General features: G+C 63.4%; 56 protein-coding genes and 1 pseudogene. 31 read left to right on the plus strand and 26 right to left on the minus strand.

Going from position 1 to position 55600, the window contains the following annotated elements:
- The 12 genes from AB4Z53_RS30100 to AB4Z53_RS30155 all read right to left on the minus strand — a co-directional run.
- Nucleotides 1–524, minus strand: a 524-nt coding sequence (locus tag AB4Z53_RS30100; protein ID WP_441599088.1) for an isocitrate/isopropylmalate family dehydrogenase, incomplete at its 3' end; no start/stop codon positions are given.
- Between the two features lie 64 nt (nucleotides 525–588).
- Nucleotides 589–831 (minus strand): hypothetical protein, encoded by a 243-nt coding sequence (locus AB4Z53_RS30105; RefSeq protein ID WP_441599089.1) that lies wholly within the window; start codon nucleotides 829–831, stop codon nucleotides 589–591.
- Nucleotides 813–2201, minus strand: coding sequence for an amidase (locus tag AB4Z53_RS30110; RefSeq protein WP_441599090.1), 1389 nt, complete (start codon nucleotides 2199–2201; stop codon nucleotides 813–815). Before AB4Z53_RS30110 ends, AB4Z53_RS30105 begins: the two co-directional genes overlap by 19 nt.
- Nucleotides 2202–2211: 10 nt before the next feature.
- Complete coding sequence (locus tag AB4Z53_RS30115; protein WP_441599091.1) at nucleotides 2212–3186, minus strand: ABC transporter ATP-binding protein; 975 nt, start codon at nucleotides 3184–3186, stop codon at nucleotides 2212–2214.
- Nucleotides 3183–4199, minus strand: a complete 1017-nt coding sequence (locus AB4Z53_RS30120) for an ABC transporter ATP-binding protein (RefSeq protein ID WP_113540773.1) — start codon at nucleotides 4197–4199, stop codon at nucleotides 3183–3185. Before AB4Z53_RS30120 ends, AB4Z53_RS30115 begins: the two co-directional genes overlap by 4 nt.
- The gene (locus AB4Z53_RS30125) at nucleotides 4196–5056 is read right to left on the minus strand and encodes an ABC transporter permease (RefSeq protein WP_441599092.1); all 861 of its coding nucleotides are present in this window, start codon (nucleotides 5054–5056) and stop codon (nucleotides 4196–4198) included. Before AB4Z53_RS30125 ends, AB4Z53_RS30120 begins: the two co-directional genes overlap by 4 nt.
- Entirely contained in the window at nucleotides 5056–6006 is a 951-nt protein-coding gene (locus AB4Z53_RS30130; RefSeq protein WP_441599093.1) for an ABC transporter permease, read from the minus strand. The genes AB4Z53_RS30125 and AB4Z53_RS30130 overlap by 1 nt, the downstream gene beginning before the upstream one ends.
- 141 nt (nucleotides 6007–6147) lie before the next feature.
- Complete coding sequence (locus AB4Z53_RS30135; protein WP_441599094.1) at nucleotides 6148–7623, minus strand: ABC transporter substrate-binding protein; 1476 nt, start codon at nucleotides 7621–7623, stop codon at nucleotides 6148–6150.
- A 56-nt stretch (nucleotides 7624–7679) separates the two neighbouring features.
- Nucleotides 7680–8426: a glucose 1-dehydrogenase gene (locus AB4Z53_RS30140; protein ID WP_113540777.1), complete on the minus strand. Its 747-nt coding sequence runs from the start codon at nucleotides 8424–8426 to the stop codon at nucleotides 7680–7682.
- Between the two features lie 84 nt (nucleotides 8427–8510).
- Nucleotides 8511–9956, minus strand: a complete 1446-nt coding sequence (locus tag AB4Z53_RS30145) for an aldehyde dehydrogenase family protein (protein WP_113540778.1) — start codon at nucleotides 9954–9956, stop codon at nucleotides 8511–8513.
- Nucleotides 9953–10636 carry a GntR family transcriptional regulator gene (locus AB4Z53_RS30150; RefSeq protein WP_113540779.1) on the minus strand — a complete coding sequence of 228 codons (684 nt, stop codon included), beginning with the start codon at nucleotides 10634–10636 and terminating at the stop codon, nucleotides 9953–9955. The genes AB4Z53_RS30145 and AB4Z53_RS30150 overlap by 4 nt, the downstream gene beginning before the upstream one ends.
- Nucleotides 10637–10870: 234 nt before the next feature.
- Nucleotides 10871–11596: a glutathione S-transferase gene (locus AB4Z53_RS30155; RefSeq protein WP_113540780.1), complete on the minus strand. Its 726-nt coding sequence runs from the start codon at nucleotides 11594–11596 to the stop codon at nucleotides 10871–10873.
- Nucleotides 11597–11739: 143 nt separating this feature from the next.
- Between AB4Z53_RS30155 and AB4Z53_RS30160 the strand changes: the two genes are divergently transcribed.
- The 6 genes from AB4Z53_RS30160 (at nucleotide 11740) to AB4Z53_RS30185 (ending at nucleotide 17575) form a co-directional block, all read left to right on the plus strand.
- Nucleotides 11740–12741: a LacI family DNA-binding transcriptional regulator gene (locus AB4Z53_RS30160; protein ID WP_441599095.1), complete on the plus strand. Its 1002-nt coding sequence runs from the start codon at nucleotides 11740–11742 to the stop codon at nucleotides 12739–12741.
- Between the two features lie 149 nt (nucleotides 12742–12890).
- Nucleotides 12891–13925, plus strand: a complete 1035-nt coding sequence (locus AB4Z53_RS30165) for a sterol desaturase family protein (protein WP_441599096.1) — start codon at nucleotides 12891–12893, stop codon at nucleotides 13923–13925.
- Nucleotides 13922–14245 carry a MocE family 2Fe-2S type ferredoxin gene (locus AB4Z53_RS30170; RefSeq protein ID WP_113540783.1) on the plus strand — a complete coding sequence of 108 codons (324 nt, stop codon included), beginning with the start codon at nucleotides 13922–13924 and terminating at the stop codon, nucleotides 14243–14245. Before AB4Z53_RS30165 ends, AB4Z53_RS30170 begins: the two co-directional genes overlap by 4 nt.
- A gap of 77 nt (nucleotides 14246–14322) precedes the next feature.
- Nucleotides 14323–15267 carry a substrate-binding domain-containing protein gene (locus tag AB4Z53_RS30175; RefSeq protein ID WP_441599097.1) on the plus strand — a complete coding sequence of 315 codons (945 nt, stop codon included), beginning with the start codon at nucleotides 14323–14325 and terminating at the stop codon, nucleotides 15265–15267.
- A 224-nt stretch (nucleotides 15268–15491) separates the two neighbouring features.
- Nucleotides 15492–16697: an NAD(P)/FAD-dependent oxidoreductase gene (locus AB4Z53_RS30180; protein ID WP_441599098.1), complete on the plus strand. Its 1206-nt coding sequence runs from the start codon at nucleotides 15492–15494 to the stop codon at nucleotides 16695–16697.
- Nucleotides 16697–17575 carry a sugar phosphate isomerase/epimerase family protein gene (locus AB4Z53_RS30185; RefSeq protein WP_441599099.1) on the plus strand — a complete coding sequence of 293 codons (879 nt, stop codon included), beginning with the start codon at nucleotides 16697–16699 and terminating at the stop codon, nucleotides 17573–17575. The genes AB4Z53_RS30180 and AB4Z53_RS30185 overlap by 1 nt, the downstream gene beginning before the upstream one ends.
- Here AB4Z53_RS30185 and AB4Z53_RS30190 read toward each other — a convergent pair.
- A complete protein-coding gene (locus AB4Z53_RS30190) occupies nucleotides 17568–18509 on the minus strand; it encodes a LysR family transcriptional regulator (RefSeq protein ID WP_113540787.1) in 942 nt (313 codons plus the stop codon). The two genes, AB4Z53_RS30185 and AB4Z53_RS30190, sit on opposite strands and share 8 nt — an antisense overlap.
- 150 nt (nucleotides 18510–18659) lie before the next feature.
- On the opposite strand from AB4Z53_RS30190, the gene AB4Z53_RS30195 reads away from it, so the two are divergent.
- The 9 genes from AB4Z53_RS30195 to pcaD all read left to right on the plus strand — a co-directional run bounded on the left by AB4Z53_RS30195 (nucleotide 18660) and on the right by pcaD (nucleotide 27271).
- Nucleotides 18660–19838, plus strand: coding sequence for a muconate/chloromuconate family cycloisomerase (locus AB4Z53_RS30195; protein WP_441599100.1), 1179 nt, complete (start codon nucleotides 18660–18662; stop codon nucleotides 19836–19838).
- Between the two features lie 10 nt (nucleotides 19839–19848).
- Nucleotides 19849–20139 (plus strand): muconolactone Delta-isomerase, encoded by a 291-nt coding sequence (gene catC / locus AB4Z53_RS30200; protein ID WP_113540789.1) that lies wholly within the window; start codon nucleotides 19849–19851, stop codon nucleotides 20137–20139.
- 73 nt (nucleotides 20140–20212) lie between these two features.
- A complete protein-coding gene (gene catA, locus AB4Z53_RS30205; RefSeq protein WP_113540790.1) occupies nucleotides 20213–21151 on the plus strand; it encodes a catechol 1,2-dioxygenase in 939 nt (312 codons plus the stop codon).
- A 100-nt stretch (nucleotides 21152–21251) separates the two neighbouring features.
- Nucleotides 21252–22610, plus strand: a complete 1359-nt coding sequence (locus AB4Z53_RS30210; protein ID WP_441599101.1) for a Rieske 2Fe-2S domain-containing protein — start codon at nucleotides 21252–21254, stop codon at nucleotides 22608–22610.
- Nucleotides 22607–23095 carry a benzoate 1,2-dioxygenase small subunit gene (gene benB / locus AB4Z53_RS30215; protein ID WP_441599102.1) on the plus strand — a complete coding sequence of 163 codons (489 nt, stop codon included), beginning with the start codon at nucleotides 22607–22609 and terminating at the stop codon, nucleotides 23093–23095. The genes AB4Z53_RS30210 and benB overlap by 4 nt, the downstream gene beginning before the upstream one ends.
- 39 nt (nucleotides 23096–23134) lie before the next feature.
- Entirely contained in the window at nucleotides 23135–24163 is a 1029-nt protein-coding gene (benC, locus tag AB4Z53_RS30220) for a benzoate 1,2-dioxygenase electron transfer component BenC (RefSeq protein WP_441599103.1), read from the plus strand.
- A complete protein-coding gene (benD, locus tag AB4Z53_RS30225; protein WP_441599104.1) occupies nucleotides 24160–24948 on the plus strand; it encodes a benzoate diol dehydrogenase BenD in 789 nt (262 codons plus the stop codon). The genes benC and benD overlap by 4 nt, the downstream gene beginning before the upstream one ends.
- Before the next feature lie 41 nt (nucleotides 24949–24989).
- Nucleotides 24990–26321: an MFS transporter gene (locus AB4Z53_RS30230; RefSeq protein WP_441599105.1), complete on the plus strand. Its 1332-nt coding sequence runs from the start codon at nucleotides 24990–24992 to the stop codon at nucleotides 26319–26321.
- Between the two features lie 164 nt (nucleotides 26322–26485).
- On the plus strand, nucleotides 26486–27271 hold the full coding sequence (gene pcaD / locus AB4Z53_RS30235) for a 3-oxoadipate enol-lactonase (protein ID WP_441599106.1): 786 nt from the start codon (nucleotides 26486–26488) through the stop codon (nucleotides 27269–27271).
- A gap of 38 nt (nucleotides 27272–27309) precedes the next feature.
- Here the strand turns inward: pcaD and AB4Z53_RS30240 are convergent, their stop codons facing one another.
- Nucleotides 27310–27714 (minus strand): cupin domain-containing protein, encoded by a 405-nt coding sequence (locus AB4Z53_RS30240; RefSeq protein WP_441599107.1) that lies wholly within the window; start codon nucleotides 27712–27714, stop codon nucleotides 27310–27312.
- A gap of 222 nt (nucleotides 27715–27936) precedes the next feature.
- Nucleotides 27937–28995 carry an alpha/beta hydrolase family protein gene (locus tag AB4Z53_RS30245; protein ID WP_441599108.1) on the minus strand — a complete coding sequence of 353 codons (1059 nt, stop codon included), beginning with the start codon at nucleotides 28993–28995 and terminating at the stop codon, nucleotides 27937–27939.
- Between the two features lie 166 nt (nucleotides 28996–29161).
- On the opposite strand from AB4Z53_RS30245, the gene AB4Z53_RS30250 reads away from it, so the two are divergent.
- Nucleotides 29162–30226: a helix-turn-helix domain-containing protein gene (locus AB4Z53_RS30250; RefSeq protein ID WP_441599109.1), complete on the plus strand. Its 1065-nt coding sequence runs from the start codon at nucleotides 29162–29164 to the stop codon at nucleotides 30224–30226.
- Nucleotides 30227–30309: 83 nt separating this feature from the next.
- Here AB4Z53_RS30250 and AB4Z53_RS30255 read toward each other — a convergent pair.
- The 3 genes and pseudogenes from AB4Z53_RS30255 to AB4Z53_RS30265 form a co-directional block, all read right to left on the minus strand.
- Nucleotides 30310–31491: pseudogene (locus AB4Z53_RS30255) on the minus strand (Do family serine endopeptidase); the annotation flags it as partial.
- Between the two features lie 196 nt (nucleotides 31492–31687).
- Nucleotides 31688–32206 carry a hypothetical protein gene (locus AB4Z53_RS30260; protein ID WP_441599110.1) on the minus strand — a complete coding sequence of 173 codons (519 nt, stop codon included), beginning with the start codon at nucleotides 32204–32206 and terminating at the stop codon, nucleotides 31688–31690.
- A gap of 254 nt (nucleotides 32207–32460) precedes the next feature.
- Nucleotides 32461–33591, minus strand: a complete 1131-nt coding sequence (locus tag AB4Z53_RS30265; RefSeq protein WP_441599111.1) for a citrate synthase — start codon at nucleotides 33589–33591, stop codon at nucleotides 32461–32463.
- A 75-nt stretch (nucleotides 33592–33666) separates the two neighbouring features.
- Between AB4Z53_RS30265 and AB4Z53_RS30270 the strand changes: the two genes are divergently transcribed.
- Nucleotides 33667–34758 (plus strand): citrate synthase/methylcitrate synthase, encoded by a 1092-nt coding sequence (locus tag AB4Z53_RS30270; RefSeq protein WP_441599140.1) that lies wholly within the window; start codon nucleotides 33667–33669, stop codon nucleotides 34756–34758.
- 24 nt (nucleotides 34759–34782) lie between these two features.
- Here the strand turns inward: AB4Z53_RS30270 and AB4Z53_RS30275 are convergent, their stop codons facing one another.
- A complete protein-coding gene (locus AB4Z53_RS30275; RefSeq protein ID WP_441599112.1) occupies nucleotides 34783–35100 on the minus strand; it encodes a MurR/RpiR family transcriptional regulator in 318 nt (105 codons plus the stop codon).
- A gap of 179 nt (nucleotides 35101–35279) precedes the next feature.
- Between AB4Z53_RS30275 and AB4Z53_RS30280 the strand changes: the two genes are divergently transcribed.
- The 10 genes from AB4Z53_RS30280 to AB4Z53_RS30325 all read left to right on the plus strand — a co-directional run bounded on the left by AB4Z53_RS30280 (nucleotide 35280) and on the right by AB4Z53_RS30325 (nucleotide 44675).
- On the plus strand, nucleotides 35280–36548 hold the full coding sequence (locus tag AB4Z53_RS30280; RefSeq protein WP_441599113.1) for an ABC transporter substrate-binding protein: 1269 nt from the start codon (nucleotides 35280–35282) through the stop codon (nucleotides 36546–36548).
- Between the two features lie 66 nt (nucleotides 36549–36614).
- Entirely contained in the window at nucleotides 36615–37490 is an 876-nt protein-coding gene (locus tag AB4Z53_RS30285; protein WP_162768949.1) for a sugar phosphate isomerase/epimerase family protein, read from the plus strand.
- A complete protein-coding gene (locus AB4Z53_RS30290; protein ID WP_441599114.1) occupies nucleotides 37487–38284 on the plus strand; it encodes a 6-phosphogluconolactonase in 798 nt (265 codons plus the stop codon). The genes AB4Z53_RS30285 and AB4Z53_RS30290 overlap by 4 nt, the downstream gene beginning before the upstream one ends.
- Nucleotides 38284–39210 carry an ROK family protein gene (locus AB4Z53_RS30295; protein WP_441599115.1) on the plus strand — a complete coding sequence of 309 codons (927 nt, stop codon included), beginning with the start codon at nucleotides 38284–38286 and terminating at the stop codon, nucleotides 39208–39210. The genes AB4Z53_RS30290 and AB4Z53_RS30295 overlap by 1 nt, the downstream gene beginning before the upstream one ends.
- Nucleotides 39207–40280: an ABC transporter ATP-binding protein gene (locus AB4Z53_RS30300; protein ID WP_441599116.1), complete on the plus strand. Its 1074-nt coding sequence runs from the start codon at nucleotides 39207–39209 to the stop codon at nucleotides 40278–40280. Before AB4Z53_RS30295 ends, AB4Z53_RS30300 begins: the two co-directional genes overlap by 4 nt.
- Before the next feature lie 7 nt (nucleotides 40281–40287).
- Complete coding sequence (locus AB4Z53_RS30305; protein ID WP_441599117.1) at nucleotides 40288–41193, plus strand: carbohydrate ABC transporter permease; 906 nt, start codon at nucleotides 40288–40290, stop codon at nucleotides 41191–41193.
- A gap of 1 nt (nucleotide 41194) precedes the next feature.
- Nucleotides 41195–42034 carry a carbohydrate ABC transporter permease gene (locus AB4Z53_RS30310; protein ID WP_223729811.1) on the plus strand — a complete coding sequence of 280 codons (840 nt, stop codon included), beginning with the start codon at nucleotides 41195–41197 and terminating at the stop codon, nucleotides 42032–42034.
- A gap of 34 nt (nucleotides 42035–42068) precedes the next feature.
- Nucleotides 42069–43154: a Gfo/Idh/MocA family protein gene (locus tag AB4Z53_RS30315; protein ID WP_441599118.1), complete on the plus strand. Its 1086-nt coding sequence runs from the start codon at nucleotides 42069–42071 to the stop codon at nucleotides 43152–43154.
- 34 nt (nucleotides 43155–43188) lie between these two features.
- Nucleotides 43189–43755 carry a TetR/AcrR family transcriptional regulator gene (locus AB4Z53_RS30320; protein ID WP_043618747.1) on the plus strand — a complete coding sequence of 189 codons (567 nt, stop codon included), beginning with the start codon at nucleotides 43189–43191 and terminating at the stop codon, nucleotides 43753–43755.
- A 68-nt stretch (nucleotides 43756–43823) separates the two neighbouring features.
- A complete protein-coding gene (locus AB4Z53_RS30325) occupies nucleotides 43824–44675 on the plus strand; it encodes a cupin domain-containing protein (RefSeq protein WP_441599119.1) in 852 nt (283 codons plus the stop codon).
- 100 nt (nucleotides 44676–44775) lie between these two features.
- On the opposite strand, the gene minE is transcribed toward AB4Z53_RS30325, so the two are convergent.
- The 3 genes from minE to minC all read right to left on the minus strand — a co-directional run bounded on the left by minE (nucleotide 44776) and on the right by minC (nucleotide 46716).
- On the minus strand, nucleotides 44776–45036 hold the full coding sequence (minE, locus tag AB4Z53_RS30330) for a cell division topological specificity factor MinE (protein WP_034798387.1): 261 nt from the start codon (nucleotides 45034–45036) through the stop codon (nucleotides 44776–44778).
- A complete protein-coding gene (gene minD, locus AB4Z53_RS30335; protein WP_291155737.1) occupies nucleotides 45033–45848 on the minus strand; it encodes a septum site-determining protein MinD in 816 nt (271 codons plus the stop codon). Before minD ends, minE begins: the two co-directional genes overlap by 4 nt.
- A 115-nt stretch (nucleotides 45849–45963) precedes the next feature.
- Complete coding sequence (gene minC / locus AB4Z53_RS30340; RefSeq protein WP_441599120.1) at nucleotides 45964–46716, minus strand: septum site-determining protein MinC; 753 nt, start codon at nucleotides 46714–46716, stop codon at nucleotides 45964–45966.
- Nucleotides 46717–47045: 329 nt separating this feature from the next.
- Between minC and AB4Z53_RS30345 the strand changes: the two genes are divergently transcribed.
- From AB4Z53_RS30345 to AB4Z53_RS30355, 3 genes are all read left to right on the plus strand, one after another.
- Nucleotides 47046–47231, plus strand: a complete 186-nt coding sequence (locus AB4Z53_RS30345; RefSeq protein WP_441599121.1) for a hypothetical protein — start codon at nucleotides 47046–47048, stop codon at nucleotides 47229–47231.
- Nucleotides 47232–47931: 700 nt separating this feature from the next.
- Entirely contained in the window at nucleotides 47932–48336 is a 405-nt protein-coding gene (locus tag AB4Z53_RS30350; RefSeq protein ID WP_441599122.1) for a DUF1236 domain-containing protein, read from the plus strand.
- Between the two features lie 296 nt (nucleotides 48337–48632).
- The gene (locus AB4Z53_RS30355) at nucleotides 48633–50687 is read left to right on the plus strand and encodes a calcium-binding protein (protein ID WP_441599123.1); all 2055 of its coding nucleotides are present in this window, start codon (nucleotides 48633–48635) and stop codon (nucleotides 50685–50687) included.
- 18 nt (nucleotides 50688–50705) lie between these two features.
- On the opposite strand, the gene AB4Z53_RS30360 is transcribed toward AB4Z53_RS30355, so the two are convergent.
- The 3 genes from AB4Z53_RS30360 to AB4Z53_RS30370 are packed head-to-tail and all read right to left on the minus strand — an operon-like array spanning nucleotide 50706 to nucleotide 53678.
- Nucleotides 50706–51422: an ABC transporter ATP-binding protein gene (locus AB4Z53_RS30360; protein ID WP_291155722.1), complete on the minus strand. Its 717-nt coding sequence runs from the start codon at nucleotides 51420–51422 to the stop codon at nucleotides 50706–50708.
- Nucleotides 51419–52660, minus strand: a complete 1242-nt coding sequence (locus AB4Z53_RS30365) for an ABC transporter permease (protein ID WP_441599124.1) — start codon at nucleotides 52658–52660, stop codon at nucleotides 51419–51421. The genes AB4Z53_RS30360 and AB4Z53_RS30365 overlap by 4 nt, the downstream gene beginning before the upstream one ends.
- A gap of 7 nt (nucleotides 52661–52667) precedes the next feature.
- Nucleotides 52668–53678 (minus strand): efflux RND transporter periplasmic adaptor subunit, encoded by a 1011-nt coding sequence (locus tag AB4Z53_RS30370; RefSeq protein WP_441599125.1) that lies wholly within the window; start codon nucleotides 53676–53678, stop codon nucleotides 52668–52670.
- A gap of 145 nt (nucleotides 53679–53823) precedes the next feature.
- Between AB4Z53_RS30370 and AB4Z53_RS30375 the strand changes: the two genes are divergently transcribed.
- The gene (locus AB4Z53_RS30375; RefSeq protein WP_441599126.1) at nucleotides 53824–54510 is read left to right on the plus strand and encodes a TetR/AcrR family transcriptional regulator; all 687 of its coding nucleotides are present in this window, start codon (nucleotides 53824–53826) and stop codon (nucleotides 54508–54510) included.
- 16 nt (nucleotides 54511–54526) lie between these two features.
- Here AB4Z53_RS30375 and AB4Z53_RS30380 read toward each other — a convergent pair whose 3' ends face one another.
- Nucleotides 54527–55351 carry an IclR family transcriptional regulator gene (locus AB4Z53_RS30380; protein WP_113540817.1) on the minus strand — a complete coding sequence of 275 codons (825 nt, stop codon included), beginning with the start codon at nucleotides 55349–55351 and terminating at the stop codon, nucleotides 54527–54529.
- Nucleotides 55352–55600: the final 249 nt, after the last annotated feature.

Below are 55600 nucleotides of genomic sequence, written 5' to 3' on the forward strand. Positions count from 1 at the left end.
TGGGTGTCGATGCCGCGCTTCTGGCCGTTGCCGAGATCGTGGGTGTCGATGCCGCGCTTCTGGCCGTTGCCGAGATCGATGATCTCCTTCGGTTCGCCGAAATAGACGCCACCGGTCAGTTCGCGCACGATCAGGATGTCGAGGCCCTCGACCAGTTCCGGTTTCAGCGAGGAAGCGGCGGCCAGCGCCGGATAGCAGATCGCCGGGCGCAGGTTGGCGAAGAGTTCGAGATCCTTGCGCAGACGCAGCAGGCCCGCTTCCGGGCGAACCTCATAAGGCACCGCATCCCACTTCGGACCACCGACAGCGCCGAACAGCACCGCATCGGCGGCCAGCGCCTTCTTCATGTCCTCTTCCGAGATCGCCTGGCCGTTGGCGTCATAGGCCGAACCGCCGACCAGGCCCTCGTCCGTCACGAAGCCGGCTGAAAGCTCGGCATTCATATAGGCGATGATTTTGCGGACTTCCGCCATGGCTTCCGGGCCGATGCCGTCGCCGGGGAGGATGAAAAGTTTGCGGGCCATTGTCGGCACTCCTGTGGTTTTCAGTCTGTGTAAAGCGGCAGGGCCGCGTTGATGTTGATGCGGGCTAGGCTGCCTTCGCGCCTTCGATCTGCCCGATGCGCTCACGCAGCGTATTGGCGACAGCCTGCGAGGCCGCAGTCACGCCGATTTCGAGGCTGGCCTTGCCGCCCTCCACCTCGATCGCGAGTTTCGAGACGCTGACGCCGAGCCGGCGAACAATATCGAGCAGGCGGGAAACGATGTTTTCGAGATCACCGCTCTCGATGGTGTAGCGCATCGTGTCGCTCATCATGCGACCTTCGGCCATGGGCGCTGCTCCGGACGCATGATCTCGAAGGCGCGTGCGAGGCGAAGTACGCCGATATCGTCGAACTGCTGGCCGATGATCTGCACGCCGATTGGCAGGCCGCCTGCGGTATAGCCGCAGTTGAGCGAGATTGCCGGCTGGCCGCCCATGTTGACGGCGACGGTGAAGGCGATGTGCTCGAACGGCTTCTGCGGATCGTTGACCGGTGAGGCCCATTCGGCCGGATAGGATGCCGTCGGGGCCGTCGGCGACAGGATGAAATCATAGCCGGTGAGCGCCGCATGCAGCGCGTTGCGCATCGCTTCGATCTGGGCGAAGCCGGTATAGACCTCGCGGCCGTTGAAGTCCTCGGCGGTTTTGATCCAGTCGAAGATGTAGGGCAAGATCTGCGCCTGCTTTTCCGGCGAAAGGCGCGATACGTCTTCCCAGCCCCGCGCCCGCCAGAAGCGGTCGAGGCCATCGATCATTTCGCGCGTCAGGAACGGGCCGATCGGCTCTATGATCGCGCCGGCGTCGGCAAAGAGCTGTGCCGCCTTCTTGACCGCCTGCTCCGTTTCTTGCGTGACCGACTGGCCGAAGCCGGCGTCGAGCCAGAGGCCGATCTTCAGACCCTTCAGATCGCGATCGAGCTCGAGCCAGGGAATATCGGCATAGGGCAGGGACATCGTGTCCCGGGCATCCGGCTGCGACAGCACCGACATATAGAGCGCCGTGTCGGCGACCGTGCGGGTCATCGGGCCGGCGACGCGGCCGATGAAGGGCGGGTTGATCGGCACGCGGCCGGCCGATGGCTTCAGTCCCACGACGCCGCACCAGCCGGCCGGCAGACGGACGGAACCGCCGATATCTGTGCCGATATGCAGAGGTCCGTAGCCGGCAGCGGCGGCCGCGCCCGCGCCGGCGCTCGATCCGCCCGGATTGGCCGAGAGGTCCCACGGGTTGCGGGCGAGCTTGTGGAAGCTGGAAAGGCCGGAAGAGAGCATGCCGTAGTCCGGCATGGTGGTCTTGGCGAGCAGAATGCCGCCCGCCTCGCGGGTGCGGGCCGCCGGCGGCGCGTCGGCCGTGGCCGGCGTCAATGACACCGCGGCGCAGCCGAGCGGTACGGCCGTGCCCTTGGTTGCGATGTTTTCCTTGATCGTTACCGGCACGCCGTCGATCGCCCCCAGTGGCTCGCCCTTTGCCCAGCGTTCCTCCGATGCCTTGGCGGCCTTGCGGGCTTCAGTCGGATCATAGGCCCAGAGCGCGTTCAGTTTCGGTTCGGAAGCGTCGATGCGGGCAATGACGGCTTCGGTGACCTCGACGGGGGAAAGCTTCTTCGAGCGGTAGGCGTCGACAAGATCGACGGCGGAGAGATCGGCGAGTTCGGACATGGGGCACTTCCTAGGCAAGATGGCAGCGGGCGGACCAGGCCGGCGTCACCGGCTTGGCCTCAGGCGTTCGGGTCAGACAGATCTCCTGCCTCACGGGACAGACGGCGGCATAGGCGCAGCCGGCTGCGGTCGTTGCGGTATGGACGGGCGTTTGCGGTGGCCCATCGGAGCGCACGCGCTTGCGGCGCCCGGAAAACGGCTTGGGCACGGCAGCGACCAGCGCCTGGGTGTAAGGATGGCGCGGGTTGTCGAAAACCTCTGAAGTCGGCCCTTCCTCGACGATGCGGCCGAGATGCATGACCGCCACCCGGTCGGTGATGGCGCGCACGACACCAAGATCGTGGCTGATGAAGAGGTAGGAAAGGCCGAGCTTTTCCTGCAGGTCCATCATCAGGTTCAGCACCTGCGCCTGGATCGAGACGTCGAGTGCCGAAACCGGTTCGTCGGCGACGATCAGCGCCGGCCGGGTGATCAGCGCGCGGGCGATGGCGATGCGCTGGCGCTGGCCGCCGGAGAACTCGTGAGGATATTTCTCGGCCGATGCCAAGGGTAGGCCGACCGCCTCCAGCACCTCGGCGATGCGGCGGTTGCGCTCTGTGGTCCCCGTGCCGCGCTCCAGCGAAACGATCGGCTCAGAGATGATCGTCCTGACCGTATGGCGCGGATCGAGCGAACCGTAGGGATCCTGGAAGATCGCCTGAAAGCCCTTGCGCGCCTCGCGCAGTCCGGCGCGATCGAGCGCATAGATATCCTTGCCGGCAATCGAGACCTGGCCGGACTGCGGTCGTTCCAGCCCCATCACGGCGCGGGCCAGGGTCGATTTGCCGGAGCCGCTTTCGCCGACGATGCCGAGGCTCTGGCCAGCGGCCAGTTCGACGCTGACGCCATGCAGCACGCGCAGGCGGCTCTGCTTCGAGAAGATCGACGGGCGCGGCAGATCATATTCGCGCACCAGCTCGGTGGTCTTGAGGATTACCACGCTCACGATGCCACCATCCTTTCGCGCGGATGAAAGCAGGCGGCGCGATGCTCGACATTTTCATCGGTATTGATCAGGCCCAACGCCGGGATCGCCTGACGACAGTCCGGTTGGGCGTAGGAGCAGCGGTCGGCAAAGGAGCAATGCAGTGGCCGTCCGAACGGGTCAGGCACGATGCCGGGAATGGCGTTCAGCCTTGGCCGCCCTTCGCCTGAATGTCGCGGGGCGAGTGCTGCGCCATGCGGCGACGCGGCGAAAAGGCCGCGTGCATAGGGATGCGCCATGCGGGCAAAGACATCGTCCGTGCGCCCGGTTTCGATGATCCTCCCGGCATACATGACCGCGATCCGGTCGGTCATCTCCGAGACCACGCCGAGATCGTGGGTGATCAGCATCAGCGCCGTGCCGGTGTCTTCGATGAGTTCGTCGAGCAGGTCGAGGATCTGCGCCTGCACGGTCACGTCGAGTGCGGTCGTCGGCTCGTCGGCGATCAGCAGGTCCGGCTCGCAGGCGATCGCCATGGCGATCATCACGCGCTGGCGTTGACCGCCGGAGAGCTGGTGTGGGTAGAGGTCCAGATCGAAGCGCGGCGCCGGTAGGCCGACGCGGTCGAGCAGCGCGCGCGCCTTCTTCTCGGCATCGGCTTTCGTTTCGCCGAGGTGCAGCCGCCGACCCTCGGCGATCTGCGCGCCGATCGACTTGACCGGATTGAGCGCGGTCATCGGTTCCTGGAAGATCATCGCCATGCGCCGGCCGCGATAGCCACAATAGTCGGCTTCGCCCAAGCCCGCGAGATTGCGGCCGTCGAAGGAAAGTTCGCCGCGCACCCGCATGCGCTGCGGCAGCAGCCCCATGACGGCAAGGGCGGTCATCGACTTGCCGCTGCCGGATTCTCCGACGATCCCAAGCCGTTCGCCGCGATTGAGCTCGAGGTCGATGTCGCAGACGATATCAACCGTGTTCTTGCCGGCTGCGAGTTCGACCGACATGCCGGCCATCTGAAGCAAGGGTTTCGTCATCTTTGCCGCCTCACGCGCGGGTCGAGAATGTCGCGCAGGCCGTCGCCGAGCAGGTTGAGGCCGAGCACGGCGAAGGTGATCGCCAGTCCCGGGAAGATCGCGAGCCACGGCGCCTGATAGATGAAGGTCTGGGCGTCATTCAGCATCTTGCCCCAGCTCGGCATCGGCGGCTGCGTGCCGAGGCCGACATAGGAAAGGCCGGCTTCGGCGACGATCGCCAAGGCGAACTGGATCGTCACCTGGACGAGCAGCACGTGGTTGATGTTGGGCAGGATGTGCAGAAACGTGATCGCCACGTCGCCGCGGCCGGCGCAGCGCGCGGCCTGCACATATTCGCGTTTCCACAGACCCATCGAGGCGCCGCGGGTGACGCGGGCAAAGACGGGGATGTTGAAGATGCCGATTGCGATCATCGCATTGGTCGCACCGGGGCCGAAGATCGCGGTGATGATGACGGCAGTCAGAAGCGCCGGAAAGGCGAAGGCAAGGTCGCTCATGCGCATGACGAGACCATCGATCCAGCCACCGCGGGCGGCCGCCCAGGCGCCGAGGGGCACGCCGATACCGGCGCCGACGAGAACCGCCACGATCGAGACGCTGATGGAGTTGCGGGCGCCGACCATGATCATCGACAGGATGTCGCGGCCGAAATTATCGGTGCCGAACCAATGGGCAAGGCTCGGACCCTGCAGCTTGTCGCGGAAGTTCATCGCCGTCGGCGAATAGGGTGTCCAGACATAGGAGACGAGCGCCATCGCCACGAGGATGACGGTAACGGTGGCGCCGATCGTCAGGTTTCGGCTGCCGATGAGCTTGGAGAAGAGGCTGGGTTGCGCGGCGGCTGCTTGAGCGGACATCAGTGGCCTCCCCTCGACAGGCGCGGATCCAGATAGCCGTAGACCAGATCGACGAGGAAATTGATGGTGATGACCGAGGCCGCAAGCAGCGTCACCAGCGTCTGCACCGTCACCAGGTCGCGCTGGGCGATCGCCTGGAAGACGAGGCGGCCGATACCCGGCAGGTTGAAGACGTTTTCGATGATGATCGTGCCGGCAAGCAGGAAGGAAAACTGCAGGCCGATGATGGTGACGACCGGAATGAGGGCATTCGGCACAGCGTGCTTCCAGAGTGCTCCAGAACGGCTGAGCCCCTTGGCGCGGGCGGTGCGGATGAAATCTTCGCCAAGCGTTTCGATGACGGCCGAGCGGGTGACGCGGCCGAGAATGGCGGCAAGCGGCAGGCCAAGCGCGAGCGCCGGCAGGATGAGCGAGTGCAGGCCGTTCCAGATGCCGCCTTCCCAACCGGCAAAGCCGGAAGCCGGGAACCAGGCGAGCTTCAGGGCGAAGAGCAGGATGAAGAGCAGAGCAAGCCAGAAATTCGGGATGGCGACGCCGACCTGGGCGATGCCCATGACGACGGTGTCGCCGGCCTTGCCGCGGTTGGCGGCGGCATAGACGCCGATGGCGATGGCGACCACGACCGAGATCGCCATCGAGAGCAGCGTCAACGGCAGCGTCACGAGGATGCGGGGGCCAAGCAGCTCGCGGATCGGCACGGAATAGGTGAGGCTCATGCCGAAATCACCGACGACGAAGCCGCCGATCCAGTGGAGGTAGCGGATCCAGATCGGTTGATCGAGGCCGAGCTGCCGGTGCAGCGCCGCGATCGCATCTGCGTCGGCATTCATGCCGAGCATCAGCACGGCCGGGTCGCCGGGCAGCACCTGCATCAGCAGAAAGACGATGACTGAGGCGACCAGTGTCGTCAGCAAGAGCGACACGAGGCGACCGCCAATGAAGGAAATCACATCAACCTCCCGGAATGAGCAAGCGTTGATCGGTGCCGGGTGCGGCGATCAACGGCAGATCTGCGTCCACTCCCTCAGCGAAGGAGCGGATGCCAGAGCGGGGTGCGGTTTTCCGGCCGCATCCCGCTCAATGAAAGTCGATCAGTTTTCCCAATAGGTCTGGGTCTGGTCGTCGGCCGGTACCGGCATGTTCTTCCAGAGGCCCTTCACCTTCTTGTTCCAGACGCCGATCTTCGGCAGCGCGTAGAGGAAGACGTTCGGTTCGTCGGCTGCCAGCTTGCGCTGGAGCTGGCCGATCAGGTCCATCTGCTCGGCCTCGGTCGAGGCAAGCGTGTAGGACTTGTAGAGCGCCTTGTATTCCGGGTTCTGGTAGTTGAAGTAATACTTGTCGCGGGCATAGATATCGAGGTCGCGGGCTTCGGCATGGGCGATGATCGTCGCGTCGAAGTTCGAGTTCTTGAACACCTGGTCCAGCCATTGTGCGAACTCGATCGGAACGAGGTTCACCTTGATGCCGACTTCGCTGAGCATGGCCGCGATGATCTCGCCGCCACGGCGGGCATAGGCCGGCGGCGGCAGCATGATGGTGATTTCGAGGTTCTGAACGCCTGCTTCCTGCAGCAGTTGCTGCGCCTTGCCTGGGTCATACGGGTAGGTTTCGTTCAGATCGACATAGCCGGGCTCGACCGGCGAATAATGCGAGCCGATGGTCGTGCCGAAGCCCGAATAGGTGCCTTCGACCAGCGCCTTGCGGTCGATCGCATGGGCGAGCGCTTGGCGGACGCGTACGTCGTCGAAGGGCTTCTTCGCATTGTTGAGCGCAAGCACCACCTTGCCCGAGGTGCTGCCGACCTCGACCTGCAGGTTCGGGTCGCTCTGGAACTGGCTGACCAGTTCTGCGGCCTGGAACATCGGGAATGCGTCGACATTGCCGGCAAGAACGGCGGCGGCGGCAGCCGACGGGTCGCTGATGAACTTGAACGTCACTTCGCTGAGCTTGGCCGGTTCGCCCCAATAGTCGGCGTTCTTTTCAAGAACCACCTTGTCGCCCTTCGCCCACTCCTTGAACTTGAACGGGCCGGTGCCGACGGGCTTGGTCTTGTTGTCTGCGGCCGACGACGGCGCGATCATCACCGCGTCGCCCCAGGCCATGTTGAACAGGAAGTTGGAGGCCGGGCGCTTCAGCGTCACCACCGCGGTCGCCGGATCCGGGCATTCGGTCTTTTCGATCGGCTCGAACAGGCCCTTCTGGGCGTTGGTGGAATCGGCCGAGACGGCGCGCTCATAGGAGAATTTGACCACCGAGCAGTCGAAAGCCGTGCCGTCGTGGAACTTGACGCCCTGGCGAAGCTTGAAGCTGTAGGTCTTCTGGTCGTCGGAGACCGTCCAGCTTTCGGCGAGCAGCGGCTTCACCGTGCCGTCTTCGACCACGCGGACGAGACCTTCGAAGAGGTTGCCGTAGGTGATGTAGCGGATCGGTGCGGCGGCACCCGCGGTCGGGTCGAGGCCCGGCGGTTCGAGCACCTGGCCGACGGTGATCGTATCCTTGGCCATTGCCGGCGTCAGCGACGCGGCGATGAAGCACGAGGCAAGCGCCAGTTTCGTCAAGTTCATCATGGTTCCCCCGCTTTGCGGTTTCGTTGTTTATGGTCCCAGAAATCGGATCGAAGCAATCAGATCGAGCGTCCGCCGTCGACATCGAGCGCCACGCCGGTGATCATCGACGCCTGTGGCGAGGCGACGAAGAAGGCGGCCTCGGCGAGATCTTCCGGCTTCAACAGGCGTCCGAGTGGAATGGAATCGCGGAACTTCTTGCGAATTTCCTCGGTATCCTCGCCCATGAAGGTCGAAAGCAGCGGCGTTTCGCCGGCAACCGGATTGAGCGCGACGACGCGGATGTTGAAGGGCGCGAGTTCGATCGCCAGCGCCTTGGTGGCGGAGACGACCCAGCCCTTGGTCGCGTTGTACCAGGCAAGGTTCGGACGCGGCCGGTTGGCGCCGGTCGAAGCGATGTTGACGATGACGCCGGACTTGTTTTCCTTCATGTGCGGCAGCAGCGCCCGCGTCATCAGATAGACGCCGCGCACATTGACGCCGAGGATGCGGTCGAACTCGTCCGGTTCGACCAGTTCGGCGTTTTGCGGCTTGTGGCCAATGCCGGCATTGTTGATCAGGATATCGACGCGGCCGAACTGTTTGAGGCCTGCGGCAACGGCAGCCGCGACATCCGTCTCCTTGGCGATATCGGCAACCACGGGAAACGCGTTCTTGCCGAGTTCCTTGGCGACGCGCTCGGCGCCTGCTGCATCGCGGTCGACGACGATGACCTTGGCGCCGCCTTCGATGAACCGCTTCGCAATGCCCTCGCCGAAGCCGGAGCCTGCGCCGGTGATGAGAGCGACCTTACCTTCTAGTGACACGTGTAGTTCCTCCCGAGGAGACTTAGATCATGGGTTAGAGCGGGATGCGGGCGGAAAACCGCACACACTTTTCCTCATCCCGCTCTAGCCGTGGTAGACAGAGATGGTTTTCATGCTGGCAAAGCCGTAGAGGGCCTCGAAACCCTTCTCGCGGCCATGGCCGGATTTCTTGACGCCGCCAAAGGGCAGCTCGACGCCGCCGCCGGCGCCGTAATTGTTGATGAAGACCTGGCCGGCATGGACGGCGCGCGCCATGCGCAGCTGTCGGCCGCCGTCATTGGTCCAGACGCCGCAGACGAGGCCATAGTCGGTGCCGTTGGCAAGCCGGATCGCCTCCTCTTCACCGTCGAACGGCATGATCACCTGCACCGGGCCGAAGATCTCTTCCTGCACCGTGCGGTGTTCATGCGGCACGTCGCGCAAAAGGGTGGGGGCGACATAGGCGCCCTCGGTGGGCGCGTCTGCGACGATCTCGCCCTGCGCCGCGACCTTCAGGCCATCCTTGGCCGCGTCTGCGAGGAAGCCCTCGACGATCGCCTTCTGCCGCTGCGAGACGACCGGGCCAACCGAGAGATCGCTACCGGCCGGACCGACCTTCAGCGCGCGGTATCGCTCGCTCATCCGCGCCACCACCTCTTCGTAGACAGCGCGTTCGACCAGGATGCGCGATGAGGCCGAGCAGGTCTGGCCGGCATTCTGGATGCCGGCATTGACGAGGAAGGGGACCGCGCGGTCGAGATCCGCATCGGCAAAGACGATCTGTGCGGACTTGCCGCCGAGTTCCAGCGTCACCGGCACGGCGTTCTTTGCCGCTGCCGCCTGCACCATTTCGCCGGTGCGGACCGAACCGGTGAACGAGATGTGGTTGACGTCGGGATGTTCGGAAAGGGCAGCCCCTGCCTCCGAGCCGAAGCCGGTGACGATGTTGAGGGCACCCGACGGCAGGCCTTCTTCTTCGGCGATGCGGGCGAATTCGAGGATCGTCAGGCAAGCCTCCTCGGCCGGCTTGACCACGGCCGCGTTGCCCATCGCAAGGGCCGCACCGAGGCTGCGGCCGAGGATCTGCATCGGATAGTTCCAGGGGATGATGTGGCCCGTGACGCCATGCGGCTCGTAGACGGTCAGCACGGTGAAGCCGTTCTGATAGGGGATGGTGTCGCCATGCACCTTGTCGGCGGCGCCGCCGTAGAATTCGAGGTAGCGGGCGAGCGCCACGACGTCGGCGCGCGCCTGCGTCAGCGGCTTGCCGACATCGCGCGCCTCGAGCTCCGTCAGAAGGTCGATGTTGCGCAGCACGCCCGCCGAAATCCGGGTCAGCACCCGACCGCGCTCGGTCGGCGTCAAACGCCCCCAGTTACCGGAAAGCGCTGCCCGTGCCGAACGAACGGCGAGATCGATATCGTCCCGATTTCCGCGGGCGATGCGCGCGAATTCCTGGCCGTTGGATGGGTCCCGCACGGCAATGAACTCGCCGTTCGTTGCGTCCTGCCACTTGTTCGCGATGAAATTGCCGTAGCTCTTCACAGTCATGCCTCTTTGTCAGTCCCGCGCTCTTCAAGCAGCGCCTTCAATCTCATGGCCGTCGCGTTGATGTGGGCGCGCGACAGCTTCTCGGCTTCATCAAGGTTCCGTGCGGCGATCGCCTCAACGATCAGCCCGTGTTCGGCGACGGCCGTGCTCGCCCGCTCGCTGGACAGCGAAAAGGCCGGCGCAAACACCTGCGAGGTCATGCGCAGCAGCGGTCCGAGTGGCGCCAGCGACGCATTGCGCGAGGCGGCAACAATCGCCTCGTGAAAGACGACATTGGATTGGGTGTAAGCACCCGGATCCCAGTTTTCGACGATCTTGCGCTGGCGCTCGACCTGTTTCGCCAGGTCCTTGATTTCGGCCGTGGTTGCGCGTTCCGCGGCGTTGCGGGCAGCCACCCCGTCCATCGCCTCACGCACCGCATAGGCGTCCAGCAGTTTCGGCAGGTCAGCGGTTGCGACCCTGACACCGCTGCCCGGCTTGTTGACGACCAGCCCGTCGCGCTCCAGCACGCGCAGGGCCTCGCGCAGCGGCGTGCGGCTGATGCCGAACTCGGCAGCGATCTTCTCCTGGCGGAGCGTCGCGCCGGGCGCATAGACACCAGCATAGATGCGTTCGCGAAGTGCCTGTGCCACTTCGTCGAGAAGGCGCGATTGGCTTCGCCATTCGAAGGATTGGTTCATGGATCCCTCCCAAGATCGACGCAAATTGTATCCAGGATACAGACGGTGTCAATCGGGGAGTGAGCGGCTAGACGCGATAGCGGACCGAAACAGGGATAGTGCTACGTCTCCCGGCCTTCTTGTCCGGGCGACGCGTTTGTGCTGGACCATCTGCCAGGCGATCAACATTCCCTTGGCTGAACGCGAAGCCCCGCCGAACTTGAGACGCTCGCTGATGAACAGTTCGAGCCCGTTTCAGGGCTCGATGTCGAGCTCGGGATAGCGGCGAAAGATACCGTCCTCGTTGAAGGCGAGCCGCCGCGGGGAAGCGAGATAGGCGGCGAGTTTCGGCCTCGCTTTCACCGAGGCATGCAGCTTCTTGAGGTTCGGATACCGAGCCTCATAGTGCCGCATTGCCTTGGCGAAGGCATAGCGCAATCCTTCGATCACCTGGAACAGCGAGAGGTCGACATAGGTCAGGCCATTGCCGACGGCGTGGCCGCTGCCATCAGGGTTTTGCGCGAGAACGCGCTCGAAATAGCCGAGAAACTTGGGGATGCGGTTGGTGACGAATTCGGCCGCGCGGGCCTTGGCCTCTTGCTTCTGGTCTTCGTAATATTTCGAGGTCGCGATCGGGTGGTGGGTATCATGCACTTCGGCGACGAAATCGGTGATGGTGAGCTGCAGGCCGTTGGCGAACCAGCGAAGCGGCTCATCGTCAGGCGCGAGGCGGAGTTTGGGGCCGAGGTAGAAGAGAATGTTCGCCACGTGCGAGACGATCTGGTCGCCATCCCTCAGGAACGGCGGCGCGAAGGGGATGTGCGCTTCGGTGGCGCTCTCCATCAGCCTCATCATCTCACCGGTGCCGCGGCCCGGTTCGCGCGTGACGTCGACATAGTCGGCCCCGGCAGCTTCGAGCGCGAGGCGCACGAACTCTCCGCGGCCCTGAATGCCGTCCCAATAGTACAACTCATAGGTCATGGAAGCCTCGATCCGGTTCGATATCCGATGGATATAGGCTCGCGAAGGCTCACGGCGAGGGCTGGATCGCCGTTGGGCGCCGCACTCTGTCGGGCGGGCCAGGACCCATGCTATGCATCTGGGATCAAGCAGGGGATGCCAGGGTGAGCAAGCCGAACTATCGCGACATCGCCGCGCTCGCCGGTGTGGGAACGGCCACGGTCGAGCGGGTGCTCAACGGGCGCGGCGGCGTTCGTCCGGACCTGGTCGAGAAGGTGGTGGTTGCCGCGCGCACGCTGAATTATCCGCGCACGCTGCCCGATACGCATCGTGGGCTGCTGCGCATCGACGTGCTGATGGTCCGCCCCGAAACGACCTTCTATCGCCGCCTCTCCAAGGCGTTCGAAAGGATCGCCGAGACACTCGATCCGCTTGTCGTCGTGCAGCGCAGCTTCACCGAGGAGATGAAACCGGACGAGATTGCGCGGCGAATCCTTTCGACCGAGGTGCCGCGTGCCGGCCTGATCCTCGCCGTGCCCAACAGCCCACTGATCAGCGCCGCGGTCGAAGCCGTCGTCGCGCGCGGCGTGCCGGTCATCCACGTCGTGACGAGGGCCTCCGAGAAGCAGGGCGAATTCGTCGGCATCGACAACCATGCGGCCGGACGAACGGCAGCCCTCTTCATCGCCCGCATGGCGCAAAGGCCCGGTCCGGTCGTCGCGCTCTGCCATCCGATCTATCAGGTCCACCGCGATCGTCTCAGCGGCTTTTCGGCCTATTTCCATCAACACCCGGGCGAGCGCCGGTTCGAATGGCTGGGCTTCACCCGCGACGAGGAGCACTACAGCGCCGAAGCGTTGCGGTCCGCGCTGGATATGTACCCGGATATGGCCGGGCTCTATAACGCCGGCGGCGCCAACGCCGCCCTGATCGATGTGCTTCGCCGGCATCCGCGCGGAAGTGAGATCTTCTTCGTCGGCCACGAACTGACCGACTATACGCGCAAGGCGCTCGCCGACGGCATCATGGACGTCGTGCTTGACCAGGCACCCGAGGCGCAGGCCCGCCGCTCGCTTGACCTGATGCTGCGCCGGATCGGGCTTTCCGAGATGGAGCCGGACACGGCTCCCATTCGCTTCATCACCATCACGGCCGAGAGCCTTTGATCTGATTTGATCAAACAAGGTTTCGCGGTTCAGATCGCCTCCTGCTAGATTTTTGTCAAGAAGGAGAACGCGGATCCGACGGACCCGAAAAGCAACCTCCTTCAAAGGATTTGGGCGGAACGCACGCGGTCCGCCGGGAGGAGAGCGCCATGGACGACTTAAAATACGGGACGCGCAACAAGCGCGGCGACTGGGCACCGAACCAGCCGATCGAGACGGCACCGCTGTTTGCTTTTCCGCCCAGGCTGCTGGCGCTCGTAAAGTGGCTGCCGCACTATTTCTTTCCGTGGAATGCGATCTTCGCGGCTTCCGCCGTGGCCTATTGGGCCTGGTTGATCCCGCCGGTCGAGACGATGCAGACGCTCGGTATTGGCTGGATCGCCTGGCTTTACGGGGTGAACGCGGTCTGCGTGTTCCTGTTCTACGGTGCTTTCGAGCTGCACCTCTATGTGCTGAAGCGGCAGGAAAACCGCTTCAAGTACAATGGCAAGTTCCCGGCCGAACAGAAGAGCAAGGCCTTCTGGTTCGAAAGCCAGAACCTTGACAATTTCCTGCGCACGTTCCTTTCGGGCGTGACCATCTGGACCGCCGTCGAGGTCGGTATGCTCTTCGCCTATGCCAATGGCTATGCGCCGTGGCTGACTTTCGCGGAAAATCCGTGGACGCTCGCTCTGGTCGCGCTCGTCGTGCCTGTTATCCACGAGTTCCACTTCTTCTGCATCCACCGGCTCATCCACACGCCGCTCCTCTATAAGTGGGTGCACTCGGTCCACCATAATTCGGTGAACCCGTCGCCGTGGTCGTCACTGTCGATGCATCCGGTCGAACACCTGCTCTACTTCGGTACCGCCTTCTATCACCTGATCCTGCCGTCCAACCCGATCCTGATGCTCTACCAGCTTCACTATGCGGGCTTCGGCGCCATTCCAGGTCATGTCGGCTTCGACAAGGTCGAGGTCGGTGAAGAGACCCTGGTCGATAGCCACGCCTATGCGCATTACCTGCACCACAAGTATTTCGAGGTGAATTACGGCGACGCCCTGATCCCGCTCGATCGCTGGTTCGGCACCTGGCACGACGGTTCGGCCGATGGCGAGGCCCGAATGCAGGAACGTTACCGCAAACGCAAAGAGAAACTCGCAGCCCGCAAGGCACGCAACACCATCGGGGAGGCAGCAGAATGAGCGATCTATCGACCTGGGTACCAGCCTGCAAACTGGAGGACATCGAACAGGAAGGCGCGATCCGCTTCGACCATGCCGGTCGCACCTACGCCGTCTACCGCGGCCCGGACGACAGCGTCTATTGCACTGCCGGCCTCTGTACCCATGAGGCGATCCATCTCGCCGATGGCCTCGTCATGGATTACGAGGTGGAATGTCCCAAGCATTCCGGCGCCTTCGACTACCGCACCGGTGAAGCCCTGAGGCTTCCCGCCTGTGAAAACCTCAGGACCTACCCCGCCGAAGTCGTCGACGGAGAGGTCCGCGTGGCCCTCGGCTAGAGTTCCACTCGGCATTGAAGGCCCGTCGGGCCTCCGGAATGCACGCGGGTGGTCCGGCACCCTTTTGGGAGGAAATCATGAAATCCATGTACCTGGCGGCAGCGCTTGCCGCCTTGATGGGAAGTGCTGCCTCTGCGGAGACGATCGGCGTCTCGATGCAGAGCTTCGACAACAACTTCCAGACGCTGCTGCGCGAAGGCATCAACGCGAGGGCATCGGAGACAGGCGGTGTCAGTGTCCAGATCGAGGACGCCCAGACCGACATCTCCAAGCAGCTCAACCAGGTCAACAATTTCATTGCCTCTGGCGTCGACGCGATCATCACGACGCTCGCCGACACCTCGGCGGCTCCGGGCATCAGCGAGGCGGCAGAGAAGGCCGGCATCCCGCTTGTCTATCTCAACCTCCAGCCCGATAATGTCGCCAGCCTGCCGCAAAAGCAGGCCTATGTCGGCAGTCGCGAAACCGACTCCGGCAAGCTGGGTGCGGAAGCTGCCTGTTCGCTGCTGAAGGAAAAGGGCAAGGCCAGTGATGCGCAGGTCTATATCCTGATGGGCGACCTCGCCCACCAGGCCTCGCGTGGCCGGACCACGTCATTCAAGGAGACGCTGGCTGCCGGCGACTGCAAGGGCGCGACCATTGCCGACGAGCAATCGGCCGCCTGGACGCGCACCAACGCGATGGACCTCACCACCAACTGGATCACTGCCGGTCGCCCGATCGATGTGGTCTTCGCCAACAACGACGAAATGGCGATCGGCGCCATCCAGGCGCTGAAAGCCGCAGGTGTTTCGATGGACGACGTGATCGTCGTCGGCATCGACGCGACCCAGGATGGTCTCGCCGCCATGGCGGCCGGCGATCTCGATGCGACGGTGTTCCAGAACGCCAAGGGCCAGTCGGCAAGCGCGCTCGATGCCGCCGTTGCGTTGGCACGCGGCAAGCCGGTCGAACGGGAAGTGATGGTTCCCTTCGAGCTCGTCACGCCCAAGAACATGGCCGACTACACCACCCGCAACTGATCCGCCTGCTGCATGTTTCCTTTAATCGGAGCCGATCAAGGGACAAAAACAAGCAGGAATTCAAAGTTCTACAGCGACCTCTATGCGTCTGATAGGACGCGCGGCGCTGTGGGCCGGCGCATTTCTCCTGCCTGCGCCGGCCACCTTTTTTTCTACGCGGGACGAGGAAAAGTGCGTGCGGTTTCCGCCCGCATCCACTCCAATTTTGATCAATGGAGCACGTCATGGACGGCATGGTCATCATCGGCGCCGGGGAGTCTGGCACGCGCGCGGCCTTTGCGCTCAGGGAATCGGGCTTTGCCGGCAGCGTCACGCTGGTCGGCACCGAACCGCATCTACCCTATGAGCGGCCGCCGCTGTCGAAGCCGCTCAATGGCGCAGTACAGATGAAGCCGATCTGCGGCGCTGAGGCACTGGAGGCCGCCGGCATCGATTACCGCCAGGGTGTTTCTGCCTCTCGACTGGATGCCGATGGCCGCTCCGTTACCTTGAGCAATGGCCGGACACTCGCCTATGACAAGCTGCTGCTCGCCACCGGTGCCCGGCCGAGACGGCTGACGTGCCCTGGGGCCGAGCGCGCGCTCGATTTCCGCACCTACCCGGATGCGGCGGCGATTTTCTCGCGTACTGGGACCTGCAAAAGCGTTGCGATCATTGGCGGCGGTTTGATCGGCATGGAGCTCGCGGCGGTTCTGCGCGGCAAGGGCATCACCGTCAGCGTGATTGAGATGGCGCCCAAGCCGCTCGGCCGCGCCGTGCCGCCGCGCTTTGCAGCAAGGCTTCATGCCCGGCACCAGGACGAAGGCGTCGCCTTTCATCTCGGGCAGGGGATATCAGAAATCACTGGCGATGCGGTTGCTCTTGCCGATGGCGCCGCGGTCCCGGCCGATATCGTCGTCGCCGCCATCGGCGTTCAGCCGGATATCGTGCTCGCCGAGGCGGCAGGGCTTGCCGTTGGCAACGGCATCCTGACGGATGGCTATCTCTCAACCAGCGACCCGAACATCTATGCATCAGGCGATTGCGCCGCCGTGGCCCAGCCTGGCGGTGGGCATATCCGCTTCGAAAGCTGGCGCAACGCGCGCAACCAGGCGGAGGTTGCCGCCCGCAACATGGCCGGCGGCAAGGAGGTTTTTGCTGCGATCCCCTGGTTCTGGACCGATCAATATGACCTCGGCCTGCAGGTGGCAGGCCTGCCACATCCGGACCATCAAAGCGTGACGCGCCAGCTCGACGGCGGCGAGCTCGAATTCTACCTGGATGGCGGGCGTCTCGTCGCGGCTGCAGGCCTTGGTCTCGGCAACGGTCTCGCCAAGGATATCAAGCTCGCGGAAATGCTGATTGCCGCCGGTATCAGCCCGGACCCGGAAGCGCTCGCCGATGCCAGCGTGAACCTCAAGGCGCTGCTGAAAAGCGCGCGGGCGGCCTGATGCAGACACTGCTTGTCTTTCAGTCGCTCTGGGCGATGGAGCGCCGGCATGCCGACGGCATCGAGCGCAGTCTTGAAGAGAACATCGCAATGATCGTCGAGGCCGGGTTCGATGGCATCAGCGCGCACTATACCAATCGGCGCGATGTCGAGCATCTCAATGCCGTGATCCGCGGCACCGGGCTTAAGATCGAGGGCGTCTGTTTTCCTCGGAGCGTCGAGGATCTGCGCCTGACGCTAGACTTGGCCTCGGAGTTCCCGGTAAGCCACATCGACCTGCAGGCCGATATTCGTCCACGCCGGGTCGAGGAATGCCTGCCGCTCGTTGACGGGTGGACGCGGTTTGCCGAGGAGACGGGCGTCCCCGTCTATATCGAAACCCATCGTCACCGCATCACCAGCGATCTCCTTTTCACGCTCGACCTGCTCGACCGGCGGCCCGAGCTGCCGCTCTTGGCCGATCTCTCGCACTATCTCGTCGGCCGGGAGTTCGCTTTCCCGGTCGAAGACGAGAGCCACGCCCAGATCCGGCGCGTTCTTAACAACGCCAAGGCATTCCACGGGCGCATCGGCTCGTGCCAGCAGATTCAGATCAAGCTTTCCTTTCCACACCATCGGCCCTGGGTCGATCTCTTCCGCGAGTGGTGGGGCTACGGCTTCCGGAACTGGCGCTCCCGTGCCGCTGAAGATGCCGAGCTGGTCATGACCTGCGAGCTCGGCCCAAGGCCCTATGCCATCACCGACAGGGACGGCAACGACTCGACCGACCGATGGGCCGAGGCGCTCTTGCTACGCGAGATGGTCCGCGAGATCTGGGCCGAGAGTTCAGTCTCGCCGAGAGAAGCACGAGATTTGAGGACGCCTGAGCCCGTCATTTAACGAAGGACGGCCGGAATGGCAGATTGTGCTCGAGGCCGAGCCACGGCGGGTTTTCCGCATACATCTCCACGATCAGCGCTTTGATCAGCTCGATGTAGCGCGAATTGTCGCCGATCCGGTGGTTGAGGATAACGGGCGAGGTCGCCCGCTCACCCTCGATCATGCGATAGTGCAGGTCGGAGCGGACCTGACGCGCCGAGGAGGGGACAATGCAAAGTCCGGCATCCGAGGCGACGAGGCCAAGCGCACTCTGGATTTCGCGCACCTCATGCACCTCGGCGGGGCGCACGTCCTCAGCGTGAAGCAGGCTCAGCACGTGGTCGGCATAGCTCGGGCGCGGTTCCTTCGGGTAGACGATCAGCTTTTGCCCGGCAATCGCGCTTAACGGCAGGGGAGACGTATCATCGGCAAACGGCGTGCCCTGCGGTATCGCCAAGGCAAGGCGCTCTTCCCGCATGAGGATGCCGGCGACGTTGGGATCGTTGTGATGCAGCCGGCCGAAACCGACATCGATCCGGCCCTCCTTCAGCGCCGCGATCTGCTGCACCGACACCATCTCCAGCAAGCGGATGTCGAGTTCTGGCGCGTTCTGCCTGAGCTTGCGCACCAGCGTCGGCAGCCCGCCATAAAGGGTTGAGGCCACGAAGCCGATCGACAGGACACGGTTCTGGTTGAGGCCGACGCGGCGCGTCGCCTCTACCATCTGCTCCACCCGGCCGAGCACCTGCAGCGACTGTTCGTAGAACAATCGTCCGGCTTCGGTCAGCCGCACCGGGCGGCTCTTGCGGATGATCAGCGGAACGCCCAGTTCTTCTTCCAGTAGCTGGATCTGCCGGCTCAAGGGCGGCTGCGCGATGTGCAGCATCTCGGCGGCGCGGGTGAAATTGCGCTCGCGGGCGACGGCGACGAAATAGCGAAGCTGGCGCAGGTCCAAACTCAAGGTCCAACTCTCCTATAATCTCGGTATGTTGCGCTGCGGCAAGCCCATGAATGCTCGTATCTATTGCGACACTATATCATAAAGGTATCAAGCCGAACCTATTTGGTGTTGGACGCCATCAGGTGCGCGGCGCACAGTCACGCCATGAACAAGACCCTTGCACCCATTGCTCCGACCGCAGCCCTTTCAGTCGTCGAACGGGTCGAAACGATGCTGGTCGATCTGCCGACCATCCGGCCGCACAAGCTCTCGGTCGCGACCATGACCGGCCAGACTCTGATGCTGGTGAAGGTCTATTGCAGCGACGGTACGGTCGGCATTGGCGAAGGTACGACGATCGGTGGTCTCGCCTATGGCGGCGAGAGCCCGGAATCGATGAAGCTTGCCATCGATACCTATTTCGCGCCTCTCCTGATCGGCGAAGACGCGACCCGCGTTCGCGCCCTGATGGCCCGGATCGGCAAGGCGGTGAAGGAAAATCGCTTCGCCAAGAGTGCCGTGGAAACGGCGTTGCTTGACGCCCACGGAAAGCGCCTCGGCCAGCCGATCAGCGAACTCCTGGGCGGGGCACTGCGCAAGCGCCTGCCGGTCGCCTGGACGCTCGCTTCCGGCGACACCGCCAAGGACATCGCCGAAGCCGACAGCATGCTCGACCTTCGCCGCCATCGGATCTTCAAGCTGAAGATCGGCGCGAAGCCGCTGAAGGACGATATCGTCCATGTGGCGGCGATCAAGCGGGCGCTCGGCGACCGTGGCGCGGTGCGCGTCGACGTCAACATGGCCTGGAGCGAATTTGAGGCCGCCTACGGCATGGCGGCGCTCGCCGATGCCGGTTGCGAACTGGTCGAACAGCCGGTCGCATCGACCGCGGCACTCGGTCGCCTGGTTCGTCGCTTCCCCGTGGCGCTGATGGCAGACGAGTCGCTTACGGGACCGGAAAGCGCCTTCGAGATTGCCAGGACCAAGGGCGCTGATGTCTTTGCGGTCAAGATCGAGCAGAGTGGCGGCCTCTTCAATGCGCAGCGCGTTGCGGCCATCGCCGATGCCGCCGGCATCGAACTCTATGGCGGCACGATGCTGGAAGGTGGCGTCGGCACGGTCGCGTCAGCCCATGTGTTTTCCACGTTCGCCAACCTGCAGTGGGGCACGGAACTCTTCGGCCCGCTGCTTCTGACCGAGGAAATCCTGGCGACGCCGCTCGACTACAGCGACTTCGAGCTGACGGTGCCGGACGGGCCGGGCCTTGGCATCGAACTCGACGAAGACCGCCTGAAGTTCTTTGCGCGCGACGGGCTGCGCAAGACGATCACTGTTGCGAAGTGAGGATCAAGCCATGCTGTTTCACGTCAGAATGGATGTTCGCATTCCCCACGATCTGCCGGCTGAGCAGGCGGCGGAGATCATCGCTCGGGAAAAGGCCTATTCGCAACAGCTGCAGCAGAGCGGCAAGTGGCGGCACATCTGGCGGATCGCCGGTCAGTACGCGAACTACAGCGTCTTCGACGTGAAGGACAATGCCGAGCTGCACGAGGTTCTCTCGGGCCTGCCGCTCTTCAAGTTCATGCAGATCGAGGTCACGCCGCTGCTTCGGCACCCATCCTCGATCCGCGAGGACGATAGCTAGCGTTTGTGCGTGCCGCGGCCGGGAGGATGGCCAGCGGCTTGAGGTTCAAGACAATCCAAGTGGAGGAATTGATATGAGCGTGAAGATTTTCGACAAGCCGGAAACGCAAGCTTTCCTGAAGACCTTGAGCGGACTCGACAAGGACGGCGGCAATCCGCGCGTCAAGCAAATCGTGCACCGGGTAATGTCGGACCTGTTCAAGGCGATCGACGATCTCGACATCACGCCCGACGAATACTGGACCGGCATCGCCTGGCTGAACGAGATCGGCGCTGCCGGCCAGGCCGGTCTGATCTCGCCCGGTCTTGGCCTCGATCACTTCCTCGACGAACGTCTCGACGCGATCGACGAAGCGCTCGGCATCCAGAACCAGACGCCGCGCACGATCGAAGGCCCGCTCTACGTCGCCGGCGCGCCGGCCTCGGAAGGTTTTGCTCGTCTGGATGATGGTCGCGACACCAATGGCAAGACGCTGATCATGCACGGCACCGTCTATGACGCCGATGGCCAACCGCTGAAGGGCGCGACCGTCGAAGTCTGGCACTGCGATACCCGCGGCTTCTACTCGCATTTCGATCCGACCGGCCTGCAGGCGCCGTTCAACATGCGCCGCACGATCGTCACCGACGCCAAGGGCTGTTACAAGTTCCAGAGCATTGTGCCGCACGGCTACGGCGTGCCGCCGGGCAGCCCGACCGAGCAGTTGCTTTCCGCCCTCGGCCGCCATGGCCAGCGCCCGGCCCATATCCATTTCTTCATCAGCGCCGATGGCCACCGCAAGCTGACGACCCAGATCAACATCGCCGGCGACCCGTTGGTCAACGACGATTTCGCCTATGCGACCCGTGACGGCCTGGTGCCCGATGTCACCGAGCGCACCGACGAGGCGAGCATCAAGGCCAACAATCTCTCCGGCCCCTTCGCCGAGATTGCGTTCGACATCCATCTCACCTCGCTGGTGAACGGGGTCGACAATCAGGTCAACGAGCAGCGCAAGCGCGCCGCCGCCTGATCATCTCTGCGGCGGCCGACAGAGCCGCCGCCCCCTGACATCAGACATTGTTGCAATCGCTAGAGCCGAGCACGGATCAGCCGTTTGCGGGAGAGGAACCATGTCCGCAGTTATCGACAAAGCCCAAGCCCTCGACGACCTGCTCGCCACCGCGGTCGAGGACGATCATGAGGCCGGCACCTTCCGCTGCCGCCGCGACATCTTCACCAACGAAGACCTCTTCGAGCTGGAGATGAAACACATCTTCGAAAGCAACTGGGTCTATCTCGCTCATGAGAGCCAGATCCCCGAGAACAACGACTATTACACCACCACGATCGGCCGGCAGCCGGTTGTCGTCACCCGCGACAAGACGGGCGAACTGCACGCCGTCATCAATGCCTGCGCCCATCGCGGCGCCATGCTCTGCCGCCGCAAGCACGGCAACAAGGGCAGCTTCACCTGTCCCTTCCACGGCTGGACTTTTTCCAACACCGGCAAGCTCCTGAAGGTGAAGGACGAGAAGACGACGCAGTATCCGCCGCAGTTTGCCAAGGACGGCTCGCACGACCTGAAGCGCGTCGCTCGTTTCGAAAGCTATCGCGGCTTCCTCTTCGGCAGCCTCAATCCGGATGTCTCCTCGCTCGAAGACTATCTCGGCGAAACCAAAGTCATCATCGATCAGATCGTCGACCAGGCGCCCGGCGGGTTGGAAGTGCTGCGCGGCAATTCCTCCTACATCTACGACGGGAACTGGAAGCTGCAGATGGAGAACGGCTGCGACGGCTATCACGTCAGCTCCGTTCACTGGAACTATGCCGCCACCATGGGCCGACGCCACGAGGAGGGCACCAAGGCGGTTGATGCCTCGAGCTGGAGCCGCTCGATTGCCGGCGTCTACGGCTTTGACAACGGCCACATCCTGCTCTGGACCAACACGATGAACCCCGAGGTTCGGCCGATCTTTGGCCATCGCGAGGAGATCAAGGCGCGCGTCGGCGAGGTCCAGGCGGATTTCATCGTCAACCAGACGCGCAACCTCTGCCTCTATCCGAACGTCTTCCTGATGGACCAGTTCAGCACGCAGATCCGCGTGACCCGTCCGATCAGTGTCGACAAGACCGAGATCAGCATCTTCTGCTTTGCACCCAAGGGTGAAAGTGCGGCTGACCGCACGCTGCGCATCCGCCAGTACGAGGACTTCTTCAACGTCTCCGGCATGGGCACGGCCGACGATCTGGAGGAGTTCCGCGCCTGCCAGCAAGGTTATGCCGGCATCACCGCGCTCTGGAACGATCTTTCGCGCGGCGCGCCGCTCTGGATCGACGGTCCGGACGAGAACGCCAAGCGCATGGGCATCGAACCCTTGCTCTCCGGCGAGCGCAGCGAAGACGAAGGCCTCTTCGTCCGCCAGCATGAATATTGGGCGAAGGTGATGCGCAAAGCGCTCGCTTCCGAGAGACAAGGAGCGGTCGCATGACGATCTCCTACGACACCGCCTGCGCCTTCCTCTATCGCGAATCGCGCCTGCTCGACGATCGGCAATGGGACGAATGGCTGACCTGTTATGCGCCCGATGTCAGCTATTGGATGCCCGCCTGGGACGACGACGATCAACTGACCGAAGATCCGCAGTCGCAGATATCGCTGATCTACTATCCGAGCCGAGACGGCCTCGAAGATCGCGTCTTCCGCATCAAGACCGAGCGCTCGGGTGCCTCCACGCCGGAGCCGCGCACGAGCCACAACGTCAGCAATGTCGAACTTGTGGCCGACCGCGGTGAGGAACTGGACGTCCGCTACAACTTCCATACGCTCAACCATCGCTACAAGGTCACCGACCATTTCTTCGGCACCATGTTCGTGACGCTGCGAAAGAGCGGCGACGGGCTCGTGATCTCGCAAAAGAAGATCGTGCTGAAGAATGACTACATCCGCCAGGTCATCGACGTCTACCACATCTGATGACTGCCACCTGACGACAAGGGATTGGGAGGAGCAACCATGGCCAGCTACAGGATCGCTTTGAATTTCGAGGACGGCGTGACCCGTTTCGTCGAATGCCGGGACGACGAGAAGGTGCTCGACGCTGCCTTCCGCAACAAGATCAACCTGCCGATGGACTGTTCCGACGGGGTCTGCGGCACCTGCAAGTGCCGCGCCGAAAGTGGAACCTATGATCTCGGCGACGACTTCATCGATGATGCGCTGACTTCGGATGAGGCCGAAAGCGGACTGGTGCTGACCTGCCAGATGAAACCGTCGAGCGATTGTGTCATTGCGGTACCGACGTCGTCTGCTGCCTGCAAGACCGGGCAGCAGAAATTTGCGGCCACTGTCGCGCGGATCACCCAGCATAACGATGCGGCGATCGTGCTGGAACTGGACGTGGATGCGGGCGCAGCACCCGTCTTCCTCCCCGGCCAATACGTCAACATCGATGTGCCCGGCTGCGGCCAGAGCCGCTCTTACTCCTTCTCGTCGGCACCGGGCGAAATGGGCATCGGCTTCCTGATCAAGAAGATCCCGGGCGGGGTAATGAGCACGTGGCTGGAGCGTGCCGAAGCCGGTACGAAACTCGAACTCACGGGTCCGCTCGGCAGCTTCTATCTGCGCGAGATCCAGCGTCCGTTGCTGTTTTTGGCTGGCGGAACGGGACTGGCACCTTTCCTGTCCATGCTCGAACAGCTCGCCCGCACGAACCCTGATCAGAAGGTTCATCTCATCTACGGCGTCACCCGCGACCTCGATCTGGTGCTGGTCGATGAGATCGAGGCCTACACGAAGAGGCTTGCCGATTTCACCTACAGTACCGTCGTAGCGGATGCGGCCTCCAGCCATCCGCGCAAGGGCTGGGTGACCCAGCACATGCCGCAGGCGTTGCTCAATGGCGGTGACGTCGATGTCTATCTCTGTGGTCCCCCGCCGATGGTCGATGCGGTGCGCAAGCACCTCGACGACACCGGCGTGAAACCCAATAGCTTCCACTACGAGAAGTTCACGCCGAATGTCGTGGCGAAGGAGGCGGCATGACCGCGGCTCGTTTCCAAGGTCGTTTCGCGGGTAAGGTGCTTGTCGTCACCGGTGCGGCGCAAGGCATCGGCCGTGCCGTGGCGCTGCGTGCAGTGGCTGAAGGCGGCAAGGTGCTCTTCGTCGACCGCGCCGACTTCGTCGCCGAAGTGGCGTCGGAGGCGGGCATCGACAGGGCGGCGGCCTTCAATGCCGACCTCGAAACCCATGAAGGCGCCGCTGCCGCGATGCGCTTTGCCGCCGAAAGGTTCGGTGGCATCGACATCCTGATCAACAATGTTGGCGGCGCGATCCGCATGCGCCCCTTCGCCGAGTTCGAACCGGCGCAGATCGACGCGGAAATCCGGCGCTCGCTGATGCCGACGCTCTACTCTTGCCATGCGGTGCTGCCGCATCTGTTTGCCCGCGGTGGCGGCACCATCGTCAACGTGTCCTCGAACGCCACGCGCGGCATTCACCGCGTGCCCTATTCGGCGGCGAAGGGCGGCGTCAACGCCATCACCCAGTCGCTGGCGATGGAGCTTGCCGAGCGCAACATCCGCGTCGTCGCGACCGCGCCGGGTGGCACTGAAGCGCCGCCGCGCCGGATTCCGCGCAATGCCGAAGGCGACAGCGACGCCGAGCGGGCCTGGATGGGCGATGTCGTCGCCCAGGTGAAGCAGTCGAGCTTCATGAAGCGCTACGGCAGCATCGACGAGCAGGCGGCGCCCATTCTTTTTCTGGCCTCCGACGAGGCCTCCTACATCACCGGCAGCGTGTTGCCGGTCGCCGGCGGCGACCTCGGCTGACAGACCATTGTTTCAACGTGCTAAGACCTGGGGAGGAGAGCATGCGTACGATCGATGTGAATGAGGCAATTGACGGGAGCCCGCTCGGCCGCTTCCAATGGATGGTKGTGGCGCTCTCGGCGCTGCTGTTGATCGTCGACGGTTACGACGTCTTCGTCGCCGGTACAGTGCTGCCGACGTTGATCGCCGAATGGGGCTTGAGCAAGCCGCAAGCCGGCGCGCTGCAGGCCTGGGCGCTGTTCGGAATGATGTTCGGGGCGCTGATCTTCGGTCCGCTCGCCGACCGGATCGGCCGCAAGAAAGGGATCGCCATCAGCTTCCTACTGTTTACGCTCTCGACCCTTTTGACCGGCTTTGCCAATTCGCCGGAGCAGTTCAAGATCTTCCGGTTCTTCGCCGGTCTCGGCTGCGGCGGGCTCATGCCGAATGCCGTCGCCTTGATGAACGAATATGCGCCGAAGCGGCTGCGCGGCACGCTGGTGGCGCTTATGTTCTCCGGCTACTCGGTCGGCGGCATGGTCGCCGCCGGTCTCGGCATCGGCCTCATTCCGTCCTATGGCTGGAAGCCGATGTTCTTCATCGCCGCTGTGCCGCTGCTCCTCTTGCCGGTGATCCTCTGGAAACTGCCGGAATCGCTCGGCTTCCTCATCCGCCAGGGCAAGCAGGACGAGGCCAAGCGCATCTACGCCAAGATCGATCCTACCTCGCGTCTTGCCGAGGCCGATCGACTTGTCTTCTCCGAAACGAAGGGCGCGTCTGCATCGGTCATGGAACTTTTCCGCCATCAGCGCACCCTGCGCACCGTCATGCTCTGGGTCGCGTTCTTTTGCTGCCTGCTGCTCGTCTATCTCTTGTCGTCCTGGCTGCCCAAGGTGCTGCAGGAGGCCGGCTATGCCGAAAAGGCGAGCCTGCTCAGCCTATTCTCGCTGAATTTCGGCGGCATGGTCGGCGCGATTGCCGGCGGCTGGCTCGGTGACCGCTTCGGCTTGCCGAAGGTGGTGGTCGGTTTCTTCGTTGCCGCCGCCTTCTCGATCGCGCTGATCGGCTTCAATCCGCCGACAGGCGTCCTGTTCCTGATGGTCTTTGTTGCCGGCGCCACTACGATCGGCACGCAGATCCTGCTCTATGCCAGCGTGGCGCAGCTCTACAATCTCTCGGTGCGTTCCACCGGGCTCGGCTGGGCGTCCGGCGTTGGCCGCATCGGCGCGATCGTCGGGCCGACGCTCGGCGGCGTGCTGCTCGCGCAGGAACTTCCGCTGCAGCAGAACTTCGCGATCTTCGCCATACCGGCGGCGATCTCGGCCGTCGCCATGCTGGTCTTCGCGGTCAGCAATGCCCGCCGCGTCGAGGTCCGCCAACTGGCGGCCGCCTAAGGAAGGCGTGCGATGGCCGGCATCCGCTATCGCCGGCCGTCGCTCTCAACCGGCGCCCCTTATCGTCAGGGTTCGCGCCGTGCCGCAGCCGATGGCTTTGCGGATGACGTCAGGAATTGAAGCCGCCAGCCTTGGCGGCTTCCTCAATCCGGAGTTTCAGTTTCGTGGCCTATATCGATCTTCCGACACACCGCATGCATTATCGCATCGACGGCGACCGGGCCGGCACTGCCCCCTGGCTGCTGTTCTGCAATTCGCTCGGCACCGACCTTTCCATGTGGGACGCGCAGGCGGAGGAATTGTCCCGGCATTTCCGGGTGTTGCGCTACGATCGTCGCGGTCATGGCCTGTCGTCGGCTCCGCCGCCACCCTACACTCTATCTGACCTCGGACACGACGTGATCGCCCTGCTCGATGCGCTGGCGATCGAGCGCGCGCATTTCTGCGGGCTGTCGATCGGCGGCCTCACCGTGCAATGGCTGGGCATCCATGCGGGTGCGCGCCTGGACAAACTTGTCGTCTGTGCGACCGCGGCGCGTATCGGCACGCCCGAGAGTTGGGCCACCCGGATTGAATCCGTCAAGGCAGATGGTCTTGCGGTCCTCCGATCGGCGACAGCCGAACGCTGGTTCAGCGCGACGTTCGCTGCGGGCAATGCCGGCACTGTCGGCAAGGTGCTGGACGGTTTCGCCGCCACATCGACAGACGGCTACATCGGCTGCTGTGCGGCTCTCGCCGGGGCAGACCTCAGGGACGACATCAAGCGCATCACCAATCCCGTACTCGCCATTTCCGGCGACGAGGACCCGGTGTGTCCGCCTTCCGATCTTGAAGAGATCGCCGCCCGCGTACAACAGGGGCGGCATCTGTCATTGCCCGGCCGGCATATCGTCAACATCGAGTCCGCGCCGGCATTCAACGCAGCGCTGCTCCAATTCCTTCACGACTGAAGGCAGTTCGAACGGCGCCACGCCAATCAATTCAGCGCTTATTTGACGGGGACGAGAAGCGGCGCGTCTTTGGCGACGATATAGGTCGCGAGCTCCGACGCCTTGGTGGTGCCGACGTTCTTCGCCACATGGGCAACGCCGGCTGGAATGAACAGCGCCTGGCCCGCCTGAAGCGTCACGGGATCCCGGCCCTCAAGCTGGTATTCGAGCGAGCCTTCGAGCACATAGGCGATTTCTTCGCCCGGATGGGAATGCTTAATCGAGGCCGTGCCCGGTTCGATGTCGACACGAACCTGCACGGCCTCGTGTCCGGGCACGCTGATCTCGTTCTTGATCAGGTCCGTACGCTGGATGACTTGCATCTGCTGGGCCTCCGCCATGCGAAGCGTCGTCATGCTGCCGGCGATCAGCAAGGCTGCGGCGATGATGCGGGTCGTTTTCATGGGGTCCTCCATGATGGATGGTTGCATGTGCGTCGTTGGAAGCACGTGCATTTCAGCGGAGGCGTGTATTGGCGGTGTGTCGGCCGCGCGGCGCTTTTGTAAGCCTTTGTATTCTTCGCTTGCGGTCGTCCCGTTGCGGGAAATGGGGGACGGCGCAACCCCGCCCCGACGGGAGGCGATCCGCTGTGCGCATCGCCTCCCGCCTTGCGGTTTTACCGACCGCTATTCGCCGAGGTTCTGCTGCAAGGCCTCGCGGGCAAGTTTGACGATATCCGCATGGATCTCCGCACGGGGGCGTTCGGTCGGTTCGCAGATCGGATCGACCTCGCCGAAGGATTTGAGCAGTTTGGCGGCGCCGTTCTTGCATATCGGCAGGAAGCTGAAGTGGTCCGCTCCTGCGACCGCGGCATAGGAGCCCTTGGGCGTCAGCGCCGCCAGCGGCTCGGAGGCGACGGCAAGCGGGATTGTCTCCTTGCTGCCGAGATTGATGAAATGCATCGGGATCGCGATCGCCTTGAGGCTGTCTTCCACATAGGCCTGGGCAAGGCCGGGGTCGACGAGTACCGCGGATTTGACCCGGGGGTCCCGGTTCGACTGTTCGAAACGCGCCTTGTCGACGGTGCGAAGATCGAGCTTGTCGACGTCGACCGGCGCATCATCGACGTAGCCCCTGCCGCCAACGAACCAGGCACAATCCCACTTGCCGTAGCTGTCGCAGTAGTCGGCATAGGCCTCGAGGCTCGCCCGTGCTCCTGAAATCTCCATGGCGGTGGAGCCGCCGAGGGAGAAACCGAGGACGGCGATGCGCTCTGGGTCGATTGCAGCGCTCCATCGCGGATCCCGGGTGAACATGTCGATCAACGCGGAGAGGTCGGATGTCCGCTCCCAAAGCTTCGGCGTGTTGGCGGGTGTCGAGTCGCCGCTGGTGGTGCCGGGATGGTTGGGGCCGGCGACGATGAAGCCGGCCGCTGCGAGCTCGGCCGCAAGCCAGCTCATCGCCTCGATGCGGCCGCCCGAACCATGGGACAGAACCACCAGCGGATATCGGCCTTGGCGCAAAGGGGCGTTCTTCGATGCGGGCGATCCCTCGAAGATACGATTGTCGCCGACAAGCGCGGGTTCACCCCCGGCTCCAGCGGGATACCAGACGGTGACGGCGAGTTGGCGTTCCCGCTTGGGTGCGGCAACGTCGATCTCGCGGACGCCGACGTCATAGGCCTGCGCCGAGGCAGCCAGGCTCAGAAGGAAGGCGGCGGCGGGGATGAACTGGAGGAGGGGCATGGGTATCTCGCTGTGTTGGAAAAGACGGCCGATCGTCACAAACGCCCCGCTTGTGCGCGTCCTCGATCGTGATTGAGGTCGTCCCGAATCGCGATCTGGGCAATGATCCGCCCATCGAATGCTTGCCCGCCTTTTGTCTGCCAGCCTTTCCTTTGAAGGACATGCCTTGATCTTCCTGCCGCTCCCGTTCGTCGTCGCCCTGCTGCTTCTCATCCTGCTTGCGTTCATGCTGCATGGCGACGAGCCAGCGCGGCGCAACTGGCCGTTCCTCGCCCTGGTGGGGCTGTGTGCACTCCAGTCGGTGATCGTCGGGCTGCGCTGGGGCTATGACGTCGCGGCGTTGAAATTTGCACTGCCATTGCTCGCGAGCGGCGTGCCGCCGTTGGTGCTTGCAAGTTTCCACAGCCTGATCCGCAAAGACGAGCGCAGCGTTGCTGCGGCGGGGTGGGTCCATGCGGCGCCGACGATCGGTATGCTCGTGCTCGTGCTGTTTGCGCCGCGCTACATCGATTTCGCCTTGGTCGTCGAATATGTCGGATATGCGCTGGCGCTCCTGAACCTGGTGCGCATCGGTACGGATGCGCTGGACGAAGCGCGTTTCGAAGGTGCGGCTGCGGCGCACCGCGCCCTGCTCATTGCCGCGTTCTCGCTTTGCCTGTCGGCACTCTTCGATCTTGCGATCCTTCTGGATTTCGAATGGACGAGGGGAGCGAATATCGGCCTCATCGTCAGCAACGCGAATTTGCTGGGCCTGCTTTTCATCGGGCTGACAGCCATGGTCGCGGATCGTGCGCGTGCGTTTCCGGCCGCCAGCGCGGTCGCCGACGAGGATCCGGTTGCAACGCCGCAGGATCGGGAACTTCTGGACAGGATCGATCACCTGCTCGTCGGCCAGAAACTGGCCCGCGACGAAAACCTCACCTTGTCGCGTCTGGCGCGGCGTGCGGGCCTGCCCGCCCGGCAGATATCGACCGCCGTCAATCGGCTGGCGGGCAAGAACGTCTCGCAATACATCAATGATTTCAGGATCGCCGAGGCCTGTAGGCTGCTTCGGGAGACGGAGATGTCGGTGACGACCGCGATGCTTGAGTCCGGCTTTCAGACGAAGTCGAATTTCAATCGCGAATTCCGTCGGGTGACGTCTCTCAGTCCTGGATCCTGGCGCGAGCAGAACCGGGAAGAAACGCCGGACCGAGAAGGTGGGGCGATCATCGGCACGGGCTATCCTTGACAAATCTGCCCGGCCGTGGTGCGGCCGGGCAGATAAGTTGGGCAAGACTTGGCTGTGACCCGTCTCGTGACGGCAAGGGCTTACTGCTGATCCCCGGTGTTGCGGCCGATGGTGATCGAGAGATCCTTCGTCTCACCGGTCCGCCAGACACTCAGGCTCTTCGAGGTGCCGGGCGAGAGGTCGGCGACCATGCGCGAGAGATCACGCGGCGACTTGACCGGGCTGCCGCCGAAGGCGGTGATGATGTCGCCGGCCTTCAGGCCGGCCTTGGCGGCAGGTGTTCCGTTGTTGACGTCGGCGACCAGCGCGCCTTCTGCCTGGTGGAGGCCGATCGCATCGGCGATGTCAGCGGTCACCGGTTGAATTTCGACGCCGATGAAGCCGTGCTGGATCGAACCGTCCTTCATCAGTTCGGCGACGACCTTCTGTGCCTGATCCGAGGGGATGGCGAAACCGACGCCGACGCTGCCGCCGTTGGGCGAGTAGATGGCGGTGTTGATGCCGACCACCCGGCCTGCAGCATCGACCAGCGGTCCGCCGGAATTGCCGCGGTTGATCGGGGCGTCGATCTGGATGAAGTCGTCATAGGGGCCGCTGTGCAGATCGCGGCCACGGGCCGAGACGATGCCGGCGGTCACGGTCGTGCCGATGCCGAACGGATTGCCGATCGCAAGCACCTGGTCCCCGACCCTGAGGCCATCGGAATCACCCCAGGCGACGGTTGCAAGCGGCTTAGCCGGCTTGATCTTCAGCACGGCAAGGTCGTTCTTCGGATCGGCGCCGACGAGCTTGGCGGGCACCTGGCTACCGTCGTCAAGCGTCACCGTGATGCTCGACGCCTTGTCGATGACGTGGTTGTTGGTGACGATGTAGCCGTCCGCGGTCACGACGAACCCGGAGCCGAGCGCTTCGGCCCGTTGGGCCGGGCGCTGCTGCGGTGCCTGGTCCGGCAGGGGTATGCCCTGATCGCGGAAGAACTGGCGAAACTGCTCGTCGAAGGGCGAGTTTCCGCCGAGTTGTGACGTTTCGTCGTTGCCGGTGTTTTCGGCCTTGATCACGGTGGTGACGGTGACGACCGCCGGCTTGTCCGCCGACACGATCGGCGCGAACGAGCCGCCGGATGCAGCCGGGGCCGCAACCGCCGGGCCGGGCGCGGCGGCCGCCGCCACGTCATGACCTGAAAAGGCTGCCACGGAAAGGGGCGCGATGATGACGGCTGCGCCGAGGAGGGCGGCAGCACGGTACCTCATGAGAATGTTTGACATGGTCTTGTTCCTTTCGCTGCCAGATCGCCGAGCGATCCCCGCCGCGCGCCCCGTACTGGGAACTGATCGCGGCTCGTTGCCTCGGTCGGCTTCGTGTAAGGGATTGTGTCGATTGCCGGCGCCGGACTCGTACGTGGATCCGGCGCCGACAGTGGCGGCTCACCCGAAAGCCGGGCGGGCCGCCACTGCCTGTTGGTCAGGCCATTCGAGCGATGTCATGGTCGAGGTGGCGAACTTCGATCTGCAGCCGCGCATAGGAATGCGCGGGCAACATGCCGTGATGGGCTGCGGCGGTCTCGACTGCCTGGGCGCGCACTGCGCCGTCTTCGCTTTCAAGCTTCCTGTAGTTTGCCGCGGTCAGCATGCCCCGTTCGCGGTCGGCATTGATCCGGTGATTGTCGACCCGGAGTTCATACAGAACGTGGTTGAGACGGTTCGATGACATGTGAACAGGTACGCGGTAGACCTGCATGGCCGGGGCCGTCATGTCGTCCTGGCTGAGAATGCCCTGGTAATAATCACCGGTAAAAGCGCCCTTGTCGCTGTTGCGAGCGTTGTCATGATCCACAACGCTGTCACGATCAAAATCGTGATGTTCGGCAGCGAAGGCACCGCCGCTCAGGAGGACGAGAGCGAGGGTTGCGATGGTAGTGGTCTTGAGGGGCGAGCGCATATCTGCATCTCCTGAAATCAAGGAAGCTGGGAGCGCTTCCATTCGAGGCTGTCTCCTATTGTCGCGTCACGGCCGAAGCGGTCGCCGGCAATATTCAGCCTCAATATGAAGGTAATACTTCGATGCGCGTTAGTCATGTTAATATAATGTAATATTGTTCCATTTTTTCTAGCAAAATCAAATTGTTAACTTTATGTAATAAACGCCGTTCGCGCACTATCCCGAAAAATACTCTTCTCGCCGGCCTCTCGGAAACGGGGCTTGGCCGACGTATCCGGCCGGCGCAGAACAAATCGCTAGGAGCCGGCGTAGTGCGCGCGGGGGCGGATCAGTTCGCCGCTCTCGACCTGCTCCATGGCATGCGCGAGCCAGCCGACGGTGCGTGCGAGCGCGAAGATGACGAGGGGTGCGTCTTCGGGAAGGTTGTATGTCGCTGCAAGGGCGGCCAGTGAAAAGTCGAGATTGGCCGGCTCTCCAAGCAGTTCCTCGCCGGCTTCTGCCAAAGTGGTATAGAGGGCCGGTACCTCGAAGCTCTTCATGATCGCTTTCGCGCGTGGATCGCCATCCGGATAGAGCCGATGGCCAAAGGCCCGGACCACGCCCTCCGAGGAGAGCATTCCCCGGATCGCTTCGCGCACACCGTTTGCTGCCGCCTGTTCGGCCAGGCGCGTGACGCTGAGCCAGGCGCCGCCATGCCTCGGCCCGGTAAGAGTGGCAAGGCCTGAAAGCGTGGCGGCGGAAAGTGCTGCACCCGAGGAGGCCGTGACACGGGCTGCGAAGGCCGAAACGTTGAGCTCGTGCTCTGCGGTCAGTACCAGGCATTTGCGGATGGGCTCGGCCGCTTCCGGCCGTCCCCAGCCGAGCGCCAGCCGCTGATGCAGCGGCATCTGCTCCGGCGACGGCGCCAGTCCTGCTGCGACGCTCGCAAGCACATCGGCCGCCTCTGCCTTCAATATGGCCGGCCGACGGCCGAGCGCCGGCAAGTCGCCTTCGATTCGTGCGGCCAGGCACGCGAACGTTGCCGCCAGGCGCGATTGGTCGCCGCCACGATCGCCGCCGGGAATGGTCACCGTCTCGGACGACTGCCAAAGCAGCGTTGCTATATCCTCCAGCGTTGCGTCGCCGCCGAGTTCGATGGCATCGCGGCCACGATAGAAGAGCCGCCCGCCGGCAATGCTGGATATCGTCGTCTGCAGAACCGGCTCGCCCCAGCGGATCGCCCCGGCGGCGACAACCGCCGCCTGCCGCCGTCCGGCGTGGCGTTCGGCCAGCCGGTTGACGTCGTCGGCCTGATACAGGCTGCGGCGCGGGTCGGCCGGGTCGGGTTTGGCGCGGATGCGCCCGCGGCTGACATTGGCATAGAGCGTCTGCCGTTTGCTGCCGAGCTTGGCGAGCGCCTCTTCGGCGGTGATCCAGAGTGTGTGCATGTTGATCAATCGCATCAAGATTGACGTCAATAGATCTAGGTCGGATCATTCTCCCCGTAAAGGAGAAACTTGATGATGAAGAACGGACTTGAAGACGTCGTTGCCGCCGAAACGCAGCTCTCCCATGTTGACGGCGAAGCGGGTCAATTGATCATTCGCGGCGTCTCGCTCGATCACCTGGCCGGCCAGGCGAGCTACGAGGATGTCGTGGCGCTGTTGTTCGAGGGGTTGCTGGGGCCGATGCCGGACCGGACCGAACTCGTCAGGCGCCTGGGTGAAAAGCGGGCGGACGTGTTCGCCCATGTCGGCGCCATCGACGACGCGCTGCTGGAACTACCGCCAGTCGACATCATGCGCGCACTCATCGCCCGGCTCCCGGATGGCGACGACCTCGAGACGGCCTTGCGTCTGCTCGCCGCGCCGGCCGTCTTCCTGCCGGCGGCGCTGCGCATGAAGAGGGGTGAGGCCCCGGTCGCGCCGACCCCGGCGCTGTCGCACGCGGCCGACATCCTTGCCATGCTCGGCGCCAAGGTGCCGAGCGGCCAAGACGTGGCGGCGCTCGATGCCTATCTGGTGACGATCTCGGACCACGGCCTCAACGCCTCGACCTTCGCCTCGCGCGTGGTCGCCTCCACCAAGGCCGGTCTCACCTCGTCGGTGCTTGCCGCCATCGGCGCTCTCAAGGGGCCGCTCCACGGCGGTGCGCCCGGGCCGGTGCTCGACATGCTGGATGCGATCCGAACGCCTGAGAATGCGGAGGCCTGGCTTTCTGAGGCGCTCGACCACGGCGAACGGCTGATGGGCTTCGGCCACCGCGTCTACCGTGTTCGCGATCCCCGCGCCGATGCGCTGAAGGGCGCGCTGAAACGACTGATCGTCGCGCCTCCGGCGAACCGCGATCGCATTCAACTGGCAGAAGCGGTCGAACAATCGGCGCTCGCCATCCTGAAGGCGCGCAAGCCCGATCGCCCGCTCGACGTCAACGTCGAGTTCTATACGGCGTTGCTGCTCGATGCGCTTCACTTCCCGCGCGACGCCTTCACCGGCGTGTTCGCGATCGGCCGGACGGTCGGCTGGATCGCCCACGCGCGCGAGCAGGCGCTGGAAGGTCGGCTTATCCGTCCACGTTCGCTCTATGTCGGGCCGCTGCCGCAGCAAGCGGCCTGAGGGTCAGGGCGCGGCTGATCTCTGTCAGGCGGCCGACACCATCCGCGCATTTCGCAGGTGTTGTTGAAAGAACGCCTTCAGGTCGCGGAAGTCATCAAAGCCAAGGACGGTCGCAAAACGTGCGACCGTCGTCGGCGAAACGGCGCAGGCGAGCGCGATCGAGCGGGCACTGCCGAAGGCGACGAGCTCCGGCTTCGCCAGCGCGACCAGAGCGATCTGCTTGAGCTGTTTCGGCAGCCTGAGGGCTCTGGACGCAAACATCCCCTTGAGCTCCGTCATGTCGCCGGGGCGCCTTGGATTTGCATTCGTTTGGGTGCCGGCTTTTATCACGGTGGTCTCCACTACAATCCTCCCCAGTCCGCCTGCGTCCGCAGCGGGCTTCCTTCGAAGCAGTCAGACGCGGGCAACTATTCCCGGCACCTCGTTGCTCCACGATTTTTCACTTTACTGTACCGTCCGGACGGTATAGTAACTCAATCATCGTTGATCGCAACAAGACGTTTTCTGGGGAGGAGACGAGCATGCGTTGGATGAAGTGCTTCAAGGCGGCCGCCATGGCCGGTGTCGCATTTGCCGCAACTCCGGCGGCTGCAGCCGAGGTGTCTATTTTCTGCAGTTCGGCCGGTGCCGAGCTCGAACTTTGCCAATCGGCCTCAGAGGCCTGGGCCAAGGAAACCGGCAACACCGTAAAGATCAACAAGATGCCTGCGAACTGGGGCGAGGCGCTGCCGCTCTACCAGCAGCTGCTCGCCGGAAAGTCCGGTGACGTCGACGTTCTGACGCTCGACAACATCTGGGTCGGAACGCTGGCGCCGCACCTGGTCGACCTTCGCGAGAAGGTTCCGGCCGATGAAATCTCCGCCCATTTCGAATCCTCGCTCGCCGATGCGACCATCAACGGAAAGCTGCTGGCAATGCCGTGGTTCGTCGATGCCGGCCTGATGTTCTATCGCAAGGATCTGCTTGAGAAGTACGGCAAGGGCGAGCCGAAGACCTGGCAAGAGCTGACCGAAACGGCGAAGTTCATCCAGGACAAGGAACGCGCCGGCGGCAGCCCCGACATGTGGGGCTATGTCTGGCAGGGCCGTGCCTATGAGGGGCTAACCTGCGACGCGCTCGAATGGGTCGCATCCTTCGGCGGCGGCAATTTCATCTCGCCGGACGGCACCATCACCGCGAACAATCCCGAGGCCGTCAAGGCGCTCGATCTCGCCCGCTCGTGGATCGGCAACATCAGCCCCGAGGGCGTGCTGAACTATGACGAGGAAGGATCGCGCGGCGTCTTTGAGGCCGGCAACTCCGTCTTCCACCGCAACTGGAGCTATGTCTGGGGCACGACCCAGGCTGAGGACTCCTCGCTGCGCGGCAAGATCGGCGTCATGGCGCTGCCGGTCGGCGCCGAGGGCCAGAAATCGAGCGGCTGCTATGGTGCAGGTCTGCTCGGCGTATCCAAATATGCCGACGATGTCGACGCGGCTGTCAGCCTGGTGCGTTACCTCACCGGCGCGAAAGAACAGAAGCGCCGTGCGMTGCAGGCCTATAGTCCGACATTGAAGGCGCTTTACGAGGACAAGGACATCCTTGCTGCCAATCCGTCGCTGGCCTTTGCCGAAAAGGCCTATGCCGAAAGCGCCTCGCGGCCATCGCAGGTGACCGGCGCTTCCTATAACCGCGTGTCGCAGCGGATCTTCAACGGAGTGCACAATGTGCTGAGCGGCAAGGAAAGTGCTGCGGATGCACTCGCCAAGGTCAGCAGCGATCTGGAACGGCTGAAGGCGCGGGGCTGGTAAGCCCGCCTCGACGATACGGGGTCCGGCGTGACGGACCCCGCCACCACAGCATCTGAGGAAACCAACGTGAATATTGCGATCGCACCGTGCTGCTGGGGCATCTATTGGCCCCAGGGGAATGATCTCGGCTGGACCGACTATCTCGACCGCATCCGTGCGGCCGGCTACCGGCACACCGAGCTCGGCCCCTATGGTTACTTCTCCACGGACGCCAAGGTGCTTTCGTCCGAGCTGGCAAGCCGCGACCTAAAGGTCGTCGCGGCGGCCCATGTGCATACGCTCGCCGATGCGTCCACCTGGCCGGTGCTTGAGGAAAAGGCGCAGGCGATCTGCAAGCTGCTCGCGGAAATCGGCGGCACGCATTTCATTCTCATGGACGAGTCGGAGTTCTACCCGAAGGACCGCATGGGTGTGGTTGACGAAGCCGGCTGGCGTACGGTTGTCGATCAGACGAACCGGGCGGCGGCGATCGCCCGCAGCCACGGCCTGCAGTTCAGCTTCCACCCGCATGTTGGCACCTGTGTCGAGCTTGAGGACCAGATCGAGCGGCTGCTGGCCGATACCGATCCCGATCTTGTCGGGCTTTGCCTCGATACCGGCCACCACGCCTATTGGAAGGCCGACCCGATCGCCTTTTATCGGCGCCACCGCAACCGCATCAACGCGGTGCATCTGAAGAACGTCGACGGCGCCTTCCGCGAACGTGTGCTTTCCGAAGGCATCCATTCGGATCGCGCCTTCGAAGAGGGCATCATGACCGATCTAGATCGCGGCGTCGTCGATATCGCCGCCTTCGTGTCAGCGCTGCGGGAGACCGGTTACGACGGTCCGCTGGTGGTCGAGCAGGATCTGGCGCTGAACCATCCCGATACGCCGGAAGCGATCGCCCGGCGCAACCATGACTTCGTCTCGAAGCTCCTTACGAACGGGGCCGGCGCATGAAGGTCGAGATCCACGATACGCCGGTCGCCATCGGCGAGCGCCTTGCGGAACGGATCATAGCCGGCATCCGTGCAGCGAGTGCTGCGGGCCGGGACTATGTTCTCGGTTGCCCGGGTGGCCGCAGTCCGCTGCCGGTCTATGAGGCGCTTGGACGCCGTCTTGCCGGCAAGCCCGTCGATTGCTCGCGGCTGATCATCGTTATGATGGACGAATATTTGCGTCCCGCAGAAGGGGACGGTTTCGCCCCGCCGCCGTCCGAGGCGCATTATTCCTGCCGCGGCTTCGGGGAACGCGAGATCGTTGGTCGCATCAACGCGGCGCTGCCGGACCACTTCCGCATTCCGTCCGAGAACTTTTGGATGCCGGATATCGCAGCACCTGGTGGGTACGATCAGCGCATCGCTGCCGCTGGAGGCATCGATCTTTTCCTGCTCGCCTCCGGCGCCGGCGATGGTCACATCGCTTTCAACCCGCCGGGCTCTTCCCGCGACAGCCGCACCCGCATCGTTGCCCTTGCCGAACAGACGCGGCGCGACAATCTTGCGACTTTCCCGGATTTCTCAGGCATCGACGACGTGCCCTCGCATGGGGTTACGATCGGCATCGGCTCGATCGCGGAGCAGTCGAAGGCGGTGGCGATGATCGTCTGGGGCGAAGGCAAGCGTCACGCCTTCTATCGCCTGACGAGTGCGCGCGCTTACGACCCGAGCTGGCCGGCAACCATCGCCGTCGAATGCCGGAGCGCCGAACTCTACGCCGATGCCGACGCTGCCCGCGAATGGGGAGCGCGGTGATGGGCCTGCACGCCATCGGCATCGACGTCGGGGGAACGAAGACCAAGGCCTGCCTCGTCCGTCTCGCCGACGGGGCCGTGATCGCCGAGCGCACCGAGCCGACGCCTTGCCAGCAGGGCGGTGCTGCCGTGCTGGACCTGGTGGCCTCGCTCGCCGAGACCATTCGCCACGAAGGAGAAGCGCTGGATGTCGAGACGACGGGTCTCGGCGTATGCCTGCCGGAACTGGTGACCGGCAGCGGCGAGCCCGCCTCTGCCTGGAATTTCGACTGGCGCGGCCTCGACTATCACGATCGTCTCGGCGGCTTCGGGCCGTTGCACATCGAAAGCGATGTCCGGGCCGCCGCCTTCGCCGAAGGCTGGATTGGCGCAGGCCGCGGTATCGATCCTTTCGTCTACGTGACCATTTCCACCGGGCTCTCGCATTCGCTGGTCATCGGCGGAACGCCCTATGCGGGTGCCCGCGGCTTCGCGATCCATTTCTCCGGCAGCGATCTCGTCGCTTTCTCGGGCGAAGGGCAGGACCAGGCGGTTCGCCACAACCTCGAGCTTTTTGCGAGCGGCAAGGCCTTGGGCGAGCGTTATGGCCGCATGATTGGCCGACCGGACGCAAGCGCGCTGCAGCTCTTTGAAGCCGAAGGTGACGACCCGAAGGCGGCGCGGATGGTGGCCGACGGTCTCCTGTCGCTCGCCTCCTATCTCGGCCAGCTCGTCAACACGCTCGATCCAGCCGTGCTCATTCTCGGCGGCGGCATCGGCGGCGACCCATCGGTCAATGCGCGGCTCGCCGCGCTGACGCGGCCGTTCATCTGGGCCGATGGCGCGCGCGACATGCCGATCGTTCCAAGCCTCCTCGGTGATGCGGCCTGCGCCATCGGCGTTGCCGCGCTTGCAAACAGGACTGCCAACCAGACGGTGCGCCAATGAGTGGAATTGCCCTTACCAATGTCGTCAAGCGTTTCGGTGCGCTGACCGTGATCGACAAGGTCAACCTTTCGGTCGCAGAAGGCGAGTTCGTCGTCTTCGTCGGTCCCTCCGGATGCGGGAAATCGACGCTACTGCGCATGATCGCCGGGCTCGAGGAAATTACCGACGGCGAGTTGCAGATCGGCGGCGCGCGCATGAACGAGACGGCGCCGGCGCGCCGCGGCATCGCCATGGTGTTCCAGTCCTACGCGCTCTATCCGCATATGAGCGTCGAGCGCAATCTCGGCTTCGCGTTGGAAACGGCGCGGCTTGCCGGCGGCGAAATCAAGGAGCGCGTGGCGAAGGTTGCCCGGTTCCTCAAGATCGAACATCTGCTCGCGCGCCGCCCAGCCCAGCCTTCCGGCGGCCAGCAGCAGCGCGTCGCCATCGGTCGAGCGCTTGTTCGCTCGCAGAAGCTGTTCCTGTTCGATGAGCCGCTCTCCAATCTCGATGCCGATCTGCGCATGGAGATGCGGGTCGAGATTGCCCGCATCCACCGCGAGCTGAAGGCTACCACCGTCTATGTCACCCACGACCAGCTCGAAGCGATGACGCTGGCGGATCGCATCGTCGTCTTGAAGGACGGTCGTATCTCGCAGGTCGGCACGCCGATGGAGCTTTACGAGCGCCCGGCCAACAAGTTCGTCGCCAGCTTCATCGGCGCCCCGCGCATGAATTTTCTGACCGGGACGCTCGCCAATGACGCGGGCGGAAGCCGCCTCGAGGTGCTCGACGCCCGCCATGGGCTTGGGCACTTCGGCTACGAGGGCGAGGTCAGCGTCGGCATCCGGCCGGAAGACCTGATCCTCGGCGGCGGCGATGTCTGCCTGCCGGCGACCGTGCAGCTTGTCGAGCCGCTCGGTGGCGAGGCGCTCGTCCACGCGCGTCTCGGCAACGGCCAGTCGCTGGTCGTCAAGGCGCAGGGCAAGCCCGATCTCAGGCTGAATGCCGACATCACCGTCGGCTGGCTGACGTCGAAGGCGCATATCTTCGGTGCCGACGACATGGCGCTTACGGCCAAGGGAGCGTAAGGCTATGATGGCGGGTTCCAGATCAACAGGATTGCGGCAGGCGCGCGTTCGCACCGCCTGGCTGTTTCTCGCGCCAAGCCTGCTCGTCCTCACCGGCGTGGCGCTTTGGCCGCTCGGCCGCACCTTCCTCTTTTCCTTCACCGACGCCCTGCTCACCGAGCCGGACTTCTACAGCTACGTCGGTTTCGACAATTACTATGCGCTGTTCGAGGATCCGCTCTGGTGGCAGTCGGTCCGCAACACGCTCTATTTCACCGTCATCTCCGTCTCGATCGAGACCGTGCTCGGCCTGACGATCGCGCTGCTCCTCAATTCCCATATCGCCGGGCGTGGCATGATGCGGGCGATCATCTTGATCCCCTGGTCGATCCCGGTCGTCATCAGCGCGCGCATGTGGCAATGGATGCTGCACGATCAGTTCGGCATCGTGAACCACGTGCTGAAGCTTGCCGGCGTGATCGACAGCGGCGTCGCCTGGACCGCCAATTCCGCGCTGGTAATGCCCGTGATCATCGCCGTCGACGTCTGGATCACCACGCCGTTCATGGTGCTCCTGATCCTCGCAGGCCTGACGATGCTGCCGCGCGGCATCTACGAGGCGGCGTCGATCGACGGTGTGCCGGCATGGAAGCAGTTCACCTCGCTGACCCTTCCGCTGCTGGCTCCCAGCATCGCCGTTGCCGTGCTCTTCCGCCTGCTCGACGCGCTGCGCATGTTCGACCTGAGCTATGTGCTTTCCTCCAACAGCGACGACACCAAGACCGTTTCGATCTACGCCCGCGAAGTGCTCGTCAACTTCCAGGACATGGGCGTCGGCTCAGCCGCCAGCACTGCCGTCTTCCTGATGATCGCGCTGGTGACAGCCATCTACGTCACCGTCTTCCGTCTCAATCGCCGCCTCATGGGAGTTTGACATGGTCAGGAGCAACACCGGCAAACGCCTGCACAAGATCGCGATCTACGCCCTCTTCGGTATCGTCGCGCTCTACACGATCTTTCCGTTCTACTGGATGATCGCCTCGTCGCTGAAATCGGGGCAGGCGATCTTCGACGTGACCTTCTTTCCGGACCTGAAGTTCAACAACTATGCGGCCATCCTTTCGGACGGTGTCTTCCTGCGCTCTCTGCTGAACTCGCTGATCGTCGCCTTCTCGGTCGTGGCGTTGTCGCTGCTTCTGGCCGTCGGGGCGGCTTACGCGCTTGGCCGCATCGATTTCCGTGGCCGTTCGCCGATCATGATGCTGGTGCTGGCCGTCTCGATGTTCCCGCAGATCGCGCTGCTCTCCGGCCTCTTCGAGATGATCCGCTGGCTCGGGCTCTACAACACGATCGGCTCCCTGATCTTCGCCTATATGATCTTCACGCTGCCCTTCAACATCTGGGTGCTGACGACCTTCATGCGCGACCTGCCGAAGCAGATCGAAGAGGCGGCGATCATGGACGGCTGCTCGCCGCTGCGCATCGTGCGCTGCATCTTCCTGCCGATGATGGGGCCGGCACTGGTTTCGACCGGGCTGCTCGCCTTCATCGCCTCGTGGAACGAGTTCATGTTCGCGCTGACCTTCATTCTCACCGACGAGAACCGCACCGTGCCGGTGGCAATCGCTTTGATCTCCGGGTCGAGCCGCTACGAGTTCCCCTATGGGGCGATCATGGCCGCCTCGACCATCGTCACGGTGCCGCTGATTATTCTCGCGCTGATATTCCAGAAACATATCGTCTCCGGCCTGACCGCCGGCGCGGTCAAGGGTTGAAATGGCCTCCATTCGAGGCGGAAAGGGTACTCACATGCGTGTCGTTCGTGTTGGTTTGATCGGGCTTGGCGAAGTCAGCCAGCTCATGCATCTGCCGATCCTGGCCGATCATCGCCATCTGTTCGAAATCGCCGGCGTCTATGACGTCTCGCCGAGCCTGACGGCCTACTGCTCGGCCCGTTATCCCGGCGCAAAGAAGTATGAAACGGCGGAAGCGCTTGTCTCCGCGCCTGATATCGATGCCGTTTTCATCCTGACGCCGGACCAGACACACAGCTTCTATCTGGAGATGGCGCTGAAAGCGAAGAAGCACGTCTTCCTGGAAAAGCCCGCCTGCCTGACGCTCGGCGAAATCGACGCGGTGGCGCCGCTGGCGGACGCCACGGACCGGCTGCTTTTCGTTGCCTATATGCGCCGCTATTCGCCAAGCTTCCTGCGCGCCAAGGCGATGATGCCAGCGCAGAACGATGTGCGTTACGTCCGCGTCCGCGACATCATCTGCGAAGGCCCGTTCTTCATTCGCCAGACGCGTAACATCTTCTATCCTGATGATCTCGACGCCGCGTTCCTGGCGGAATCCCGTGCGCAGACGACGGCGCTTTTGAAGCAGGTGGTCGGAGACGATGCGCCCGCCGATCTGATGCGCGCCTACCAGGTGCTGACAGGGCTTTCGTCGCACAGCCTTTCGGCCATGCGCGAATTGATCGGCCTGCCGAAGCGGGTGATTGCCGCCCATCACAAATGCAACGGCGAATCCATTGTCGCGATGTTCGACTATGGCCACTTCACTGCGATCTACGAAGCCCTGATCGACAACGTCGCCCGCTTCGACGCGCGCATCGAGGTGCTGTCCGATCGCCGCCAGCTACGTGTCAGCTACGACACGCCCTATATCCGCAACCTGCCGACCGCGCTCGAAGTAATCGACAGCACCGATACCGAGACCGAAACACGCACCTTCGGGCCTGACTATACCGATCCCTTTGCCCTGGAGCTGCGTGCCTTCCACGATCATCTCACCAATGGCACCAAACCGAAGACGACGCTGTCGGACTCGCGCGAAGACCTGGCGTTGATGGCCGAGATCGTCGGTCGCCTGCGCGAGAGTTCGGGGCTATAGCTGGACACGTTTCACACACTAGAGTTGTATCGACATGGCAAAACGCGAAACCGCACGTGACCGCATCCTCACCGCCGCCGAAGCGATCGTCGTCGGCAAGGGCGTATCATCCCTCACCTTCGACGAAGTGGCGGAACAGACCGGCCTCAGCAAGGGCGGCATTCTCTACCACTTCGCGAGCAAAGACGCGCTGGTGCGGGCAATGGTCGAGCGTTTCGTCTACCGTTTCGAGACCGGTCTCTCCGGCCTCGAAACCGAGGACGAGGACCCGCATGGCCGCTACACCCGCGCTTATGTGCGCGCCACGCTCGGCGAGGCCACAAGCACCGGCGATCAGTACGACCGCCTGGGTGCCAGCATCACCGCGGCGCTGTCGAACTTCCCCGACCTTCTGGAGATCGTGCGCCAGCAAAACATCCGCTGCCAGGCATCCGTCGAAAACGACGGGCTCGATCCGGTCGAGGCGACGATTACGCGACTGGCGGTGGAGGGCATGTGGCTGGCGGAGGTCTTCAACGTCATGCACCTCGACCCCGAAATGAAGCGCGCCGTCACCGCCCGGCTTTTGGAGCGGACGCACGCGCAAGCACCGCCGAAATAGCGCGCGTCGCGCGCTGACATCCCCCCGCATCGGCGCGCCTCTGGCGCCCAAAACCAAGGAGTTTTCCGATGGGATACAAGCCGTCTCCCCGTCCTGTCTTCGATCGTCCCAGCCACATTCCCTATGCCGGCGTGACGCGGCATCTCTGGGGCGAAGAAAATGCCGGTCTCGTCGATGACTGGATCTACGCCTCGACGGAAAGCATCCACCAGATCGTATTCGGCATGCAGCCCGGCGGTTGCTTCAAGCATACGGAGGCCTTCCGCACGATCTTCGGGGCGGACGAGCTTCTCTACGTGCTGAGCGGCACGCTCGGCCTCGCCAACCCAGAGACGGGTGAATTCTGCATCGCGAAGGAAGGCGAGGCGCTGTTCTTCCGCAAGGACACCTGGCACCATGGCTTCAACCTTGGCAACGAGCAGGTCCGCGTGCTGGAATTCTTCGCGCCGCCGCCGGCCAAGGGAACCTCGGGCCCCTATGCGCGCACCAAGCCATATATCGAGATCGAGCAGTCGCGTTATGGCCAGAGCGAGTTCATCGGCCGCTGGCCGATGGAGGCCGAAGCGCAGCGCAAGACCAGGACGATCCATCCGATGCGCGACGCCGACCTGCTCCTGAGCCTCGATCGGCAAACGCAGGGCGCCTATACCGGCCTCTACTGCGCGACCGACCAGTTGACCGTCGGCAAGACGACGCTGCTTTCGGGCAAACGCACCGGCATGGAGCGCCACAAGGGTGACGAATGCCTCTACGTGGTGTCGGGCACCCTGAACATCCACGTGCCGGATGCCGAGGGCCAGGTCTGGTTCGAGCTCAACCCGCGCGACGGCTTCTATATTCCGGCGGGTTTCGATCACCAGTATTTCAACATGACCGGCGACAAGGTGGAGTTCGTCTTCGGCGTGGCGCCGGAGTACTGATCTCGAACAAAAAATACGGCAGTACCCGCTGGATACTGCCGTATTTGAAAACAGGAAGTCGTCCGAGAGGAACGTTGCTTCCGAAACCAGTCGGCGGCCGTTAGGCCGCCTTCTTTGCGTCGAAGGGGATTTCGATGTCGACGGCGAGCGTCGAGACCTGGGGGCCGCGTTCCATCGTGACCCGGACCTTGTCGTCGTCGATCTGCATGTGCTTGGAGATCGCCTGGAGGATTTCGTCGCGCAATTTGGTGACGAGGTCGCTATCGCCGGCGGATGCGCGCTCATGGGCGAGCAACACCTGCAGCCGTTCGCGGGCTGCCGGCGCTGACTGTGTGCGGGAGAAGAAACGGAAAAGGTTCATGCCGCTTTCCTTCCGAAAATCTTGCCGAGGAAGCTGCGCTTCTCGCCGGGAATGGTGATCGGCAGGGCTTCGCCCTTGAGCCGGCGTGCCGCGTCGAAATAGGCCAGCGCCGGGGCGCAACGATTGTCGGCGAGCGTCACCGGCGAGCCGACGTTGGAGGCACGCAGCACGTCAGCGCTTTCCGGGATGATGCCCATCAGCGGGATCGACAGGATTTCCAAGACGTCGTCGACCTTCAGCATGTCGCCGCGCTCGGCGCGAACCGGGTCGTAGCGGGTCAGCAGCAGGTGCTTTTCCATGCGCTCGCCGTTTTCGGCCTTCAACGTCTTGGAGTCGAGCAGGCCGATGATGCGATCGGAGTCACGCACTGACGAGACTTCCGGATTGGTCACGACGATGGCGATATCCGCATGGCGCATGGCGAGCGTGGCGCCACGTTCGATGCCGGCGGGGCTGTCGCAGATGACCCAGTCGAAGGCGTTCTGAAGGGCGGCGATGACCTTCTCGACGCCTTCCGGCGTCAGGTTGTCCTTGTCGCGGGTCTGGGAGGCCGGCAGCAGGTAGAGCGTCTCCAGGCGTTTGTCGCGGATCAGCGCCTGCGACAGCTTGGCCTCGCCCTGGATCACATTGACCAGGTCATAAACGACGCGGCGTTCCGCGCCCATGACGAGATCGAGATTGCGAAGACCGACGTCAAAGTCCACGACGACGACCTTCTCGCCGTTCTGAGCGAGTGCGGCGCCCAGTGCGGCGCTGGACGTCGTCTTGCCGACGCCGCCCTTGCCCGATGTAACTACGACTACCTTGCCCATTCGTCTCTCCAAGTATCTAAGAATTCGCCTTCGCCTACATCCTCATGACCCCGGCCGGATCGACCTGAATCACCAGATGCGGATGGCAAGCATCCACACCTTTCCTTGCCTCGGCCTAACCGAGTGTTCCGGCCTTCAGCTCTTCGCCGTCGAGCCAGATCTGCACGGCCTTGCCACGCAGGTTCTGCTCCATGTCGTCGGCCGTCTTGTAGAAGCCGTCGATCGCAATCAGTTCCGCTTCGAGCTTACGGCAGAAGATCCGCGCCGAAGCATTGCCCGTGGTGCCGGCCATCGCCCGGCCGCGCAGGGCGCCGTAGATATGGATCGAGCCGCCGGCGACGACTTCGGCGCCCGAAGCGACAGAGCCGATAATCGTCACGTCGCCTTCGGGGAAGAACAGCGACTGGCCGGAACGCACCGGCTGAGTGACGACGATCGACGGCGTCGCCTTGGTGGCAAGCGGTTCTGCCGTGATCACGGCTTCCGCGGCTGCTTCCGCTTCCGGCGTCTCGGCCTTTTCGGCCTGTTCCGCCATCTTGGCTTCGTAGTCCGCCGCCGGGCGACCGTCGGTCATCGCGGGTGGAAGGTCGGCGCCGAGCAGCGACTGGCGCGCGCCCTCGATGCCCATGATCCGGACATTACGTTTGCCGAGCTGGTCCACGAGTTCGCGCAGTTGCGAACGGTCGATTTCGAGGCCATCGACGTCGAGCACGACCGGACGCCGCAGGAAGAAGCCGGCGGAGCGGGAAGCCAGATCGTCGAGCCGGGTAAGCCAATCCTCGAGGGGGAGCTCGGGGGTCAGCGCTAGCGCAAGGAAGGATCGCCCCTTGAGGCGGATCGGCCGGGATTCGGTTAACACATCGTTCATCTTGGTAAATTTTCCGTTGCTTCGATGTACCGAGGAAATGGTTAACAAATGGTTAATTCGGCATTACGAAGGTTAATGAGATGGCTCGCGCGGGCGGCCTGTCGGCACTGAAAAACAAGGGAAATCGCTCTTCGAAACAGAGCGAGCTTTTAACCGTTGTTGCCCTTGCGAGGGCGGATTTGACCCTCTGCTGCGCGCCGCCGAGCAGGTGAATCACCCATCCCGGTGCATGCGAATCGCCCGGCCTTGCGAAGGGAGTTGACATTGGAGTGCTAAAATAAGAACATAACGTGAACAGATGGAGGTTTCCCATGAACCGGAGAGAAACCATGACCCATACGGAAGAAGTGATCGAACGCGCCATGGCTGCCGTCGCAGCCGCCCGGAAGAAGCGGGAACGCGAAGCGGAATGGCGCAAGCGCACGTTTGGACGCATCGACATGACGCCGCCGCTGCCGCGTCTGAAGCGCGGCGGCGTGCAGCTCTCGCTGCGGCTCGACGGTTCGACGCGCTGACAGTGAAACGGTTGTCTTGCAACCGGCGAACCGAGGAAAATGCTGGAGCGCCCCGGGCGTTGGTCGGCCTGGGAGCCTCAGTTGTCCGCGGGCGATGATAAGATGATAAGCGGATCGAGACGAAGCTTCGAGAGGACTGATTATGAGGCATCGTCGAAGCATCGACCTGATGCCGCGCGAAAATGCCGCCGATTACGGGTCGACCCTGGAGCTTTTGCCGGAATGGTATGTGCTGGTGGCGAAATGCGGAAAGTGCCGGCATCAAGGGCGAATTGAGCGTCGGGCAATTGCCGGCACCCACGGATGGGGCGTCGACCTCAACTCCATTGGCCGAACGCTCAAATGTTCGCGCTGCGGAAACAGGGAAGGGAACAAACTGCTGATTGGCAAGTTGCCCCGCGACTAGTGTGGCAGATGGCACGGGAAGCGACGGAGCTCCCGCGCGCTTGGTTCGGTGGAGCGGTCCGCGCTTTCAAGGTAAGATCATCCGCTCCGGCTGATGCTCCAGAGTATGGAGACACCAACATAAAGTATCCATTCATAATTTTTTGGCGTATATAAGTCGTCGATCTCCTGCATTTCGAGATCACGGATGTTTGTTAACGAAAGTTATCAACCGTGATGCGGAAGAGAGAAAGTGAATCTGGAACAATTTATTATTCTCTTCGTTGAGTTGGTGATCGAACGAAAGGATGAGATCATGAAGAAGCTTGTAATCACGGCGGCTGTTGCTGCTCTACTGGCAGGCTCCGCCTTTGCTCAGGACACCAACAAGCAAGCCGGTACGGCTGCAGGCATGGCCGGTGGCGCGGCAGCAGGTGCTGTCGTCGGTGGCCCGATCGGTGCCGGTGTCGGCGCCGTGGTGGGTGGCGCGCTCGGTGGGGCGCTGACGCCTCCCCCGCCGGAAGTGGTCACCTATGTCGAGCAGCAGCCGGCTCCGCCGTCTGTGGTCGTGCAGGAACGTGTCGTGGTCGGTAAGCCGATCCCGTCCGCCGTCGTCCTGATGCCGGTCCCGGAAAATCCGCGCTATGCCTATGCGGTCGTCAACGACCATCGCGTGATCGTGGAGCCGCAGTCGAGAACGGTGGTTCAGGTCATCAACTGACCCAAGGCTCGATAGTCTTTTCTCTGGGGCGGCGTTCAAGCGCCGCCCTTTTGCCGTTCCATTTGGCTGCCCCTAGTTCGCGCGCCCGGACGTCTCGAATTTCCGACCACATCTTTTTCAATCTCGACAAACTTTGGAATATTCTCGGGATTTCTAATATATTTTTCAAAATAAATTGCCTATATTTCTTGTATATATTCTGCATTGCTTTGTTTCGTCACTGTAATACATTTTGATTCAGGATTTATATTTTGCAAATTGAATGTATTCATGGGTCGATCGAAGGAGATGGCGGTATGGCGAAGATCGTAGGCTCGTCTGCGAGCGATGTTTTGAAGGGCACCGCGGAGAGCGACCACATCTGGGGCCTGATCGGCATGGACACGATCGATGGCGGCGGCGGTGACGACTTTATCAACGGCGGGGCGCACGACGACACCTTGACGAGTTCGAGCGGCTGCGACCGCATCGACGGTGGCGACGGCAGTGACCAGATCGTTCTCACCGGGACCGGCGGTGCTGTTACGGGAGGCCGGGGCTTCGACGGTCTCGTCGTCGATTTTTCACAAACCGCCGACCGGATGGTCTTCAACGGCGCCAGCGGCCATGGCTATGTCGGCGACCCAGGCGTCGCCAGCCAGCACGTCTTCTTCCACGATATCGAGTGGCTGCGCCTTCTAGCCGGCAGCGGTGACGACCGGATCACCGGGACCGCCGGCAGCGACCGGATTTCGACCGGTGCCGGCAGCGACGTCGTCCACGCAGGCGCCGGCAACGACATCATCACCAATACCGGCGGTCACGACCGTCTCGACGGTGGTGACGGAAACGATCGCTTCGTTCTCGTTGGGACGGGCAGCACGGTCTTCGGCGGTGCTGGGGACGACACGCTGGTCGTCGATCTCTCGGGATCGACCGCTCCGGTCGTGTTCAACCTGGAAAACGGACACGGCCTCATCGGAGAGGGGACGCTCCAGGAGCGACACCTCTTTGTCCAGCATCAGGATGTCGAGCAGGTTGTGTTGCTGACCGGACGCGGAAACGACCGTGTTACGGGAAGCGCGCGTGACGATGTTATCGAAACGGCAGGCGGCAGCGATTTCGTCGATGCCGGGGCGGGTGACGACAGGATCACCGACGGGAGCGGCGCCAACCGTCTCTTTGGCGGCGACGGCGATGATGGGATCACCTCCACCTTCTACTCAGCCGAAATCGACGGCGGCGCGGGCCAGGACTGGCTCTATATCAGCGAGATGGCGCGCACCAGCGATCTCACCATCGATTTCGCCGCCGGCAAGGTTTCGACCGGCACTGTGCTACGCGGCTTTGAGCAGGCGAACCTCGCGCTGGGAAGCGGCAACGACCGGGTCATCGCCGGCGATCTTGCCTATCTCACGGTCGAGGCCGGTGCTGGAAACGATCACCTCGAAGGCGGCGCCGGGCGGGACGCGCTTTATGGCGAGGACGGCAATGATTACATTCACGGGGGAGCCGGAAACGACTCGATCGTCACGGGCGCCGGCGACGATGTGGCCTATGGCGGCGATGGAATGGACACACTTGCCAATACCGGCGGCAGCGATGTGCTCGATGGCGGCGCCGGCGACGACTGGCTGCAGGACACCTTCCCCGGCAGCGGCAGCCTCGGTGTTGCGTCGATCCTGCGCGGCGGCGCCGGCAACGACACGATCAATGCCCGATACCTCGGCGAGGTCGATGGCGGCGAGGGGCGGGATCTGTTGAACCTCAATTTTGGCGCCTTGCCTGAGGCGACGGATTTCGATGCGGCGCGTGGCGTAACGCATACCGGGCTGACCTTCGCCAATATCGAATATTTCAACATCTCGAGCGGGCGCTACGACGACGTGCTGCGCGGCGCCGACGACAACGATACCTTCTATTCGTCGAGCGGCAACGACATCCTCGATGGGCGCGGTGGCGATGACAAGCTGCAAGGCGCTTCGGAAAACGATCAACTCTTCGGCGGCGACGGCGCGGACTTCCTCGACGGCGGTTCTCAGGAGGATTTGCTGAGCGGCGGCAACGGCGCCGATCGGCTGATGGGCGGCAGCGGTGCCGACACCTTTTACTGGTCGTCGGAAACCTCCGGTGAAGCGGGCCTCGATCGCATCCTCGATTTCTCCGGCGGGCAGGGCGACCGTATCGCTTTTTCGCAGGACGCCGAGGATGCAACGGGCATTCACAGCTATGCCGACTTTCTCGCTGCCGCGCACGATACCGTCGATGGCGTGTTCGTCGCCTTCAACGGCTCCGATGTCGAAGGCATTCTGATCGAGGATGTTTCGCTTTCGGTTCTGACGGAAAGCGATGTCGTCTTCGGCCTCGGCTGACGTTTCTTTTGCCGGGCCTCAAGTACTCGGCGGTTCGCTCGTGTCTGGGGCGTCGCCGCTCTCCCTTGTCAGGCGCCCATCGATCAGATGAAGGCGCCGGTCCATGCGCGCGGCCATGCCGAGATCGTGGGTGACGGCCACCACGGTCTTTCCCTTTTCACGGACGAGGGCCTCCAGGATCTTGAACACCTGTTCCGAACTCTGGCTGTCGAGGCTGCCGGTGGGCTCGTCGGCGAGGATCAACGGTGGATCATTGGCAAGCGCCCGGGCTACCGCCACGCGCTGGCGCTGGCCGCCCGAGAGCTGATCGGGCCGCTTGTCCAGGTGATCGGCAAGGCCGAGTGCGGCAAGCAGGTCGCTCGCCCTCTCGCGCATCTCGTTCCGGCCAAGGCGACCGAGCTTGCGCATGGGGATCTCGACGTTTTCGCGGGCGGTGAATTCCGGCAGCAGGAAATGAAACTGGAAGACGAAGCCGATATTGGCAAGCCGCGTGGCAGCCCGTTCGTCCTCGTTCATCTGCGCCGTGTCGCGGTCGCGGATCGCGAGCGAGCCGCTCGTCGGCCGGTCGAGCAGGCCGAGCAGATAGAGAAGCGACGACTTGCCGGAGCCCGAGGGGCCGGTGACCGCGACGAATTCCTGCTCGCCGACGCTCAGGGATATGTCCTTCACCAGCGTGACCGGCACGGTCTCTCTGAGGATGCGCGTCAGATCCTTTGTCTCGATCAGCGTGCTCATGTCGCGCCCCGGATGATGTCGACAGGATTGGCACGGGCAGCGCGCCGTGCCGGCAGGTAGCCGGCGACCGCTGCCGATCCGAGCGCGAAGGCGGCGGCGATCAGATAGTGCAGCATGCTCCAGGCGATCGGTAGCCGCGTCATTTCCTGGCCGGTCGCAGCGAGCTCGAAGCGCACCAGCGAGAGCGCATAGATCATCGCGAAGCCGAGCGCCCAACCGAGAAGCGTACCGGCCGTGGCGATCGCCACGCCTTCAAGCACGAAGAGGAAGCGCATGTCGGCCTCGGTGAAGCCAAGCGACTTCATGATGGCGATGTCGCGCGCCTTCTCGTGCGTGATCGTCGAGATGATGTTGAAGATGCCGAAGCCGGCGACCAGCATGATCGCCGCGACGACCGTGTACATGATCACATTGCGCACGACGAGCGCTTCCAAGATCGACTCGTTGGCCTCCTGCCAGGCGACCGCCTTGTAGCCGAGCTCGGCCTCGATGCGCCGCGCCACCGCCGGGGCTGCATTCGGGTCGTCGAGCTTGATGTTGATCTCATTGATCGCGTTCGGCCGGGCCGAGAGGATCTGCGCGTTCTTCTGCAGCACATAGGCTTCGCCTTCGTCGCGGGCTGTCGTGCCGGTGTGGAAGAGGCCGACGATCTTGAAGCGGCGGCTGAGCCCCACCGAGGAGACGGCGGTGATCGTATCGCCGAGCTTGGCGCCGAGCCGCGAGGCCATGGTGTCCCCGACCACCATATTGTTGCCGCTGGCGGCAAGGGCCGCGAAACTGCCGGCCTTGAAGTCTCCGATGATCGGCGAAATCCGTGGCTCGGCCTGCGGGTCGATGCCGATGACCGCGGCGCCGACCTCCTGGCCGGAGTAGCGAATGACGCCTTGCGCCTTCAGGGTCGCGGCAAAGCGGCCGGGGATCCAGCCGTCAAGCCAGGAGAGCGCCGCGGTGGGATTGATGATGCCGCGGCGGTCGTCGCGCGGCCGAAGGCCGGAGATGGCGGCGGCATCGAACAGATCTTCTGCCGGCTGTCGCCGCGCCGTGCGCTGCTCATCGGTCACCTGCACATGCGGCATGGTGTCGACGAGCTGGCGAACGAAATCGTCCTGCCCGCCCTGCATCAGCGCTGCCATGGCGATGGAGAAGCCGACGCCGACAGCCACGCCCAGCATCGCGACGATCGTCTGCCGGCCCCGCCCGGAGATGTGCGTCAGTGCGATGTCGAGGATGAGGCGCATGGCGGGCTCATTTCTCCGGGGCGGGCATGGCCTTGACGCGCGTGCCGTCGGCGAGGCCGGTCGGGAAGGGTGAGACGATGCGCGCGTCGCCTGTGAGCCCGGAGAGAACCTCGACGCCATCGGCGCCGCGTATGCCTGTTTTCAGTTCATGTATCCGGGCGCGATTACCGTCGATCACCGCGGCCTTCGTTCCCTCCAGCGCCACGGTCGGGATGACCAAGGCGCCATGCGACACACGCACGATGATGTTGACGTCGGTCGACATGCCGATCCGAAGCGGCGTGTCGTCGGGAAGCCGAAAGCGCACGCGATAGGTCTTCGTCACCGGGTCGCCCTTGGGCGTGATGCTGTCGACCGTCGCTTCCAGCTTGCGGTCGGGAAAGGCATCCGACCGCAACAGCGCCCGCTGACCGACTTCGACGCGTGGAATGTCCTCTTCGTTGACGTCGGCCGTGACGATCAGCGGTTTCGGCTCGCCGACCCAGAAGAGCACCGTGCCGAGATCCGCGACCTCGCCGATCTCACCGTCCTGCCTGAGCACCTGTCCGGCGCTCGGTGCCCTCAGCACATAGGTGGCGAGCCGCGCCTGACGACCGGCCACGAGCGCCTCGAGCTGGCCGAGTTCGCTGCGGGCCCGGTCGACCTCCTGTTCGCTGATCGTGCTGCGTTCCGCGAGCGCGACCTTGCGCCGGTATTCTTCCTGCGCCAGCGTCAGGCGCGCCTGGAGTTCGCCGAGCACTGCCCGCGCTTCGGTGTCGTCGAGGCGGGCGAGCACATCGCCCCTGGCGACGCGCTGACCCTCGCAATCGCACTGCTCGACGATCCGCTCGGCGACCGTTGGGGTAACCTTTGCCCAGGTGCGCGGCTCCACAACGCCGTCGGCATAGATAATCTCTGCCGCATCGCCGCGCTTCGGCGCGACGACGGACACGGGAACCGGGCGAAACAGATACCAGGAGGCAGCCGCGCCGATGGCAACGACGATCGCTGCTCCGATTGCATAACGAGCCAGCCGCACGAGACGCTCCTTGAATGCTCTCTATCCGTTCTGTATAAATAGACCGACGGTCGGTTTGTTTCAAGGATGCCGATTTTCGGCCCCTTGGGGAGCCTCGTGGACCGGATAGCGAACCCGTGCCAAGCCGCTGTTCTGGGAGTGCTTTATGGTCAGAACGAAAAAATCGCCGGAAGTCCGATCGAACGAGCTGATCGATTGCGCCGAGCGGCTGTTCTTCCAGCATGGCTACGAGAATACGACGGTCAACGACGTCATCCGCGAGGCCAATGTCTCCAAGGGGGCCTTCTACCACTATTTCGTTTCGAAGGAGGCGCTGCTGGAGGCGGTCGCCACCCGTCTGGCTCAGCGGAACCTTAGGGAATTGCAGCCGCTGTTCGAAGACCCGTCGCTGGATGCGGTCGGGCAGCTGAACGCGCTTTTTGCCGGCTCGCGGCGGCTGAAGCTCGAAATGGCGCCGCAGCTGAAGAATACCTTCAACGCCCTCTTCAAACCGGAAAACATCGCCCTCTATCACCGCATCGATGAGGTTCTGCTCGCCGTCAGCATACCTCTGGTCGCCGAGATGCTGCGCCGCGGGCACGAGGAGGGAACGCTCGATGCGCCCGATCCGGAAGCCTCCGCCCTGATGCTGCTGCAGTTGCGGCTGAGCGTCGCCAAGGTGATGCACAAGGCGCTGCAGCGCTACGAAGCCGGCGACGTCGATGGGGCGGCGGCGATGCTCGACGGCTGGATGCGGACCTACGGAACCGCCATAGAGCGTTTTCTGAAACTCCCGGACGGGTCGATCGAAGTGACCGAGCCCGGTTTTGCCCGCGCCTTCCTCGAAGCGTGAGCTGCGAGGGCGTGTCTCAGCTCTTTTGCGCGGCGCGCAAGGCGGATGCCGGATAGCGCAGTGTCGGATCGAAGGGATTGAGCTTGCTGCTGATCGCCTGTGCCTCGGCCTTCAGCAAATCGGTGATGGTGCCGCTCCGTGTATCGGTCAGGCGGGATGCCAGCGTGCCGATGCTCAAGGAGGCGACCGCGATGCCGTTGCGGTCGAGCACGGGAACGCCGAGACCGGCCATGCCCTCGATCATCTCGAAATTCATCTGCGCGGCGCCGATGCGCCTGACCTCCTCGATCTTGATGCGTAGGTCCACCTCGTCGATCGCGGCGCGATCCATGATGCGTGGCATGTTGAACTTGATGATCGCCTCGCGCTCTTCCTCCGGCAGGTGAGCGAGGATGGCGATGCTGCCCTGGCCGATGCCGAGCGGCACCTTGCCGCCGATGTCGCCGGTAAAGGAGCGGATCGGGAAGGGGCCCTCGACCCGGTCGAGGCAGATCGCATCGAAATTGCTGCGCACCAGCAGGAAGACGGTGTCGTTGAACGTGGCCGAGAGCCTGAGCAGCGACGGCCGCGCGATGTCGAGAATACCTTCGCGCCTTCGCGCCTGCGACGCGATCGAGAAAAACTCCAGCGACAGGCGATAGGACTTCCCCTCCGGCATCTGCTCGACAAGCCCTTCGGCGATCAGGCTCTTCAGCAGGCGGTGGGCCGAGGGCTGGGTGAGATTCAGCCTGCGCGCGAGATCGATCACCCGCACACCCTCGCTCGCGTTCTCCGCGAGGTCTTTCAGGATGTGGATTGCCTTCGCGAGGCTGGAGCTTCCTGCATTCTCTGATTCCGACATTTGCGCGCTTCTCTCGAATTTCACACGAAAGGATTCCGTATATCGGATTTTTCTAACAAAAAATTCCGAAATAGAAAATTGCATTTGTGTTTTTCGTCAATTTCCTGGAGTTAAATCACAAGCCTTCTCAGGGTGGGTGCGCCAAAGCGTGGATAGCTGACCGGCTATCGCGATCGCGAAACCGCGCCTTCGCCGGCGCGACCTGCGCCCGGCGGAGATCCTGTCATCTGAGAGGCTTGATGGTTGACG

The organism is Ensifer sp. 2TAB8 (assembly GCF_052115125.1).
Taxonomy (GTDB): domain Bacteria; phylum Pseudomonadota; class Alphaproteobacteria; order Rhizobiales; family Rhizobiaceae; genus Ensifer.

What these genes read in the sequence shown, in the direction of transcription:
- AB4Z53_RS30105 (WP_441599089.1), bottom strand. Translation starts at nt 831, where the DNA reads ATGGCCGAAGGTCGCATGATGAGCGACACGATGCGCTACACCATCGAG.
- AB4Z53_RS30110 (WP_441599090.1), bottom strand. Translation starts at nt 2,201, where the DNA reads ATGTCCGAACTCGCCGATCTCTCCGCCGTCGATCTTGTCGACGCCTAC.
- AB4Z53_RS30120 (WP_113540773.1), bottom strand. Translation starts at nt 4,199, where the DNA reads ATGACGAAACCCTTGCTTCAGATGGCCGGCATGTCGGTCGAACTCGCA.
- AB4Z53_RS30125 (WP_441599092.1), bottom strand. Translation starts at nt 5,056, where the DNA reads ATGTCCGCTCAAGCAGCCGCCGCGCAACCCAGCCTCTTCTCCAAGCTC.
- AB4Z53_RS30135 (WP_441599094.1), bottom strand. Translation starts at nt 7,623, where the DNA reads ATGATGAACTTGACGAAACTGGCGCTTGCCTCGTGCTTCATCGCCGCG.
- AB4Z53_RS30145 (WP_113540778.1), bottom strand. Translation starts at nt 9,956, where the DNA reads ATGACTGTGAAGAGCTACGGCAATTTCATCGCGAACAAGTGGCAGGAC.
- AB4Z53_RS30150 (WP_113540779.1), bottom strand. Translation starts at nt 10,636, where the DNA reads ATGAACCAATCCTTCGAATGGCGAAGCCAATCGCGCCTTCTCGACGAA.
- AB4Z53_RS30155 (WP_113540780.1), bottom strand. Translation starts at nt 11,596, where the DNA reads ATGACCTATGAGTTGTACTATTGGGACGGCATTCAGGGCCGCGGAGAG.
- AB4Z53_RS30165 (WP_441599096.1), top strand. Translation starts at nt 12,891, where the DNA reads ATGGACGACTTAAAATACGGGACGCGCAACAAGCGCGGCGACTGGGCA.
- AB4Z53_RS30170 (WP_113540783.1), top strand. Translation starts at nt 13,922, where the DNA reads ATGAGCGATCTATCGACCTGGGTACCAGCCTGCAAACTGGAGGACATC.
- AB4Z53_RS30175 (WP_441599097.1), top strand. Translation starts at nt 14,323, where the DNA reads ATGAAATCCATGTACCTGGCGGCAGCGCTTGCCGCCTTGATGGGAAGT.
- AB4Z53_RS30180 (WP_441599098.1), top strand. Translation starts at nt 15,492, where the DNA reads ATGGACGGCATGGTCATCATCGGCGCCGGGGAGTCTGGCACGCGCGCG.
- AB4Z53_RS30185 (WP_441599099.1), top strand. Translation starts at nt 16,697, where the DNA reads ATGCAGACACTGCTTGTCTTTCAGTCGCTCTGGGCGATGGAGCGCCGG.
- AB4Z53_RS30195 (WP_441599100.1), top strand. Translation starts at nt 18,660, where the DNA reads ATGAACAAGACCCTTGCACCCATTGCTCCGACCGCAGCCCTTTCAGTC.
- catC (WP_113540789.1), top strand. Translation starts at nt 19,849, where the DNA reads ATGCTGTTTCACGTCAGAATGGATGTTCGCATTCCCCACGATCTGCCG.
- catA (WP_113540790.1), top strand. Translation starts at nt 20,213, where the DNA reads ATGAGCGTGAAGATTTTCGACAAGCCGGAAACGCAAGCTTTCCTGAAG.
- AB4Z53_RS30210 (WP_441599101.1), top strand. Translation starts at nt 21,252, where the DNA reads ATGTCCGCAGTTATCGACAAAGCCCAAGCCCTCGACGACCTGCTCGCC.
- benB (WP_441599102.1), top strand. Translation starts at nt 22,607, where the DNA reads ATGACGATCTCCTACGACACCGCCTGCGCCTTCCTCTATCGCGAATCG.
- benC (WP_441599103.1), top strand. Translation starts at nt 23,135, where the DNA reads ATGGCCAGCTACAGGATCGCTTTGAATTTCGAGGACGGCGTGACCCGT.
- benD (WP_441599104.1), top strand. Translation starts at nt 24,160, where the DNA reads ATGACCGCGGCTCGTTTCCAAGGTCGTTTCGCGGGTAAGGTGCTTGTC.
- AB4Z53_RS30240 (WP_441599107.1), bottom strand. Translation starts at nt 27,714, where the DNA reads ATGAAAACGACCCGCATCATCGCCGCAGCCTTGCTGATCGCCGGCAGC.
- AB4Z53_RS30245 (WP_441599108.1), bottom strand. Translation starts at nt 28,995, where the DNA reads ATGCCCCTCCTCCAGTTCATCCCCGCCGCCGCCTTCCTTCTGAGCCTG.
- AB4Z53_RS30260 (WP_441599110.1), bottom strand. Translation starts at nt 32,206, where the DNA reads ATGGAAGCGCTCCCAGCTTCCTTGATTTCAGGAGATGCAGATATGCGC.
- AB4Z53_RS30265 (WP_441599111.1), bottom strand. Translation starts at nt 33,591, where the DNA reads ATGCACACACTCTGGATCACCGCCGAAGAGGCGCTCGCCAAGCTCGGC.
- AB4Z53_RS30270 (WP_441599140.1), top strand. Translation starts at nt 33,667, where the DNA reads ATGAAGAACGGACTTGAAGACGTCGTTGCCGCCGAAACGCAGCTCTCC.
- AB4Z53_RS30290 (WP_441599114.1), top strand. Translation starts at nt 37,487, where the DNA reads ATGAAGGTCGAGATCCACGATACGCCGGTCGCCATCGGCGAGCGCCTT.
- AB4Z53_RS30295 (WP_441599115.1), top strand. Translation starts at nt 38,284, where the DNA reads ATGGGCCTGCACGCCATCGGCATCGACGTCGGGGGAACGAAGACCAAG.
- AB4Z53_RS30300 (WP_441599116.1), top strand. Translation starts at nt 39,207, where the DNA reads ATGAGTGGAATTGCCCTTACCAATGTCGTCAAGCGTTTCGGTGCGCTG.
- AB4Z53_RS30305 (WP_441599117.1), top strand. Translation starts at nt 40,288, where the DNA reads ATGGCGGGTTCCAGATCAACAGGATTGCGGCAGGCGCGCGTTCGCACC.
- AB4Z53_RS30310 (WP_223729811.1), top strand. Translation starts at nt 41,195, where the DNA reads ATGGTCAGGAGCAACACCGGCAAACGCCTGCACAAGATCGCGATCTAC.
- AB4Z53_RS30315 (WP_441599118.1), top strand. Translation starts at nt 42,069, where the DNA reads ATGCGTGTCGTTCGTGTTGGTTTGATCGGGCTTGGCGAAGTCAGCCAG.
- AB4Z53_RS30320 (WP_043618747.1), top strand. Translation starts at nt 43,189, where the DNA reads ATGGCAAAACGCGAAACCGCACGTGACCGCATCCTCACCGCCGCCGAA.
- AB4Z53_RS30325 (WP_441599119.1), top strand. Translation starts at nt 43,824, where the DNA reads ATGGGATACAAGCCGTCTCCCCGTCCTGTCTTCGATCGTCCCAGCCAC.
- minE (WP_034798387.1), bottom strand. Translation starts at nt 45,036, where the DNA reads ATGAACCTTTTCCGTTTCTTCTCCCGCACACAGTCAGCGCCGGCAGCC.
- minD (WP_291155737.1), bottom strand. Translation starts at nt 45,848, where the DNA reads ATGGGCAAGGTAGTCGTAGTTACATCGGGCAAGGGCGGCGTCGGCAAG.
- minC (WP_441599120.1), bottom strand. Translation starts at nt 46,716, where the DNA reads ATGAACGATGTGTTAACCGAATCCCGGCCGATCCGCCTCAAGGGGCGA.
- AB4Z53_RS30345 (WP_441599121.1), top strand. Translation starts at nt 47,046, where the DNA reads ATGACCCATACGGAAGAAGTGATCGAACGCGCCATGGCTGCCGTCGCA.
- AB4Z53_RS30350 (WP_441599122.1), top strand. Translation starts at nt 47,932, where the DNA reads ATGAAGAAGCTTGTAATCACGGCGGCTGTTGCTGCTCTACTGGCAGGC.
- AB4Z53_RS30355 (WP_441599123.1), top strand. Translation starts at nt 48,633, where the DNA reads ATGGCGAAGATCGTAGGCTCGTCTGCGAGCGATGTTTTGAAGGGCACC.
- AB4Z53_RS30360 (WP_291155722.1), bottom strand. Translation starts at nt 51,422, where the DNA reads ATGAGCACGCTGATCGAGACAAAGGATCTGACGCGCATCCTCAGAGAG.
- AB4Z53_RS30365 (WP_441599124.1), bottom strand. Translation starts at nt 52,660, where the DNA reads ATGCGCCTCATCCTCGACATCGCACTGACGCACATCTCCGGGCGGGGC.
- AB4Z53_RS30375 (WP_441599126.1), top strand. Translation starts at nt 53,824, where the DNA reads ATGGTCAGAACGAAAAAATCGCCGGAAGTCCGATCGAACGAGCTGATC.
- AB4Z53_RS30380 (WP_113540817.1), bottom strand. Translation starts at nt 55,351, where the DNA reads ATGTCGGAATCAGAGAATGCAGGAAGCTCCAGCCTCGCGAAGGCAATC.